Origin of the sequence: Anabaena sp. WFMT, assembly GCF_051781005.1 — a bacterium.
Taxonomy (GTDB): domain Bacteria; phylum Cyanobacteriota; class Cyanobacteriia; order Cyanobacteriales; family Nostocaceae; genus Anabaena.
On sequence record NZ_JBPWOA010000006.1, the window covers coordinates 57,672 to 115,342 of the forward strand.

A 57,671-nucleotide genomic window follows, 5' to 3' on the forward strand; every position below is an offset into this window, starting at 1 on the left:
AAAAGATGTACCTGTCATGTAGTTTTTCTAAACGATCCTATACTATTCATGGTGACAGAAAAGCTGGAAAATAGGTTTAGTGAACAGTCAACGCTCATTTTATGGTTTCCTGGTAGCTGGTGTCATCGTCTTGCTACTAATTGGTATTGCTGGCTTTTATTGGTTTTTTGGTAAAAGTCCATTCAACCTCAGTGTTCCTAAATCTGAACCTGGGGCTGCTATATTTGTGTCAAAAATGTCACCTGTGATGGTGTCATTATTAATAAATCCCGACCGTTTGCAAGCAATAGAGCAAAAAGGGGACATTTCTAAGCTCAAAAACAGTTTATTGGCAAAAAGTAATATAGATTTCCAAGATGATATCAAACCTTGGCTAAGTAATGAAATTACACTAGCTGTTACTAGTGAAGATATAGACCGCGACCCAGAAAACGGACTGCAACCAGGGTATCTGATGGCGCTTTCCACTGAAAAGCCAGAAAAAAGCCGTGAGTTTGTAGAGTTATTATTCTCCAAACGGGCTTTAGCTGGAGCAAATTTGGCGGTTGAACAATACAAAGGTGTGAAGTTGCTTTCTGATACCCCAGAAGTAATAACACCTGAAAAAATTCAAAATCGTTTAGCTGGTGCGGTTGTTGATAATTTTGTTTTGTTTGCTAATGATGCTAAGGTTTTACGAGAAGCGATTAATAATGTCCAAGCACCGCAATTGAATTTGAGTGATTCTCCTGAATATCAAAAAGCTGTTCAAGAGTTGCCTAAAGATGCTGTAGCTGTAGCTTTTTTGAATCTGCCCATAGTTGCTAAGTGGCAAGGATGGGAATTAGTAGAATCAATCTATGATAGCCAAATTGTTTCTTTAGTATTAAATCCCCAAGGATTGCTGGCGGAAAGCACATTTTTAGCAACTACAAAAGTTGCTCCTCCATCTCTATTATTGTCTAAACCTGTGGGTGCATTGCACTATATTCCCGAATCGGCAGGTTTGGCTGTTGGTGGGGTGAATTTAAGTAATTTAGGTGCAAGCGATTTAGCAAAACTGTGGAAACAAGGAACAGCAACAATCTACGGTTCTGAGGAACAAGCTATTTCTCGCTGGGTTAAACCTTTGGTGGATTTCCAAAAACGCTGGAATCTCAACTTGAGTAAGGATATTTTTAGTTGGGTGACAGGAGAATATGCGATCGCATCCCTAACTGAAGATAACCCACTTTTAGCCAATCAAGCAAATTGGATGTTTGTGGTGGAAAAAACGCCGCAATTAGAAACAGGTATAGCTAGGTTAGATAACATCGCTATCAACAATGGTTTTAATGTTAGTTCTCTTATTCTCAACAAGCAAAAAGTCTCCGCGTGGACAGAGTTAACCGCTACTACTGAAGACAAAACAGCCGTCAACGTCGAAGCCAAAATTGGAGGAGTGCATACAAACATTGATAATTATGAAATTTTTACCTCAGACCTAGCAACGATGGAGAAAATTCTTACACATCAAGAAAATTCTCTTGTTGATGATCGCAATTTTCAAAATAGTATTGCTACCTTCCCCCAATCCAACCAAGGATACATATATATTGACTGGAAAAAGAGTAAAAACATTCTTGAAAGTCAGCTACCAATTCTCAAATTTGTGGAAGTGTTAGGAAAACCACTCTTTGATAATCTGCGATCGCTTACAGTCAGTAGTTATGGTAGTCAGCCAGGAACTCTCAAAGGTGGCGTGTTCTTGCAGCTTAATCGCTAAAAGTGCTATCTGTGTCACCTGGAAATGTGACACAAGCACTAGCAATTGGCTCTTTTTTTACATAAAATTAGTATAGATAGTCACAAAAATCAACATCTGGGAGAGCTAACATGAGAGATCGTCGCTTCTGGCTTCACTTTCGAGGTGGCTGGCTGTTAGCTACAATTATCGCCATGATAGCTACACCTGTAGCCGCAGAGACAGCAAATTTTGGAACTGTGAAGTTGTTACCAGGTTTTGAACCAGGACAAGGAACTGTGACTGGTTATACAGGCGGATCGTATTCATTATCTGCCATGAGCAACCGCGATCGCGATAAAAATATTTGCATCGGCTTTGGTGATCCCAATCCTGATCACATCCTCGTCTTAGAAAAAGATTTCGATCAACTGAAAATACTAGTTAAGAGTGGCCATGACACCACTCTATTTATCCAAGGTCCAGACGACGAAACAATTCGTTGTGGTGATGATACAGGTAGAAGCAAAGATGCTAGTGTGATTGGCAGCAAATGGAAACGTGGCAAATATCGCGTTTGGGTAGGTACATTTAATCGCGGATTCAAGCATAACTACACTTTGACGGTAGAACAATAATTCGTAATTCGTAATTCGTAATTCGTAATTATCAATTACTACCCAGTCCCCAGTCCCCAGTCCCCAGTCCCCAATCATCAATCATCAAGGGACTTCCAAATAAAAAATATTCAATTAATTCTTGTGGGGTAGGCATACTTCGACAAGCTCAGTACAAGTCTTGTCTGCCCTTAAAACCGGACGGGCTAGAAGCCCATCCCACAAGATTGGATAATTTATTTCCTAGAAGTCCCCAATGACCAAGTAACGATAATATGGGAGAGTAGCTTGTCTTGCTCTCCAAGGGTACTATCTCGTGCTATCTACACTAAGTGCCGATTTTCGCATTATTTTTGAACGCGACCCCGCAGCCCGGAATTGGTTGGAAGTCCTGTTTTGCTATCCGGGTTTGCAAGCCTTAATCTTCCATCGGTTAGCTCATTCGCTGCGTAGTATTGGTATTCCCTTTTTCCCACGGCTGATTTCTCACATAGCTCGATTCTTAACCGGCATTGAAATTCACCCAGGGGCTGTAATTGGTCAAGGCGTATTTATTGACCACGGAATGGGAGTTGTCATTGGTGAAACAGCCATCATCGGTGACTATGCCTTAATTTATCAAGGTGTCACCCTTGGGGGTACTGGTAAAGAAAGCGGCAAACGCCACCCCACATTAGGCGAAAATGTCGTTGTTGGTGCTGGTGCGAAAGTTTTAGGAAATATCGAAATTGGGAATAATGTCCGCATTGGTGCTGGTTCAGTTGTTTTGAGAGATGTCCCTTCTAGTTGCACAGTTGTAGGCGTACCAGGTCGCATTATCTATCGTGCTGGAGTTCGAGTTTCCCCTCTAGAACACAACAACTTACCAGATTCAGAAGCTCAAGTAATTCGCACCTTAGTTGACCGCATTGAAGCACTTGAAGAACAAATTCAATCTCTCCAAACTCCGGCAAAAACTCCAGTTTTAGCAGGTAACTTTATTCAAGAGAATGAATTACCAAAAGAACACAACTTTTGTAATATTAGAGATAAAAATATCCAAGAATTTTTTGATGGTGCGGGAATTTAAAAAAGTAGATTTGGGTTTTCCCGCCCATTCATTCATTAATTTAATTTAGATTTTTGATTTTTGGATAGTTAAAAAATATGCCAATCATCAATACAGAAGCACTAACAAAAAATGTCAAACAACATGGAATAATATTAAGTATTCCCTTGTTTTTTGTAGCTAGTTCTGTATTTTATTGGTTGCTAATACGAGTAGGTTTAATATTTCCAGTTACAGAAATTCCTGATATTTTATGTATTTACAATTGCAAATTAGAACAAAAAATACATAAACCTATAATTGGAGATGAATTATTAAATTATGACCAACCAATAAAAAAATTAATTACAAAACCTATCAATAAACAGAAAATCTCTATTTTAATTGAGAAATCCCAACACAGATTAACGCTTTATTATAACCTCAGTCCCATCAAATCCTATCCAGTGGTTTTTGGTGCTAACCCCACAGGTGATAAACAAAGAGAAGGTGACAAAAAAACACCAGAAGGAATTTTACAAATTCAAGACCTTTATCCGCACCCCCAATGGTCAAAATTTATGTGGTTGAATTATCCTCATCCTCAATCTTGGCGAAAACATTTTCAAGCTAAAATTAATGGTGAATTAGCTTGGTATATTCCTATTGGTGGTGAAGTTGGTATTCATGGTGTACCTGCGGGTAGAGATGAAATGATTGATATCCGCAAAAATTGGACTTTAGGCTGTCCTTCTTTAAAAAATCAAGATGTAGATGAGATATATCAATTAGTGCAGAAAGGTACAATTGTGGAAATCCTTCCTTAATGTTTAAGGATTAGTTTCTTGGCAATACCAATTTTCATTTTCATCAAGTTGATAAAAAGTTCTATTTTGTGGTTCTCCTCGCAATTCCAAATGGTCTACTTGTGCAGGTTCAAGCAATAACAAACAAAAAGTTTCTACTGGTTGAATAGGATCTGGTGCTGGTGGTGTAAACGCTTCTGGAGTTATTACTCTCATCTCACCCGGATCAGGCCAAGCAAATTGTAATCTAGCTGCATCACTTAATTCTTGCCACATTTTGATTCTCGCTGCTTGTAAATGTGGATGAGAATTGGCAGTAATTAAAATTAATTGTCCAGCAATACGAAATTGTTCTCTAGTTTTAGGGAAATACCAGCAAACTTCCCCCCAAGATTGTTGCTGTATTTGTTCAGCTTTTTCACTACGAATATCTGTAATAAATTTTAGCTGATTGGTATCTTCCAGAAAACCACGAAATACTACAGTGCGGTTTGCAGGTAAACCATTTTCTCGCACCGTTGCAAGTTGTACATAGCGGGAATAAACCAAACTGCGGTTTTTATGTAAAGCACGAGTAATTAAACTTCTCCAAGGTGCTAAAGACATTATTTTTACTGTCAATTTTTTGTGATTTGGCTTTAATTACTTTAAAAGATATAACAAGATTTTTTTAAGCTGATAATTGATATTTTAGTAATTGAATAAAATTTCAAAGGTTGTTTTAAAATAGTTTAAAAATTTATTTTACCTCTACTACTTTTGAGATCCCCGACTTCTAACAATATACCATCAATCATTGAGTGATGTTGAAAATGCGGGGATCTGAACAGTAAACAGTAATCAATTAATCTTGGACTTGACTTAACCAACTTTGTAAATCTTGTAAACTGGTAAAGTCTAACAACGCTTCTCCAAGATTTTCTAAATTGCTCAAAGATAACTGAGTAATATTATTGTTTTCTTCCTCCGGTAACTTTCCTAAACGTCTATTTAACTGTCGCATAACTAAATTTAAAGCACTCTCTTTGAGTCCTTCTTGTCTTCCTTCTTGTTTAATTTCTTGATAAGCGCGACTTCTTTCTAATGAAATTCCTAACATGACTTGAACCTCCCGCAAAGTCAGATTTTCAAACCTGTACATCATGATTGTCGTAATCATTTCTAAAATCATCTCATTGGGTGATGATTCTTGATTACTTTTTGTTAATAAATACCTAGCTGCTGCTGGTGCTTGACTTTCTTTTAAAGTCGTCAGTACCATTAATCCTACCCATACAGGTAATTGTTGAATATCTCCCAACTCATCTAAATATATTCTATGCACTTGATCGCCATTAAGCAAAGAACGATGGGGAGAAATATCACTTTGTTCTATATTCCGAGATGGATATATTATAACTGCTTGCCAGTCACTAAATCTATCACGGTTACGGTAGAAGTATAAGTGAGCTTCGGCAAATAATCTCTCATACAGTTGTTCATCTTTTTGAAATTGAACTTCACTAAAGTAAACTGTTCCTTTGGGTTCATTTTCTGGAGGTAAAAACACGCCGTCAATTTCAAATTTAGGTTCTTTCACTGCCACAGAATCAAATTTATATAATTCTGCATTTTGGGGTGGATTTTCTAATAGTTGAAATAAGACAGATGGATATTGTTGGAAGAGTTTATAAAAAATTGAGTCTCTACGCATTAATTAAATTCCCGATTGATTTTGTTCATGAAAGCAGGACTCAGTTTTTATGGACATTAAATACAAAAATGTTACATTTTATATAAAATATTACAAAGTGGTAAATTTAGCAATCTTCCATACTACAACTACTTGGCGTATAGTCTTAGTCTTTACCTCTTATTTAGAGGTAGCATACCAAATGTGTAAGTTTATTTTTTTATTGAGTCCAAGACATGAAATAAAGGAACCACGAAGAAACGAAGGACACGAAGGAAAGAAAGTTTTAGAGAGATTTTGCAGTGGACAAGTTTATTTTTTCAAAATGAGAATTGCTGTTGAGATTGTACAATCATAGTAAGTTTGTATCTTACATCAACTTGGCGTATAGTCTTAGTCTGTTAGTCAGCAACAGGACTTTATTATGGTTCAAGAACTGGAACGTAAACGCCAGAGTGCATCTTTTCCCGAATCTGCCCCAGCAGCCAATCCTGTGTTTTTTAGAACTTATATTTGTCGAACTGGTGGGACAAGAGGCGATCGCAAATTACGCTATTTAGTCGAATTAGGTATACTTAGTCCCGAAAAGACTGCCCTATTAGATGTAATGCAGCATCAATCAACCTAATCTCAACGACTTGTCCGACAATACACAAAAAAATTCCCTAGCTTTGTTCAGAAGCCAGGGTAATGCAATAAAAAAAGTTCACCCATCATTATGATCCAAAAACCTGCCAATAAGACTGGAATTTTCCAGCCACAACTTCCGACTGTTAAAGATCAGTCATCTAGTATCATTGTTCAAAATACGCTGGACACCCCAGAAAAAGTGGAAAATTGGCTGATAGCTGCTAATTCTACAAATAGTTCCATACAACCAAATGCAGGAGAGTTAATACCTGTACTCACCTATGGAGGTGTGTCCGTAGCAGTGATTATTGCAATGGCTTGGTTTGTGAAGGTACTGCTTGCATCTATGTCTGAATTACTGCAAGCAATACCCAAACATAAGAAATAATTTTGAGTAAAGGTTTAGCATTGCTAAACCCCTACCTCTACGCATCAAAAATTTTTCAACAGCATAGCTATGACCATCAAAATCAAACTCATGGCTGATTATGGATGCTACCCATTATGGTGGGCTAGTTCTGATAAAGCTGGAGATATTGATCCAGAAACTATGCCATTAAATGAAGAAACTATCAGCCGTTTGGAAAAATGGGCAGATATTTATGATGCACGGTTAAATTGGCAAGATCCAGCTAATTCACCAGATTTGAGTCCAGAAGAAGAAGCAGCTTTTGAACAAGAAGGTATTAGTTTGTGGAAACAGCTGCAAAAAGAACTAGCACCTAATTATGAAGTTATATATTTCAGTGAGCAATTACGTAAAGTTGTCACAGATATCAATGAATTAGAATCTTTACTAGTTATAAATGCTTAGTAGATAAGCTTTTTTGATAAAAATGATAGATAAAACCTTCATGATCTATAACCCTGGCACACAGTCAGGGTTTTGTACTGGAACTAAAATATAGTTACAATTAATACTAAATAAGACATAGCGCAAAGTGGTAAATTTATCAATCTTCCATCCTCTAACGACTTGGCGTTATAGTCTTAATTTGTTAGTCAGCAACAAAACCGAACTATGGTTCAAGAACTGGAACGTAAACGTCAGAGTGCATCTTTTCCCGAATCTGCTCCAGCAGCCAATCCTGTGTTTTTTAGAACTTACAGCCGTCGTACAGAGGCAGGTTTAAGGGAAAGTTATGATCAGGTGTGCGATCGCACTCTCAAAGGCTTAGTCGAACTGGGAAAACTCACCCGTGAAGAAGCTGCTATTTTAGACAAGATGCAGCGCAACATGAAAGCCCTTCCCAGTGGGCGTTGGATGTGGGTTGGTGGTACAAATTGGTTAACTAAACCCAAAAACTTCTCCGGCGCTTATAACTGCACCTCCACCAACCTTGTAGACTGGAGTGCTTTTGGCTTAATGATGGATCTAGCCATGATGGGCTGTGGCACAGGAGCCATCATTGAACCACAATATATTAATCAACTGCCTCCTATCCGTAATCGCCTTAATATTACCGTCATAGGTGAAATTGGCAGCACTCCTAAAGAACAGCGTCGTGAATATACACAAACCCATATAGAAGCTAACACTGCTACTATCCACGTTGGAGACAGTAGGGAAGGTTGGGTAAAATCCTATCAAACCCTTTTAGAACTCTCCACCGATGAACGCTTTACAGGTGAAGTTCAGGTATTTGTAGATATTAGTGACGTGCGCCAATCTGGGGAAACCCTCAAAGGCTTTGGCGGTATGGCTAATCCTGTAAAATTACCAGGATTGTATCAGCGTTGTGCCTCTATTCTCAATAAGGCTTTAGGTAGACAATTAAATTCAGTTGAATGCTGCTTATTGATCGATGAAGCTGCTGTAACAATTGTTGCTGGCAATATCCGTCGTTGTCTTCCTGAAGATGCCCTAGTTCATACCTCCAAAGGTCTTGTACCCATTCGTGATGTGCAAGTAGGCGACTTGGTACAAACTCCTTTGGGATTTCGTCAAGTAGTCGATAAATTCGACCAGGGCTTTCAGGATGTCTATGAAATTGAAACTAATGCGACTTATCCTAGAGCTACGTTGAACCACAGACAAGCAGTTTTGGAAGATGCTAAAGGTGAAGTTAACTGGAAATCAGTTGCAAGTTTAGTGGAAGGCGATCGCCTGCTTCATAACACACAAATTTTACCTGGAACAGTTACCCATCTCCCTGCTGACTTTACAGAATCTAGACCTTCCCAAAGCCGAACAACCAAGTCCTTGCTTGTTCCTAATCTCACACCTGAAGTAGCTTGGCTAATTGGATTGACTCACGGTGATGGCTATGTTGCCCTTAGTCGTAATAAGCATGATAAGCCCTATGGCCGTGTTGAATGGTCAATGAATAGCTTACAGATCGAACAAACAGCAAAAATTCAAGCCAAAATAGATTCTGCTTTAGCTTTATTTGGATTGACTGCTACTCACAGCGTTACCAAAGGTGAAAATACTGCCAAGTCAATTTGTTCTTCTATCCGACTAGCTGAATACTTCCATAGCTATATTAAGCAGCCTAATGTTCCCTTAGTAATTCCTAATTTTATTTTGCAGGGTTCAGTAGATATCCGGGCTGCTTATCTAGCTGGACTAATGGACAGTGATGGAGCAGTTAATAACCGGCCTCCTCACCTAGTTACATCTGTTTATCAATCATTTATTCGACAAGTTGGTATAGTTTTATCGAGTTTGGGTATTGCTGGTAGAATTAGCATTACTCGTCCTCAGCACAAAGAATGGCAAGTTAAGTACAACCTCACGCTTCCAGCCCTGAAAGAACGTTATAACGCCATTATTGCGCTTCACTCTGTCAAGGGAGAACTGCATCAAGGATTGAAAATGTATGGTTTTACCATTCCTGGTGCAATCATGCGCGAGGCTTACACCTATAGCGAAATGCGAGATATGGGCTTCCAGGGTTCTCGCACTGTTGATGCTAATTATGAACGTTATATAGCTGAAGCTGATATCTCTCTGGATATTCCTGTCACAGTCAAAGGTTTAGGCAGTTACGATCATGTTCAAACCTATGACATTGAAGTGGAAGAAGCCCATTGTTTTTACTGCGACGGTTATCTGACGCATAACTCAGCTGGAATGCGACAGTTCGTTTCTGAAGATGAACAAGGCGCAGCTGCCAAAGATAACTTATGGCAACAAGACGCAGAAGGCAACTGGCGCATAGATCCAGAGCGCGATTCTTTGCGAATGGCCAACCATACCAGAGTATTTCACCGCAAACCAACCTTAGAAGAATCCATTGCTGCTGTACGTAAACAATATTACAGTGGTGAAGGGGCAATTCAATGGGCTGGTGAAGCAGTTGCTAGAGCTAACATTGATTTACTAACTACACCAGAACTGAAAAAAGACTTCTTGCAAGCTTATGAGCAAGGAAAAGCACAGTATTGGATAAAAGAATACTATCCTGAAATTGATGCTGATGAGCTAGAACATAGAATAGGTAGGTTTGGGTTAAATCCGTGCGGAGAGATTATAGGTAGTAATTTTCACTGTAACTTATCTGAGGTACACTTAAACCAACTTGATCCCGACAACTACAAAGAACAAGAAGAAGCATTTACCGCTGGGGCGCTTTCTGTAGCCGCACTGTTAAATCACCAATTCCTCGAACCACGCTATCAATACAGTCGGGAATTAGATCCCATTGTTGGTGTTTCTTTCACCGGTTTATTTGACTTCTTCGTTCATGCTTTTGGTGTGGATTGGTTGCGCTGGTGGGAAGAAGGACGACCAGGAACTAACGAAGGACTGGTTTTCAAACGCGGTGAACAAAAATATCTCAACTTTTGGAAAGATGTAGTCCATAAAGTAGTGTGGGAATATTGCGATCGCCATAATATCAAACGCCCCAACCGTTGCACCACAGTTCAACCCAGTGGCACTAAATCCCTCTTAACAGGTGCTAGTTCCGGTTGGCATCCCCCCAAAGCCCAAAGATTCATTCGTCGGATCACCTTCCGCAAAAATGACCCCGTAGCCCTAGCTTGTATAGACTATGGTTACAACGTCATACCTTCCCAATCTGACAAAGACGAAAACGGCAACTTACTAAATGACCCATTTGATTATCGTTGTACAGAATGGTTAGTAGAAATACCCGTCGCTGTATCTTGGGCAGATTTACCCGGTGCTGATGTAATTGATGTGTCTAAGTTCTCAGCCTTAGCCCAATTAGATTTCGTCATGCAAGTACAGAAATTTTACACAGCCCATAACACAAGTGCCACCATAGAACTGCGTTCCGAGGAAGTTGAATCCTTGGGAACACGCATCTATGAAGCTATCCAAAATGATGAAGGCTATATTTCTGCGGCGTTATTAGCACGGTTCGACGATTTGCAATCATTTCCTCGTTTACCCTTTGAACCCATAGACAAAGCTACCTATGAACGCTTGTCTCAAGAAGTCAAAATTAGACGAAAAACAGATGATTTCTGTGGCGCTTTAAGTCGTTACGATTTAGGCGAACTAACAGACGCAGGCCCCAGCGGTTGCGACTCTGATAAATGTATGTTTCCTGAACAGCAACCAAGCGCATAGGGACTGGAGACTGGGAAGATAGGGAAGAAAAATCATCTCCCTGATCTCCTTACCTACGAAATCATTTTCCAAGTTACGATTGATTAAGAAATAGTAATTTTTACAGCAATACCAGGAGACATTTAAATGTTCATAGATGAATTGTCCCCCATCTTTAAGCAAGCTACCCAGCACCCAGTCTCATTTTTTGGTGGGTTATTCTCTGGAGTGCTGCGACTTAACCTCACGGATGATCCTGTTAAAACTTGGCTAGACCAACATATGGGTTCAAGCGGTTCCACTACTTCCGGGCTTCAGAATGGCAAAGCCTCTGGCCCTCAACAAATTTCAATTGATTAACCTTTTCTTAACCGTTAACTGTTAAACGTTAACGGTTAATATAGCGGTTGCTATTACCTAATCAGATCAATGTTTTAAAAAGCTGACTGCCATAACTGCAAAGACGGCAGAATACTTGACTTGATTCTCAATCAAACATATCCCCACCTTCATAAATATGATACTTTGTTACATCTCATACTTGGGAAAAAGTCACAATCAGTTATGATTATGAACATATGCGTATGTTCAGTCTGATGGTAGATGAAATTGTGGATATTGAGCCATTGTTGTTAATTCCTACAATTTTTTCCGTCCGTGAATCAGAGAAAACTATGCAATGCTTACAATTTGCTTAGTTCTGTTTTCCATCTAGCTGAACTAATCGCTTTTTGTTGACAATTACGTGACTCACATGACTATTTACGTTGGAAATCTCTCCTACCAAGCGACAGAAGCAGACTTAAAAGCCGTGTTTGCTGATTATGGCCAAGTTAAAAGAGTTGTTTTACCTATTGACCGCGAAACCGGAAAAATGCGCGGATTTGCTTTTGTTGAAATGACCGAAGATGCACAAGAAGATGCAGCTATTACAGAATTAGACGGTGCAGAATGGATGGGTCGTCAACTGAGAGTTAATAAAGCAAAACCACGAGAGGATAATCGCAGGGACGATAACCGACGCAGTAGTTGGGGGTAAAGACAGGACTTTTAATTAACCAAGTTTGAAATTGCAGCAAATTGTTTTCTAGTGATACAAGATTAATGGGCTGAAATTTACTAGAAACAATGAAAATATACCCGACTAGTTATGAACAGCCGACAAATATCCAGACTCGTCGGGGCTTTCTATTTTTTATGTATAAAGGATGATGGTTTTTAGGCAGTGTCTTATTACAAAAAAAATTAATTAGCTAGAAAAACTACTGAATACTCCAGAAAACCTACTTCTTGAAGAAGTAACCCAAAATATCAATTCTTTAGTTTATCTAAAATCAATCTTTAGTTATCAAAATACCTTTCTAAGATAGAGGTAGCGACCAAAAATCGCCATTGGGGAAACCAACCCAAAAGCAAAATGCTAGGGAGTAACAAAAATGGCTCAAGCCTCTGAATCTTTAGATTTGTCTATCAACTACGCTACAGATAAAGCCCTAGATCGTGATTGTACAACCTTATCCCGTCACGTCCTTCAACAATTGCAGAGTTTTTCGGCAGATGCACAGGATTTAAGTGCGTTGATGAATCGTATTGCGTTGGCTGGTAAACTAGTAGCGCGTCGCATGAGCAATGCTGGCTTAATGGAAGGCGTTCTGGGATTTACTGGGGAAGTTAACGTCCAGGGAGAATCTGTTAAAAAATTGGATGTCTACGCCAACGACGTATTTATCTCAGTGTTTAAGCAAAGTGGCTTAGTTTGTCGCCTCGCTTCCGAGGAAATGGAAAATCCCTACTATATTCCAGAAAACTGTCCCATTGGTCGTTATACCTTGCTGTATGACCCAATTGACGGCTCATCTAACACGGATACTAATCTTAGCTTAGGTTCTATTTTTTCCATCCGTCAACAGGAAGGAAACGATAGCGATGGTAAAGCCACTGACTTGCTGACCAACGGACACAAACAAATTGCCGCTGGATACATACTATACGGGCCAAGCACGATGCTGGTCTATACTATAGGTAAGGGGGTTCATTCCTTTACCCTTGATCCCAGTTTAGGGGAGTTTATTCTCACAGAAGAAAATATCAAAATTCCTGACCACGGTTCTGTTTACAGCGTTAATGAGGGGAACTTCTGGCAGTGGGATGAATCCATTAGAGAATACATTCGCTATGTTCATCGCACTGAAGGCTATACCGCTCGTTACAGTGGTGCGATGGTGAGTGATATTCATAGAATTTTAGTTCAAGGTGGTGTGTTTCTGTATCCAGGAACTTTGCAAAAACCAGAAGGTAAATTGCGCCTACTTTATGAATCTGCACCTTTAGCATTTGTGATTGAACAAGCGGGTGGTCGTGCGACTACAGGATTAGTGGAGATTGTGGACGTAGTTCCGAAAAAACTACATCAACGCACTCCTTTAATTATTGGTAGTAAAAAGGATGTGGCTAAGGTTGAGTCTTTTATTCAAAATGGTCATTAGACGAATTTGAAAAAAGTGTTTAACTAATGCCAGTAATGAAGCTGAAGATTGACAATTAGGGATTGGAATGCAGGACTAGCAATGTTTGTTAGTGAATTTAAAGATTCATCTCAGTTGGTTGATGCCAAATACAAAAGCTGCCGCTATCAACTGAGGAACTTTTTCAACTTCACAAAAAAACACTGTTAACTAGGAGTTAAAAAATAGTTATGGCAACCAATCATTTATTAGAGATTAAACAATACGGTCAAAGTATCTGGATGGATAATTTGAGCCGTGACATTATTCAATCAGGGGAACTCGAAAACTTGGTAAAAAATCAAGGAATCTCTGGTATTACCTCCAATCCGGCCATCTTTGAAAAAGCAATTACTGGTAATGCCATTTATGATGCTGATATTGAAGCGGGAATTCGTGAGGGTTTACCAACATACGAAATCTATGAATCTCTAATTTTTGCAGATATCCGCAATGCTTGTGATATTTTGCGTCCTGTTTATGATGCCACGAATGGTTTAGATGGTTATGTGAGTATTGAAGTTCCACCAACTATAGCTCATGATACCCAAGCCACAATCGCTGAAGCTCGTCGCTATTTCCAAGAAATTGGGCGAGAAAATGTGATGATAAAAATTCCTGGAACTAAGGCGGGTTTACCTGCTGTAGAACAAGCAATAGCTGAAGGAATTAACATCAACGTGACGCTGTTGTTTGCAGTCCAAAGTTACATTAATGCAGCTTGGGCGTATATTCGTGGCTTAGAAAAACGGGTGAGTGAAGGTAGGGATATTAGCCAGATTGCCTCTGTAGCCAGCTTTTTCTTGAGTCGGATTGATAGCAACATCGACGCTAAGATAGATGCGAAATTGCAGCGGGGTGTTGATGACATTAACCATGAAGCAGTGCTGCGAGCGGTAAGAGGGAAAATAGCGATCGCAAATGCCAAGATAGCTTACCAAGAATACAAGAAAATCACCAGCACTGATGCTTGGCAAGCCCTAGCAGCAAAAGGTGCAAAGGTGCAGCGATTACTGTGGGCCAGCACCAGCACCAAAGACCCCAGTTACAGCGATGTCATGTATGTCAATGAACTAATTGGCAAAGACACCGTTAACACCTTACCACCAGCCACAATTAAAGCTTGTGCCGATCACTGTAATGTCAGCGATCATCGCCTGGAAACAGGCGTAGACGAAGCTTACCATCTCCTAGAAAGCTTGAAAACACCGGACATCAACATTGACATCAATACCGTAATGGACGAACTACTCGTTGAAGGTATTGACAAATTTGTCCAGCCCTTCCAGTCACTAATGAACTCTTTAGAAGGCAAAATCAAGCTATTGTCACCAGTATAGGGAATAGGGAAGAGGGAATGGGGAATAGGGAAAAACTCTTACCCAAAACCCAAAACCCCTTCCCTAAATCTAAAATCCAAAATCCAAAATCTAAAATTCTATGGTCAGTCTGCTAGAAAATCCCCTACGCGTTGGTCTACAACAGCAAGGGATGCCCGAACCCCAAATTATAGTTATCTTTGGCGCTTCCGGGGATCTTACCTGGCGCAAACTAGTACCAGCACTGTACAAATTACGTAGAGAAAGACGTATTCCCCCAGAAACCACCATTGTGGGTGTAGCACGTCGAGAATGGAGCCATGAATACTTCCGTGAACAAATGCAGAAGGGCATGGAAGAAGCTCATAGCAGTGTCGAATTAGGGGAACTCTGGCAAGACTTCTCCCAAGGTCTGTTCTACTGTCCTGGTAACATAGACGACCCGGAAAGCTACCAAAAACTGAAAACCTTATTAACCGAATTAGACGAAAAGCGCGGAACACGGGGCAACCGAATGTTCTACCTTTCCGTTGCACCCAACTTCTTCCCCGAAGCTATTAAACAGCTAGGAAGCGGAGGGATGCTAGAAGATCCCTACAAACATCGTTTGGTGATTGAAAAACCCTTTGGTCGGGATTTATCCTCTGCCCAAAGTCTCAACCAAATAGTGCAGAAATATTGCAAAGAAAACCAAGTCTACCGCATTGACCACTACTTAGGTAAAGAAACAGTTCAAAACTTGCTGGTATTCCGTTTTGCCAATGCCATCTTTGAACCATTATGGAATCGGCAATTTGTTGACCACGTACAAATTACCGTAGCGGAAACCGTCGGTGTAGAAGACCGGGCTGGTTATTATGAAAGCGCCGGCGCACTGCGGGATATGTTGCAAAATCACCTGATGCAACTTTACTGCTTGACGGCAATGGAAGCACCCAACGCTATGGATGCTGACAGTATTCGCACAGAAAAAGTTAAAGTACTACAAGCTACTCGTCTAGCTGATATTCATAATTTGTCACGTTCGGCAATTCGTGGTCAATATAGCGCTGGCTGGATGAAAGGACAACCAGTACCAGGATATCGCGACGAGCCAGGAGTTAATCCTGACTCCACCACACCCACCTATGTAGCCATGAAGTTTCTAGTAGACAACTGGCGCTGGAAAGGTGTTCCTTTCTACCTCAGAACCGGGAAGCGGATGCCAAAAAAAGTTAGTGAAATTGCCATTCACTTCCGTGAAGTTCCTTCCAGAATGTTTACCTCTGCCGCCCAACAAGCAAATGCCAACATTCTGACGATGCGAATTCAGCCGAATGAGGGAATTTCCCTGCGGTTTGATGTGAAAATGCCAGGAGCAGAATTCCGTACCCGCGCCGTTGACATGGACTTTAGTTATGGTTCCTTCGGCATCCAAGCTACTTCTGATGCCTATGACCGCCTATTCCTCGATTGTATGATGGGCGACCAAACACTCTTCACACGGGCAGACGAAGTGGAAGCAGCTTGGCAAGTAGTCACACCAGCACTTTCGGTTTGGGACGCACCCGCCGATCCTACCACTGTTCCTCAATACGAAGCCGGTACTTGGGAACCAGCAGAAGCAGAATTCTTAATTAACCAAGATGGTCGCCGTTGGCGCAGACTCTAGGAATTTTAGATTTTAGATTTTGGATTGGGGATTGGGGATTAGCAATTAGTAATTGGTGAGTTGGAAAGGAATTATTACCCATTAACCATTACCTATTAACTATTACCCAAACTCTAATCCACAATCTGAAAATCTTAAATTACAAATCCAAAATCCAAAATCCAAAATCCAAAATAGACTATGGCTACTCAAGCTCCTACGATTTATTCACTGCAAGCACCCAAGGATGTTTCGCTCACTGAAATAGAAGCGGAATTGACTCAAATCTGGCAAAGTTACGGCATTACCGGCGAAGATGGGGCATTACCTGCTGCTACCCGCGCCACAACATTTACCTTGGTAGTTTACGAACCAGAAGAAACCCAATATTTGTTAGCTGCAACAGGCTTTTACAATGGTCCTATTGATGGAATTTTGGGGCCGCAAACGGACGCAGCATTGCGGGAAGTGCAGAAAAAACATGGACTCCCAGAAACTGGTATCGGTACACCAGAAACTCTAACTACATTACGAGAAGAATACTTCAAAAATCAGCGTAGTGGGGCTAAGGGAGATAATCATGGCGCGGCTATGGGCTATACTTTCAGTCCCACCAGTCCTACCATTGCTGACGAAATCGCCCTCCGTAACCCTTGCCGGATTATTGCTTTATGTCCCATTGCTGGGGAAGATGAAGGGGTGAAAGCGCAAGTTTCCGCCTATTGCCCAATTCAAAAGCAGTCATCTAGTACACTGATTTGCTGTGAATATATTACTCTCACAGGTACAGCGGCTGCTTTGGAACGAATTGGGGGTATGATTCCGGCATTGTTAATTGGTGGTTTACCAAAGTTTCTTTGGTGGAAAGCGACACCAGATTCTGGAAATCCACTCTTCAAACGGTTGGCAGCGGTCTGCAATAATGTCATTGTGGATTCTTGCAACTTTAATACTCCAGAAGAAGATTTACTCAGCTTGCAATATTTGGTAGAAAGTGGTGTACCTTTAGCTGATTTAAATTGGCGGCGTTTGGCTGCATGGCAGGAGTTGACTGCTGAGGCTTATGACGCACCAAATCGTCTTGCGGCTCTGAGGGAAATCGATCGCGTAACTATTGATTATGAAAAGGGCAACCCTGCTCAAGCATTACTGTTTTTAGGTTGGTTGGCAAGTCGGTTGGAATGGGAGGCTGTTTCTTATTCCAAGGAAAGCGGTGATTATGATATCACTCGTGTTCGTTTTGTGGCTCAAGACCAAAAACAAATAGAAGCAGAATTAGCAGGTGTTCCCATTGCTGATATTGGTGAAATTGTCGGTGATTTGATTGCTTTGCGTCTGAGTTCTACTAATCCCCAAGCAAATTGTGGTACTGTAATTTGCTCGGAAACTGGTGGTTGTATGCGAATGGAAACTCATGGTGGCGCTCAATCTGCTGGTTTGTTTCAACAGGTAAGTTCTCTTTCGGAACAGAAAGCGGAAGTGTTGTTAAGTCAACAGGTACAACGCTGGGGTCGTGAGGCACTTTTTGAAGAAAGTTTGGCGGTGATAGCACAAACTTTGAAGTTGGAAAATCGGTAATTGGTAATAGACATCTCCGGACAAGAATGTAGAGACGTTCCATGGAACGTCTCTACAAGAGTTCTAGGAAACGCATATTTAATTTTTGGAGATGTCTAATTTATTCATTACTTTTTTACCCTCTTTCTGTGATACAAGGGGGTATTTTTTATTCATTTTAAATTGATGCAAGATGTGAAATAATAAATAAACAGGAAATATAGCAGGAGTCAGAATTCAGAATATGGCTTACGTCACGCTACGCTATCAGAAGTAAAACCCTTTTGTGGCATGAGTTTTATCATCGCTTGATGTCCTAACCTCCTTGTCCGTTCCTATATCTGGTTTTCTAGACATTAGTCTTCGTTCATGAAGATGTTTGTCACTCCAGTATTATGGGAAGACTATATGTAAAGTTATTATTTTCTGTTCGGACACAACATATTGTAAAGTTTTATGGATGTGCAAATACGTTTATCAAAACCTGAAGATTTAGAGAATATTCTGAAACTACAAGCTGATTCACTTAGAGCATTATCACCAAATTATAATTTAAGTCAGATTGAGTCTTTAATAAGAAATCAAAGATTAGCCAGAATGCAGATAAATGAGGTCATACTTGTAGCAGAATATAAGCATGAAATAATTGGATTTGCATCTCTTCTAAATCAGCAGCCCAGGATAGGTGGTATATATGTCCATCCAAATTTTATACGTCAAGGTATAGGTACACAACTGCTCGGTGCTATAGAAGAAATGGCTAGACAAAATAAATACAAATTCATTGATCTAATATCATCTTTATCATCGGTAGATTTTTATCAAAAAAATGGTTATCAGATAATTCGTGAATCCGATTTTTATTGTGAAAATAATGTTTGGATAACTTGTGTCAACTTAGAAAAGCAGTTAATGAATTTAACAGAAATTGAGAAGTGGTGTCTTTGGTTTAAAAATTTATTCTTCTAAGTTTTTCTTAATAGTAATTCAGCTCATTATCAAAGAATTCAAAATTTAGGTTATTCACTAAAACTTGATAATTGGCGTTTATAGTAAAAATTTCAATCAAATAATTCTAATTACCAATGTCTATAATTATTGCTGGAGAACGTAGTGGTGTGGGTAAGACAACTGTGACACTTACCCTTTTAGCGTCTTTGTGTCGTCGTGGTGCAAAGGTGCAATCTTTTAAGGTGGGGCCAGATTATATTGACCCGATGTTTCATCAGTATGTTACTGGTCTTCCTTGTCGAAATTTAGACTCTGTGCTGACTTCGGAAAGTTATGTCCAAGAATGTTTTCATCGTCATTCCCCTGGGTGTGAATATGCTTTGGTTGAGGGGGTAATGGGTTTATTTGATGGAATTAAGGGGACTGGGGAAGGAGAAGAAAAATTACCAACTGATTTTGCGAGTACGGCACACGTAGCACGTTTATTGGATATTCCTGTGATCTTGGTGATTGATTGTAGTCGGTTGTCTGGTTCTGTGGCTGCGATCGCACATGGTTATTGTTCTTTGGATAGTAGAATTAAAATTGCTGGCTTAGTATTGAATCGGGTGGGAAGCGATCGCCATTTATCCTTGCTCAAAGATTCCCTAAAACCCCTACAATTACCTATTCTCGGCGTTTTACGAAGACAAGATAACATTACTATACCTGACCGCCATTTAGGTTTAATCCCTACAGCAGAACTTCCCGAATTGAATGATGTCGTCAATCGCTTGGCAGATTTAGGCGATAATTGCTTTGACTGGGATCAGCTACTACCCCTTTTGCAATCTCCCCACCTCCCCACATCCCCATCTCCCCATCTTCCCATCTCCCCATCTTCCCTAAAGATTGCGATCGCACGAGATAAGGCTTTTAATTTCTACTATCAAGACAATTTAGATTTATTGAAAAATTTAGGTGCAGAACTAGTTTTTTGGAGTCCTTTAGAAGATACTGAATTACCACAAGATATCCAAGGAATGTATTTTGGTGGTGGGTTTCCTGAAGTATTTGCACAAGAATTAGCTGCCAATACTAGCATTATTCAAGCAGTAAAATCAGCTATTTTATCAGGAATACCGACAATTGCTGAATGTGGGGGATTAATGTATTTATGTGAAAATATTATTGATTTTGAAGGTAAATTTTGGCCAATGTTGGGAATATTACCGACATCTGCACAAATGGATAAAAGGTTAACTTTAGGATATCGTCGCGCAGTAGCTTTGCAAAATAGTTTCTTATTTGATATCGGTACAAATATTTATGGACACGAGTTTCATCGTTCCCATTTAATTACTAATCCTCAACAACCATTATTTGATACTTATCGTTATGATTGTGAAGAAAATACAGGATTTGAAGGTTGGAGTTTACCTAATGTTCATGCTTCATACATTCATCAACATTGGGGAGAAAATGCAAAAATTCCCCAAAAGTTTCTGCAACAATGCCTAAAATTTAGTACGACTAACAACAAATAACCAATGACCAATGACCAATGACCAATGACTAATGACTAATACTTTCATTCAGTCGGCGAATTATACGAGATAGTTCACGAATAATATTTACTGCAATTTCTGGAGTTTCTTCAATAGCATCATAAAGTTGTTCTTGGGTGAGTTCCAAACATTCACAAGATTCTAGCGTTGTGGCGGTAGCTGAACGGGGTTGAGTATCAAATACTGCCATTTCTCCAAAGTATTTTCCTTGATCGACTTCTGCTAATTTTGTGTCCCCAATATGGACTTTGACCTTACCTGATACCACAATATAGAGCGATCGCCCTTCTTCCCCTTGTTTAAAGATGCTGTAATTAGCAGGATATGATAACTCATTCATTACAGAAGCCAGCCTGACCACAAAATCATCTCGTAATTCGTTAAAAATGGGAACGCGCCGGACAAATAACAAACGATCAACGCTAGTGAGCATAATTACAAATTATAAATAGAACACCAGTACAAGTATCAAACCGTAATCAGCTTACCCTGCGGGAACACTCTGCGTACATCTAGATTTAACCAGATTTTTAATCAGACGTTACAAACCCTGTGAGGGAAACGTACAACTCAGATGATCATCCATATTATTTTATACCAGTAAATGAGCTACTGGTTGATCATCATCAAAACTATCAACTTTTTAAGTCTTCACCATAAAATTAAAACAGTTACCGAAACCCTCAGTCATAAGTAAATTTATTCTGACAAAAGTTAAAAAATTACTAGGACTATTGATATAATAACCACCACATCAGGTATAAATAATTGTCTCATCGTGGCAAAATAAATAGAGTGGTAAATTTTCATCCACACTATATAATACCGCTAATTGGCCAATCATTCCTTGATGGTACAAGCCTCCAGATTCAACCGTGGAATCAGTTAAAAATCGTTCGACTGAGCGCTCACGACGAAGTCCAAAATTGTCTGACATTTCTTGATTTAGAGCATCTTCTCCCAAGGGTATAATTATGTACTTTATAGAAAATTATTCTTACATAGAAAATTACAATTATCTGCATAGCGAAATTATCTATGATCATCAATTAACCACCAGTCAGGTTTCAAATCCAAACCCTCTCAATGAGTTTTTCTCCACAGGACTGAGCCAAGAATCTATAAATCAAATCACACCAACAGCAATAGAAGAGTCTGCTGATTCCTTAAGTCAATTACCTGAGACAGATACAGATAAAAGTGTTGATCTAATTCGTAAAAATAGCTTACAAACAGAGCCTACATACCCGGAACAAAAACCGTTTAAACCACAAAAGCTGCCCTTAGTTTTAGAAAAGAAAAAAGCGCGACCGCTTCCATCTCCGGGTATTACTATGCTCACGCCATCAGCTTATGGTAAATCCTGGGGGAGAGCTTCTTTTGGGGTGGGATTACAATCTCGCGCTCGCTTTACTGACACAGCCGATGGAGTTTTAGGGGTTGGTATTGGTTTTGGTGATGGGAAAAAATTAGTTGGTTTAGATGTCAATATAGGTGTTGTAGATATAAGTTCTTTTGAAAATGGAAACATTAGTTTAAAATTACATCGCCAACTTCCATACGATTTAGCTGTGGCTGTTGGTGTTAAGAATTTAGTGACTTTTGGTGATACTGATGGTGGTACATCTGCTTATGGTGTCATTACGAAAATGTTCCGTCTCCAAGATAGCGACAGCGAGCCATTTAGTAGGCTTTATGTCTCTGCTGGTGTTGGTGGGGGACAGTTTCGTTCAGAATCAAATATTAGAAATAATATTGATTCTCTAGGTGTTTTTGGTAGTGTGGCTTTGAAAGTGGCTCAACCGGTGACGACAATTGTTGAATGGAGTGGACAAGATTTAGGTTTAGGTATATCTGTAGCTCCATTTAAGAAAATTCCTTTAGTTATCACTCCAGGTATTAGTGATATTACCGGCAATGCTGGTGATGGTATACGATTTATATTAGGAATTGGTTATAGCATTTCTTTTTAACTGAATTTATCGCCAAAATATTAGGATAACAACGATGAAATTTACTCGTTCATTTTTTTCTATTTTTTTATCAGTTATTTTAGTTCTATTTTTCTTTAAATCTGTTCAAGCTCAAGTCGGAAATCAGTCAGATATTACTAATCCTGATCCTCAAGAAATTATCAATCCTAATGAGCCATCAGGAAATCAGTCAGATATTACTAATCCTGATCCTCAAGAAACTGTTAATTCTAATAATCCCGCAGAGAACCCAATCATTGATCGTGAAGTCTTTGATAATAATTTTGATAATACAACACCCGATGAAGCAGTTGCACAGCTTGAAGAACTGAATGCAGTAGAATATGGAACATATCTTGGGACTGATTTTTTTGGCGAAATTAGTTCCTCTGAAGAAATTGCTGATAATTTGAGTAAACTGGCTAAATTGACAGGACGAAATGCAGCAGTTCTTTATGTAACTTCGCTAAAAGATCAACTCAGCTTGATTCTCATTCCCCCAAAAGCACAAGAGAAAGATTTATTAAACGATACTAAAAGCTTGAAAGATAGTTCTTTGCTGCTATCACAAGAAACTCCAGTAAAAGTTGGTGAAATTGTCCGTAAATATGTTTTGGAAGCTAACAGTATCAATATTCAAAAAGTTGCTCAAGAGTTTCGCTCTAAAGTTACTAATCTTAGAGATAAAGATTACTTTAGGAGTGCTGAAAAGCTATATACATGGATAATTACTCCCATAGAAACAGCCTTAGAAGTAAATAAAATAAATACTGTAATATTTTCAATGGATAGCGGTTTACGCTCTCTTCCTGTAGCCGCTTTATATGATGGTAAACAGTTTCTGATTGAAAAATATAGTGTGGGTATCATCCCCAGTTTTAGCCTCACAGATACCCGTTATATTCCCATAGTTAATTCTGATATTTTGGCACTGGGAATATCGAAAAGCACAGAAGGGCAAGACCCTTTACCATCTGTACCATTAGAAATCAACATGGTGAGTAAAAATATTTGGCGCAGTCAAAGTCAGATATTATTAGATCAAGACTCAACACTAGAGAATTTTGAATCTCTCAGTTTTAAGAAGCATTTTGGAATTCTGCACTTAGCAACTCATGGTGATTTTAAATCGGGAAAAATTAGCAATTCTTACCTTCAATTTTGGAATCAAAAAATTCACATAGATCAGTTGAGAAATATATCTCAGAAATTAGGATGGAGTAAAGATCCAAAGGTAGAAATGCTAGTTTTGAGTGCTTGTAGAACTGCTTTGGGTAGCCAGGAGGCAGAATTTGGATTTTCTGGTTTAGCTGTGCAAGCAGGGGTAAAATCAGTTTTGGGTAGTCTGTGGTATGTGAGTGATCAAGGCTCTCTGGCGCTAATGACTAAATTTTATGAGCAGTTAAGCACTACTTCCTTGCGATCTGAATCTCTTAGACAAGCTCAGTTAGCTATGCTGAAGGGGGAAGTACGGATAACAGATAAAGAATTATATCTATCACCTGAAAAGTCTATTGCTCTACCACCAGAACTGGTTAATTTAGGTACGATCAACTTATCCCATCCATACTATTGGTCTGCTTTTACAATGATTGGTAACTGGAATTAACCGTAGTCGGTTAACTATACTGCAAACGGGTGAAACCTGAACTTATGTCATACTGTATCCCTAACGGGAGCGTAGACATACGTAACGTAGTGCAGGGGAGTATCTCGGAGATTCTTCACTTCGTTCAGAATGACACTTTTAAACCGTTTTTAGTATAAATTCAGCTTGGTTTTGATCACAATTCAGCAGTGTAAAAGGAATGTTTTGGAAATGGTGCTTTAGAGTTATTATCCTCTGTCTGGGGTTGTGGGTAATCTTGGATCTAGGTTCCCATCTAGGGGCTGAAATTTTTTGGTTTCAGGAAGTTGGCTATTTGCAAACATTTCTACTGCGGTTAATAACTCAGGGTGCTTTATGGGTGAGTGTTGTTAGTGTCAGTGTTACCTATCTGCTGGGGAATCTTGCTGTAGCAAAACGTTGGAGATATCCCTCGTCTCTTAAAAGTGAGCCGGTCAGAAGTGGAGAAAAAAGACTGGGTAGGGAACTGATAAACTTTCCGAGTTCCCAGTATGGCAGAGTCGATGAAACTCTCCAAGTCGAGACAGGAAACAGACAAATGAGATTGCGCTGGCTGTTACCCATGACATTAAGCTTGAGTTTGTTGATGGGGTTAATGGTGACGCATTACGGGAAAGTGGCTTTGAGTTACTGGTATGGAGAAGTTGATCAGGTTAACTCGCCTTTTACTATTCTATTTAGACCAGAGATAGTTTTGCAGTTGAGTAGCAGGATTATTTCTCAAACTTGGGATTTGGGTTTGGCTGTGGCCATGGTGATACCTTTAGTCGGCTTTGCGATCGCTCTTTTAGTATATTCTCAGTTTTTGCTCAGAGCGATCGCACTTGTCTTTAGTCTCGGTTTTGGCTGGATACTATCTCAAAATTGGTCTAAAATTCTCCTCTACTTTCACTCCACCCCCTTCAACAGCACAGAACCTTTATTTGGCAAGGATATCAGCTTTTATATATTTTCTCTCCCAGTCTGGGAACTGTTGGCTTTTTGGCTAATAGGATTATGTTTATATGGCTTTATCTCCGTCACTCTCACCTATCTTTTATCAGGAGACAGTCTCAGTCAAGGCATTTTCCCTGGCTTCTCCCCACGACAGACACGTCATTTGTTCGGTTTGGGTGGCTGTTTAATGTTGGTGGTAGCTTTCAGTTATTGGCTAAGTCGTTATGAACTCGTCTATTCTCCCCGTGGGGTGAGTTTCGGCGCTAGTTACACTGATGCTAAGGTACAATTGCCAGCAGACACCATGTTATGTGTTCTAGCTGTTGCGATCGCATTTTACCTATTATGGCAAACTATATTTTGGAAACCCAAATCTCAACATCATCGTTGGGCAATCTATAGTTTAAGTATTTATATAAGTTTAATAATTGCAGGTGATTTTCTTGTACCTGCTGTTGTCCAATCTTTAATAGTTCAACCCAATGAATTGCAGCGAGAGCAACCTTATATTCAACGTACTATTACTCTCACTCGTCAAGCATTCGATTTAGAAGCAATTGATTCTCAAACCTTTAACCCCCAAGGAAAATTAACTGAAGCTGATCTTCAAGCTAATGACCTCACAATTCGCAACATTCGTCTTTGGGATCAAGAGCCATTATTAAAAACTAACAGACAACTACAACAAATTCGTCCTTATTATCAATTTCCTGATGCCGATATTGATCGTTATATAATCAAAACCGAACCCAACCAAGAAGCAACTCCATCAACAGAAAAACGTCAGGTACTAATTGCTGCAAGAGAATTAGACTATACTTCCGTCCCACAGCAAGCTCAAACATGGGTAAACCGCAATTTAATTTATACCCACGGTTATGGCTTTACCATGAGTCCTGTAAATACAGTTGTTCCTGGTGGTTTACCAGAATATTTTGTCAAAGATATTAGCGGTAATGATAGTGCGCTAACCACTTCTAGTGCAGCTATCCGTGAAAGTATTCCCATAGGTAAACCGCGAATTTATTACGGCGAAATTTCTAATACTCATGTCATGACTGGCACGAAAGTCAGAGAATTAGATTATCCTAGTGGCAGCGATAACGTTTACACTAGTTATGATGGTGCAGGTGGAATTAGAATTGGTTCACCGTGGAGAAGATGGCTATTTGCTACCTATTTAAAAGACTGGCAAATGATATTTACACGGAATTTTCTACCTGAAACGAAAGTATTATTCCGACGCAATATTAACCAACGCATTCGTGCGATCGCACCCTTTTTAAAATTTGATAGAGAGCCTTATTTAGTAGCTGCTGATGCCTATACTGGCAATCAAAAAGAGCAATTTCCAGGAGCTAATAATTATCTTTATTGGATAGTGGATGCTTATACAACAAGCGATCGCTATCCCTACTCAGATCAAAATGATGAAGGTATTAACTATATTCGTAACTCAGTTAAAGTCGTAATTGACGCTTACAACGGCACAGTCAGATTTTACATTGCCGAACCAAAAGATCCTCTAATTAATGCCTGGTCAAAAATCTTCCCACAAATGTTCCAACCGTTGGCAAATATGCCTGTTAATCTCCGCAGTCATATTCGCTATCCAGTAGACTTTTTCAAAATTCAATCTGAACGGTTAATGACTTATCATATCACTAACCCACAAGTATTTTATAACCGGGAAGACCAATGGCAAATTCCCAAAGAAATCTACGGTGCTGAACCTCGTCAAGTTGAACCTTACTATTTAATTACTAGTCTTCCTAATGTTCCCTTTGAAGAATTTATTTTACTGCTTCCCTACACACCAAAAGAAAGAACAAATTTAATTGCTTGGTTAGCAGCACGTTCAGATGGAGAAAATTACGGTAAATTACTGCTTTATAATTTTCCTAAAGAACGTTTGATTTATGGACCCGAACAAATCGAAGCCAGAATTAACCAAGATCCCGTTATTTCTCAACAAATTTCTCTATGGAATCGTCAAGGTTCAAGAGCAATTCAAGGTAATCTTTTAATTATTCCCATTGAACAATCTTTATTGTATGTTGAGCCAATTTATTTAGAAGCAACGCAGAATAGTTTACCAACTTTAGTCAGGGTAGTTGTTGCTTATGAAAATCGCATTGTCATGGCACAAACTTTAGAACAAGCCTTGCAGGGAATTTTTCAACCAGAAGAAACACCAGCACCGCCAATTATTCGTCCTCTAGAGGAAGAAGGAATACCACCGGGTTAGAGTGAATATAAGCTAATATTAGCATGATTCTTGATTGGATAAGGTACAGAGGCAAACGAGATTTATAAATAGATAGATAGACTTGTATTCTGTACCTGTTAACAAGAAAAATCCGCTAATTAGCTAATTAGTAGTATCAATTTATTGTCAGGGATTAGCAGATTGTATCAAAGAATTTTACATTGATAGTAAAGTGCGAATTTTACTGTGCCAACCAATACGATGAACAATTCGCTCTTGATGTAGACTATCGTTTAAAATCTCAGCCTTTGATAAAAGAGAAAGTCTTTCCCAGTTATCTCCCAAAATGTAGGTTGCATTGCCAAATTGAATACTTTCCAAAACAAATAAATTTTGTGAACTAAATCCAAAGACAATATAGCCGCTAAATCCTGCTCTTCCAACAGCAAAAAAGTCAGGTACATATTTATTAATCGTCTCAATACGGTCTTCTATGATACGGTGTTTGCCGCGTGGAGCATTTTCAATAATCTTTTTAACTTCCTGACGAAGTTTGCTCCAAGGATATTGACCAGACTTCAAAATTGTCCAATTGAGACGTTTTAATGGCACATTTATTATCGCATCCAAATTCTCAGAGAAAACTTGGCATTCACGAAAAATTTCTAGACAAAGATTGATGATGTGCAGCAATAAAGAGTGATTGCTAGTGTCATAAACTATTGGTGTACTTACAAGAATCTTCTCCCCTTGAGTATTTGTAGCAATTTTCAACTCAATACTAGGTGCTGGAATATGGGTTCTTGGATACCTCTGATAAGGAACATCCCGAAAGTCGCAAACTTCTTCAGTCTCACCACCTCCACACCATTGCTTCCAACGCCACTCAATCATTCGATAGGCTGTCTCTTTGGGGCAATCCCTGTGGATCATATCCTTTCCTAATGAGTTGTAGCGACTCTTTGGACCCAATCCTAGAGACGGAAGTACTGATTCACCTACTTCTAAGGCTGGTGTAAACCCAACCTTTTGTAGTAAAACTGGAAAGCGATCAATGTTTGCGATTCCCAAGACAATTGTCTCTCCTGGAGTCACAAACCGGAGACGGGATTCCAGATTCCGAATTCTTCTACCTGTTATTAGCATTGCTCTTGTGTTTTCCTCCTGATAATCCCTAATTTAAGAGTTGAACTTTAACGAGGGTGCTTCTCTAATCCTAGAATAACTGTTAAAATTGAAAATGTGAAGGACAAAAGATAACATTTTGTTAAATTACGTGCTTCAGAGGTAATTATTGTGTCAAAATTTACTGAAAATCCACCACTAGAAATCCGCTTGGGAGAAAGACTGCGATTAGCTCGTGAAATGGCAGGATTTACCCAAGGAGAAGCTGCTCAAACATTGGGTATCACTTCCCCTGCACTCAGCCAGTATGAAAGTGCCAAGCGGAGAATTGAAGCTCTGACACTTGATAGAATCGCGCGTCTCTATGGTGTGCCTGTAACTTACTTTTTTACAGATGTCACCACATCAACCCAACTTTCTGAGCAGCAAGATTGGGAAACATCACTGCGGACGTTGGGTAATAGTCTTTCAATTACTGGAAAAACCGGAATTGCAAAGTTAATCCAGCAAATTCATGATTTAGAAGAACTTTACCAACTGACAAAAACTACTTTTCCTGGTAAACCACATCCACCCTTTGCAGCACTTCCCAAGGAAGAATACACTGACTATGAAGTAGCAGAATTTGCTCAAAAAGCTCGCCGCTATTACAATTTGGGCGTTGCTCCCTTGCTCAATATCAAGGGATTTCTCGATGCACAAGGCTATCAGGTCTTTGCTACTCCTCTAGGACAGGATAGAACTGATCTTTCTGGGTTGTTCTTTTTGCATCCAAACTTGGGATCAGTTGTGGTCTTTAACGAAGATCAAGCTTATACTCGCTCTCCCTTTACCCTGAGTCATGAAATTGCTCACAGTCTGTTTCATTGGGATCGTCCAGCAATTCTTTGTCGTGATTTAGAGGGAGCTAATTCATTAGAAAAATTTGCAAATCGGTTTGCATCTTATTTCCTAATTCCCCAGGAAGGTTTGCAGGAACGATTAGAAGTGATGGGAATTAGAACTGTCAAGCATCCCGAAGAAGTAATACACATTGCCCGTTACTTTGGAGTTAGCTATCAAGGTGCGATTTATCGACTAGCAGCAGACCGGAAATTAGGCGCTCCTCCAGAAGCATTGACTCATAACATCAAACCAATCGCCTTAGCTAAATCTTTGGGATACAGCCCTTCAACTTGTGAGTTTGGCGTGCGTCCCCTACCTCCCGAAGAACGCTTACCAAGAATTTTTTTAGAATTGGGCTATGGTGCGATCGCTAAAAAAATTCTTTCGTTGCGGCGAGTAGCTGAAATGCTGAGAATCAGTGACCTCGAATTAGAAGATAGGCTCTCTGAAGAAGATGCCGAAGATTTTGAAGAGGTCTATGCCTAAATTTGTTCTGGATACAGTTGTTTTGAGAGTTTTCGCATTTGCCCATCCTCAAGGAATTGATATCTTATTGGCAGCACTCAATACTTTACAAGCTGTATTTCCATCTGAGGTTTATTACCAAGATGAAGACTATCTTCCTTTGAATGCACATGATGAAGATTTGAGTGAATTAGCAAAAGGAATCCGTTATGCTCGTCGTCAAGCCCAAAATCAACCAGGACTCAAAGGACAACGTTTTCAGGTACGTTTAGAAAATGCTACTCAACTTCCTCGTCACATTCAGACGGGGAGTCTTTTTATTGAGTCTTTACAGTTAGAAGAACTTCCTATTCGGGAAAATGTAATGAAGGTATATGCTATTGGTCGCGGGGAAGCAGCTTGTTTAATTTTAGCTCTCAGAGATGCCTTCACAGCAGTTTTTCTTTCCAGTGATGATACAGCTTGTAAAGCAGCGCAAGATCTAAATATTTCTTTCCTAACTATTGTAGATGTTCTCACAATGTGGGTATCTGAAATTCGCCCTTCTTTGAACCTGCTACAAGAATTAGTAGATGGAATGCGTAATGCTAACTTTGCATTACCAGATAAAGAATATCAAAAATTGCAACGTATTCTCGATCAACTAGATACTCCACCATAAATGTTGTTGAGCTTGGAAATTGACAAACTATCTTGTCTACTATTTTATTATTTGTAATTAACAAAACAATCTTAGGAAAATTAACCATGCTATATCACTTAGATTTTCATGTCGAATACCCCGATGATATGACACAGCAAGAACTATTTACAATTTGGAATGAAGAAGCTGATGCGGCATTGCAAGCAAAACAAGTAGGAATTGTTGTAGATTTGTGGAAATGTGTAGGAACTCGTCGAGTAATTGCAATTGTGGATGTTCCCACACCTGACACCCTTGATCAAATTCTCTTGGATTTACCTATCATGAAAAAAATGGGTCAAAATGTGCAAGTAGAAGTAACTCCTTTGAGAAGATATGAAGACTTTGCAGTGGATATCAAAGCTAGGTTAGAGAAAAAAGAAAAGTAGACAAAAATATAATACCCTGACTTAAAAATTCGTTGATTGCAGATCAGTTATACTAAGAACGGGTTAAAAGTGTCATTCTGATAGCGCAGCGTGGCGTAAGCCATACGAAGTGAAGAATCTCCGAGATACTTCTCTACGAGACGCTCCGCGAACGCTGCACTACGTTACGCTCAGTATGACATAAGTCCAGATTTCACCCATTTGCAGTATAGCTAACTTATAGTGTTTTTTTGACAGACTTTAATTGTCTCCAGAGAAGTTGAATTTGTTTGTAAGCTTCCTCTGGAGCAATTTTCCCACCAGTTTGTAAACTACAAATGTAATTTACTCGTTGAGAAAATTCTTGCAGATGTAAATTAAATTTTAAATACTCCGTCTTCAATTCTCCATTATATGGACTACGAGGATAGAGAAAATCAGATAGTTCAGATAGAAAATCAGAGCTTGTATTCATAAGTTCAAGTACTTGTTCAAGATGAAGATTGATAGTTAACAAAATCTGATCAGAGGCAATAACTAAATACAGTTATTACATCTGTAAATTTCAATCATATTGTAAATCACTTTTTCCTATTTTCCATGTTCGACCCTTTTGACAAGCATTACAAGCAGCAGTTTTTGGCTCAAAATCAACACAGCCAATGGCGTGTTCACAACAAGCTTTCTGAGGATGTACAGTACATTTAAGACGATAATCATTAGTAAAATATTCACAATTATAACAAGGAATTTGATGTAATTTATATAAATATTTGATTCCTTTTTTTACCGTTAACCAAACACTGCAAAGCAGTAAAATCGTCATTATCCAAGCACATAAGGCGCAAAAAATTATAGCCATATATTTATTACTCCCAAAAAAATTGTAAGAAATAGCCCACAGTCAACTGCTATTAACTACAGGCTGAAATTGTGACTAGCTGATGTTGAGCAAACTTTACGTTATGAGGAAATACTACGGGAATGCCAAGCGGGCATTACCAACCCACCAATCAAATTTGACCTTGGGATTATCGTATGTCTGCATTGCTTACTAATTTATGACTTGTTGCTAGAAATATTCAAGTAATAAGCTATTTAACTTCAACGGATAAAAGTTGATAACATGACTAAAGTCATTTAAATGCTTGAAGTTAATTGCTGATCTGGTGATTACAAATATAGTTTATTGATAAAAATTTCTATTTAGCTGACTCTGTAATAAAGCTTAACAATTATCAATTAAGTTCAATTCAGCAACGCAAAATGAGCGATAATATGTAATTTTATCGCTGTCAAAGGTTTAGATAAATTATTAATAGGGGTGATAAATATGCCCCTAAGAAATACTTGCTAATTTGTTAAATTTTGAGAAATTAGTTGAGATATCAGCATTGGTTGTAGATGATAAAGTCGCCAAAAACTCAATATTTGCTCCCCAACATCTTGAGGATAAAAGTAATGAAAAAAATGATATCCTTGAGGGCATTCCCAGAGATGGTCTTCAGGTTTAAAACATTTTAACCAATCCTGTAATGCAGGTGGAGCAGCAATGGGATCATTTTTGCTACCACATACCATCATCGGCATAGAAACTCCACCTTTAGGCAAATCAACCAACTTGAAGAGAGAGTGTAATAATGGGGTTTGATCCAAATCTTGCTCTAAAGCTGCCATTAACTTTTTAGTGGTGTGAGCAGGTTGTTTGCCAAAAAGATTGCGGACGTTATTCGCTAAGACTTGTTCACGACTAACTGTAAATAGTTCTCTTTGAACATAGTAGTGAGTGTGCCAAGTATGGGCAGGTTGAGAAGCCACAGCTAATAAAGTGAGCGATCGCACCTTTTCAGGATAACGACGAGCAAAATTTAAAGCGATCGCACCACCAGCACCATGGCCAGCTAAATGTATAGAACCAGTACAAGGGGTCAAAAATTCATAGACTAAATCTACTGCTTCATCTATAGAACTACCCTCATCTTTTCCTTGATGGTACTCCCACTGAGCGACCTTCATATACTTACACAAATATTTAAGTAATGGTTGATCAAACCTTCCCAAAGCAGGGCTAGAACTTAACCACAAAACATCAAAAATATCAGACATAAATATTCTCACAAAATACAATAGAGGATGGTAAGGAAGGTGTAGTTAATCAAATTATCCACACTTTGACAACTAACAAATGACTACTAAATAATGTCCAGAATTTTTTACAAACCAAATTCTGTTTTTAACTGAGCCACCCAAGCCTTGATACGTTGATCAGTTAAATCAGATTGATTATCTTCATCAAGTGCCAAACCGACAAACTTACCATTTTTAAATGCCTTAGATTCATTAAAATCATAACCATCCTTTGGCCAATAACCCACAGTTTTACCACCACGCTCGGAAATTTTTTCTTCTAAAATGCCCATAGCATCTTGAAAATTATCCCCATAGCCAAGCTGATCCCCAGTACCAAAATAGGCAACTAATTTACCGGAAAAATTGATAGTATCCAACTCCGGAAAAAAGCCTTCCCAATCACTTTGTAGTTCACCAATATTCCATGTAGGACAGCCGATAATCAGACATTGATACTCCTCTAAATCAGTAGCATCAGCTTGGGAAATATCCTGCAAAGTCACCACATCATCACCAAACTCATCCCGAATCATTTCCGCAGCAGATTCAGTTTTACCAGTTTGAGTACCGTAGAACAAACCAATTTTTTTTGACATTTTCAAACCCCTTCAATAAAAATCAACTTAGGAAAATAAACTGCTATTAGTTAACAGCAAGAAAGCGAACAAAGCTCCCCCAGAACCACCAACCATCCAACCAATATTAAACTGACCCCAAGACTTAGCTGTGGTTAAATTATCTGGTAGTTCTCCTTGAGGAGATTTACGTTTTTGGAAAGTTGCCTTACCATACAGCCACAGACAAATTGATAAAATCAACAGCAACCCAATAGTAGCTACTAACCCAGCTTGATTTGCTAACTCCGTATTCCGCAGCGGACCCAATTTTACAAAAGGGCCAAGCAGGAAATAACCATGAGCCATGCCAATTTCTAAACCGCGATAAAAAGGAGACAACCCCGGACGGTAAATAGGAAGATTGCCTAAAAACTTCAGTGTTAAATCAGAAGCATTGACAGGAGTTTGTAAATTGCCAAATTCTGGGGAATCCAAATAATTGACAACTCCTTGCTGAAAATCTAACCCAGCTGCAATCACACGCACTCTTAAAGCGTGCCAAATATGACCCAATAAAAAGACAACAGCTAAAGCAAAATGGCTAGTTGCTAACCAAGTGCGAATCGAAATTACTTCAGATGTGCTACTAAATCCCAACGGTCCATAAAACTCAGTCGGATAAACGGTATCATTAACAGTCACAAAATATGCTGCTAACAAACCCATGTATGCCAAAGCAGCAAGACTGTAAGATAAATAAGCCTCACCAGACCAAAACAAGATATTTTTTGCCCAGGTGAAAGGAGTAGTGAAAATGTGCCAAATTCCTCCACCAATACAGAGGAGTCCTACCCAGACATGGCCACCAATAACATCTTCTAAATTATTGACAGCAGCCATACCTTGACCACCAAACAGATAACCAAATATCCGCACAGGATTGAGATTTGGTGCTGTAATTATCCTCACAGATGCCACAGTAGGGTCATAAATTCCCCCCCAAACCGTGGCTTTTAGCACCAGTAAAAATGCTCCTAAACCCAACAAGACCAGATGAATACCAATGATGGTGGTCATTTTGTCTTCATCTTCCCAGTTGTAGCCAAAGGAACCAGGAAAATTTTTGTTTTCTGCTAATACCTTGGGTCCTAAAAGAGCGTGATAAATCCCCCCAGCACCAAGTACAGCCGAACTGACCAAATGCAGTACACCAATAACAAAATAGGGATAGATATCAATAATTTTGCCACCATCACCAATACCAAATCCTAAGGTTGCCAAATGAGGTAGTAAAATTAACCCTTGTTCATATATTGGTCGGGAAGGGTCGTATTTACTGATTTCAAATAGGGTCATTGCCCCAGCCCAAAGTACAATTAACCCAGCATGGGCAACATGAGCGCCTAAAATTCGACCAGATTGGTTAATAAACCGAGCATTACCTGCCCACCATCCATATTCAGGTGGGTTAATAGTTGCAGTAGTCATAGTTACATTACCTCACCACGAGTTGGACGTAAAACTTCACCGGTGCGAAAATCAAAACCCGCAGCCCGTAAGGCGTGCCAAAGATGTCCTTGGAGAAAGAAAAAGCCTAGCCAAAAGTGAGCATTTGCCAACCACACACGAGAAGATAATAAATCTCCATTGTGGAAATAGGGGAAACGGTCAAAGCCAATGCTCAAAGGTGTACCGTAAAATTCTACAGGGTAAGCAAGTGTGTTCACGGAGACGAAATAGGCAGCTATAAAACTCATTAAGCTTAAAGCTCCTAAGCTGTAGGACAGGTATGCTTCTCCTGACCAAACAAACAGCCGTTTTACAAAGGCAGAAGGCTCAGTGGTAATGTGCCAGATACCCCCCGCTATGCAGATAATACTGACCCATATATGACCACCAACTAAGTCTTCTAGGTTGTTCACTCCGGCAATCCAGTATTTATGACTGCCTATCAGATAGCTGAAAATAACCGTAAAGTTCCAGGTAGGGTGATTAATGACTCGTACTTCTCCAAGATTTGAGTCGTACAAACCTCCGAAGAAGATAGCTTTGGCAACGAGTAAACCTGCCCCTAAACCCAGTAAAACTAGATGAATACCGAGAATATTTGTCATTTTATTGGCATCTTGCCAACGATAGCCAAAGAAAGAAAATTTTTCTTCTAGGATAGCTGGACCCCATAGAGCATGGAATATTCCTCCCAGTCCTAGAAAAGCAGAGCTAATTAGGTGCAATGCTCCAATGACGAAGTAAGGATAGGTATCTACAATTTGACCACCACCACCTACACCCCAACCCAAGGTTGCTAAGTGGGGTAAGAGAATTAAGCCTTGCTCATACATTGGTTGTGAGGGCTGGAAATGGGCAAGTTCAAATAAGGTTGTTGCACCAGTCCAAAACACGATTAATCCTGCATGGGCAACATGAGCGCCTAAAAGTCGTCCTGAAAGGTTTGTTAAACGGGCGTTCCCTGACCACCAAGGTATGGACTCCGGGGTTTGCACAGCCATGCTTGTCATGGTGTAATTTCCTGTGAGTGAATTGTTATAAATAGTTGCGAGGCTTAATTTACTTATTGAGATTTATATTCAATAAGTTCTGAGGATATCCTAGCAGCATTATTGAGATAATTTATCATCTATCAATGATAAATTTTTGTAAAGCATAAGGTAAAAATAACTGAAATCCTTTATTTACAAGGATTTTTCTTATATTGCTAGAGAATAAATTTATTTTGCTATCTAGATTACTGAAACTAAATGTTCTACTGTAACTACAACACTAAAAAAGGGTGTTCCAGAGAAACACCCCATCAATATTATCTAAAATTCCCAGTCAATACTATTACAAAGAAGAACCACCATAGAGGTTTTGATAATAAGCCAAAATTTGCTTGACTCTTTCCTCGTTCGTCTTTGGTGTCCACGAAATAGACAAACTACTAATTTGGCTTTGATTGTAATCAAATTGTGAAGATGTCTGAGGAATTAAATCCACTTCTACCCCTTCTACTTGACGCAAATGGGCTGCTATTTCCCGATATACAGCTAAAGGCAAATTAGCAAATTCAATTTTTTCCTTAGTCTGCTCCATAAAAATAATATAAAACCGGAAATATCCGGTAATTAAATTTTATTTTTGGTTTTTTTAAAACCCGTGTACGGCACTCCCAAATGAGGGAGACACGGTTAAGCTAATCTTTTTTTTCAGATTGACAGCCGCATTTAATTCACCGTCAGGGTTTAGATTATCACAAAATTTTAAAGCAGTGTAACCATTGAAATAGAATTGCCAGCAGCAGCAGTCTTTGATGGATCAGAGTTGGCTGGTTTTTCTCCTACTGATTTAGCTACTTCAATACCGTATTGTTCCAAAATGACAATAGGATCAGAACCTCGGTTCATTTCAATGCGTTTAATCAAAACACCATTTGCCAAGCGTTGTCCACTTTGTACATAGCGGCTGGTTGGTTCATCTGGTACTTTGATAATTGCCTGGGGTTGTTTACCAATTAAAACTACACCACTTACTAAAACCGCTCTTGCGGAATCTGGTTGTGGTTGTGGTGGTAATACAGGTACTATGGGCGCTTTGGCGATAACTTGAGGTTGCAGCTTAGGCAGAACTGGGGCTGATATCGGTTTGGGCTTTGTTTGAATAGCAACTGTGCGATTAGGGTTGCCCTGTTGCCCTACCTGTGCTGGATTGTTTGTTTGACCTGGAGTTCTATTTTGTGCTGTTGGCGTTGTTTGTGGCTTGATTGGAGTCGGTAAGGGAGGCAATTTAGGAACTGCTTTTGGGACTGAATTGCTAGGCATTTGAGTCACTGGATTTGCGACTATTTGGGCAAAGGGGTCAGTCCGCCCTTTTTGGATCTCCAGCAAACGTGGCTGGACTTGAGTTGATTGAATAATGCCACCACCGTTAGCGATCGCATTTTGATTAGGTCGGGGAGGCACCACCGGATTGATAAAGGCTGAATCCGCCGGTGGTTTGGGCGCTGTCGCTTCAGAGGTTGGCGCAGGATTAGCGGGGTTAGGAGTGTTAGTAGCTTCAGGCGTGCCGCCTATAGTACATCCAGCGATCGCTAAACTTAAAATACCCGCAGTTGTAATTTGTGTTTTTATACCCATTAGCTGTTCTCGAAAGCTATAGGAAAGTTTACTTGTGGAAATCGACACACCTAAAATTTGCATTCAAGGCGAAGTCTGTTTCTTTATAACCTACATTTTGACATTTCGAGGGTTGTTTTTAACACTGTCATTCCAGCACATCCACAGTTCACGCTTGTTTGCAGTTAATCTTCTGCTGTACCCATGAGTTGTTTGAGCAAGTCCAGCCCTTTTTTGACTCTCCGGGAAACGGTAACAACACTAATACCCAAATGTTCAGCAACTTGTTTCTGTGTCAAATCCTGCAAAAATACGCACTCTACAACTTCGCGAGTTCGGTTTTCTAGCTGTATTAGTGCTTGATGCAGACGCATTTGGTCTTCTTGGGCTAGTTGAAAACTCCGGTAATGAGGATCTGGAACTAACTCACCTAAACAAGTAGCACCCTCTTCTCCATCCAACACAGGTACATCTAAGCTTAAAGGAGAGCGATTAACCCAGGCTAATTTAATCTCTTGCCATTCGCTGTGGGAAATTTCTAATCCTGCTGCTACTTCCGCGTCTGTAGGTTGGCGGTTGTATTTTTCGCGTAGAGAACGGGAAACCCCAATTGCTTGCTGTTGTAGAGCCAACCATCGTCGGGGTATCCGCATAGTCACACCTTTATCTCTAAGGTAGTGTTGAATTTCCCCTCTAATATAGGGAATAGCGTAAGAACTAAACGCATTTCCTTTAGAAAGTTCAAATTTTTCAATAGCTCTAATTAAACCCAAACAGCCGACCTGGAGCAAATCGTCATAGCTCTCTTGACATTGATTGATCCAGTAGTGAGCTTCTTTTCTCACTAGTCCAAAATTTAGTTTCACTAGTTGATTGCGAAGGCGTTCTGAGGGAGATGTCTGATACTCTCTCAACAACTGTGAAATTTCATGTTTCAGTTCGTTCGTGGCTGTGGTAGGCATGGCACATTGGGTATTCAATAAATGGTTAAGTTGAGTAATCGTTCTCAAACCTGGTTGTAGCGTTTTGTATTAGCGATGCCTGCTGTAAGCAGAATATCGCCTTCCATCCAGATCAATAATCTTCTGGTAAAACACAGAAGTAACAATTTTTGGCGATTCAGTCATATCTGGGATGGGTTAAAAATTTAGTGTGATTTATAGCTGAATTGGTTTTTTTGTTATTCTTCAATGGAATTTTGTATGTGGTGTATCGTATTAAATAATTAACCTTTAGAATCAAAATATACAATTCTGTCCTCGATGTCAAACCGAGATCGTACTTAATTTAACAAATGCAATATAATATTTACTTATCAGTATCCTGGCAGAATATGCGTTATTCTTCTAAATTGGGAAAAGTTATTTATATGTAATAGTACGTAATCAATTCCATTAACTTCATCTAATTTTTAAACAATCTCATTTAATTTATGTTGATTTACTGAGGAAACTAGAGGCGTTGGGGATCAGATGGGAGTTCTCGTCTCCGTTAAAAAACCCAACTGTCCCCTAAAAAAAGGAGGATAGTTGGGTTAAACTTTATAATGTAAACTCTTGTAATCAAGAGAATTTAGCCGCGATTTTCAACTCGACCGTAGAATAAACCACGAATCTTGACTTCTTTAGGTTCACCAGCACCTAAATCTGTATCAGAGGGCTGTTCACTCACGAAAGTACCAGCGATTTCGCCAGTAGAGCTATCTATTTTGGCGACTTGTAGAGAAATTTTGCCACTGAGGATTTCTGCACGCTTAACGTTAGTGCGAGTTAAATCGTCATCATCCGCTTGGGCAGGGAGAGCTACAGCATTATCGTATCCAGAAACGACACCACGACCTTTAGGATCTAGGAAAGCCGCACCACGATAGGAAGGAACCTTGAAAGTGCCTTCAAAGTCCGTCGAAGTGTTAATACTGGTCAAATTCGGTTGTGTTTGTGCAACCAAGTTTTTGATTGTAAACAAGAAAGGAACCAGTTCACCACCAGGAAGTTTGACAGTGATAGCTTGGAAGTCAAGACCATCTGTTTCTACAAAGGTGAGACTATTATCTGGGTTGATTTTGATATCACCTTGTACTTGGTCAATGGTGGAGGTATATCTAGTTAACAATTTGCCAGGAACAAATTCGGCTTCTTGTCGTTTGTTAGCAGGTTCTTCTTTGACAAAGTAACTAGTTGGTTCTAAGCACAGTTCTTTGATGGCGTAGGACTTGCTGGTATCCAGGGGAATCGAACCACGGCTTGTTTCTGCCAGTTGGGGGCATTTGTTAGCCAAGCCAGTGCCTCGAATCTGTTCGTAAGTGAGTAAATCTCTGGTGCTAGAGGAGGGAGCATCACTGCAAGCAGTGATTAGTCCTAAGCATAAAGCCAAGAATGCAACAATTAAAGCGCGATACCTCATGGTCAACCTCAATGTGAAAATTAATATCTAAAGTTGTCAACTCAGCCAGATCATACGATTTTTTTTAACTCAAAATCAAAGCACTCTAATTGGAAATAAGAATTTATCGATCCCATTTAGTTGCAGTAGAGGCTGTGCTACACTTCATTGCTTTGTTTTAGAACCGATCGCTTCCCTTTGGCACGTTTGCTGGATGCTCTATAAAATCGCTAGTGTCGCCGTTCCTCCACTGTCTAAAAGCCAAGTGGCTTCTCGGCTTTCCGCTTGATTCTGTGATCTGAACCAGAACTCTCAACGCAGGGCTTTCACTTTCGGTCTAGAGTGGCAGCTGACTAAATTAAGACCGACAAACAATAGAAAACCCAAAATCTTGGGTAAATTTGAGTTTACCCTGTATACATGGAGAGATTTGCATGAGCAACAATAAGAATTCTGAATCAGAGCAATTTACCGAGAAGTTACAGGTGATTACTGCTGCTGTGAAAGATTCAGCCCAAGCTTGTCAAGGAGATGTTACTGCACTGTTAGCTTTGCTGCGACAGTTAGAAAAGCTACATCGAGAAATTCGTGATGGAATTTTTCAAGATAGTTTGCCGGATAACCGTCAAAGACTTTACTCTCTTCTCAAAGATATTGAGTCGGAGGGGGGTTGGCCTTATATTGAACGGATGCGTCTACAAGCATTTTTAGTGAAAGTTGAGGAGGAAAATCCTGTGACTTAAAACACTGAGAACACGCTGGATAGGGATAAATCCTGGGAATGGTAAATTAAAAATCAGTTTTGAGGTGGAAGTTATTAAACTTATGGCTACAATCAACTCTCAAGGGAATGCTTGGGGTTGATGCCATCAAGCATTGCCTCAACTTGCTACAGTATCAAAGGTTTCCAAGTATTTTCTCTATAAAAGTTGATCAGGCGATCGCATCTAAATGAATTGGACTGAAACCAGAAAGGGGTTTTAATGGCCGGTATAGTCTCAGTTTCCCGTAGGGATTTAGCCCAGCGCCGTCAAAAATTACGTCGGCAGCAGCGGATGAAAATTATCCAAACCATTTGGCGAACATTAGCCGCTAGTGGTCTAGCAGGTGGATTGCTATGGGTGACAATCCAGCCAATGTGGGTACTAAAGGCTCCCACACAAATAGTTATGACATCAAGCAACCAATTATTGTCGGAGCAGAAAATTCAGTCACTTTTAGCCCTGTCCTACCCCCAATCTTTATGGCGACTTGAACCATCTGCAATTGCCGAAACGTTGAAGCAACAACCAGCTATTGCACAAGCAACTGTTAGTCGTCGTTTATTTCCTCCTGGGTTGATGATCGAAATCCAGGAAAGATTGCCAGTAGCAATGAGTTACACCTTTCCAAGACAAAGAACAACCAGTTGCGATCCTCAGTCTAGAACTTCGGAGAAATCTGCCGAAGTCCCACCACAACCATGTCTGCAAAATAGCAGTAACCAGAGCCAACAAGGTGATGTGGGTTTACTAGATGCCAGTGGTGCTTGGATGCCTTTGGAAAAATACACTTCACTTAATCCCACTGGCAAATTGCCTAGTCTCAAAGTTATTGGTTTACCAGAACAATACCGTCCCTACTGGACTCAACTTTATCAAGCTATCAGTCAAAGTTCGGTGAAGGTAACAGAAATTGATTGTCAAGATCCCACAAATTTGATTTTGAAAACAGAACTAGGAATTGTACATTTCGGTCTTCCCAATGCCCAATTACCTGAAAAAATCAAAGTACTGGTCGAAATGCAGCATTTACCTACAAAATTAAATCCTGGACAAATAGCGTACATTGATCTCAAAAATCCTGACTTTCCATTAGTACAAGTGAACCAAAAAGCGAAAATAAATCTCCAAAATCCCTAAGCAGCTTTAGGGCAAGGAGGCATAAGGTAGGAGGGAAGAAAGCAAGTTTGATCAGCTTTTTAAACTTTTTCACTGGATAGTTATTTTCGCTATCCTGCACTTGACTGTTTGATTGAGCAACTACTATTTAGAAATCAACTACTTTTCTATCCCTAAAGATATTTGTTATTTTCACAGCCCGCGCCACCGAAACAAAAATTGGTATTAAATTTTGATTAAAATGGCAGGATAAATGATAGACAATCGTTAAAGAGTAACAGATACTCAATTGATACCATCTGATTAACGCAGATCATCTGTCCTATCCTGTATCCTTACAACTCTTTTGGTCTGCTGATAATTTTGAGTGTCGAGTTGCTTTTACTCTGCTAAGGTGTATAACAACTACTTTATAATCTTGAGGAAATCAACTCTAAAATCAGATAGAATGGCTTTTTTAGGTATTTTAATCAGTGACGGGGGGTAAAGATATACATTCATTTTACGAAAATTTAGTAATTAACTAAGAAAGATGCAACGAAAGTTGTAAAATTGATTACTAAATAAAAGGTTTTAGCAGAAATAGTGGGAGGATATTGAGCAGACTAAGGACATACCGGGACGAAAATCAGCAACATAGCAGTCAACTGCTTACACTGTACCTATATTAAGGTTAGTGTAGGCTTGCAAGAATTACCTTGCTCTGGTAAAAGATGACTAGCCCTGTCGGATTTAGTTGAAAAATATTAATGTCTAGATCAAGTTATATAGATTGATCTTCTGACAATGTAGTTATACTTCTCTAAAATTAGTTGCGCGATGGCTACGCCGGCCGCAGGCACCGCGTACTCCTGTGGGGAAGCGTCTTGTGGAAAAAGCAGTGCTGATTTTAGCAAATCTCCTGTGCTTAAAGCTTTTCCCATAGCTAAATTATCGCACGTCCAATCCGGTTAGGTTTGGCAGCAGTGAGAACAATAAAAAACATTGCCAGAGATTGTGGCAGTATGAAACCATAGTTGACTCTTAAGTGAATAACACCGGAAAAAGTCGTTTATCTACCTCTTATAAATCCAATGACACTTGATAATAACCAAGAATTTACCTATAAAAATACCCAAGCTATGGGACAACCAGGATTATCTTTAGCAGTTAACTCCAACAACCCCTTTAATAGCTCTGGGCTGAACTTCGGACAAAATCATGATAGTAAGAAGATGACGGAAAATAACCGCATTGGTGAAATTGTTCCCGGCCGAGTTGCCAATATTAAAGTGATTGGTGTGGGTGGTGGCGGCGGCAATGCTGTTAACCGCATGATTGAGTCTGATGTCTCTGGGGTGGAGTTTTGGTCAATTAATACCGATGCCCAAGCTCTGACCTTAGCGGGCGCTCCTAGTCGGTTACAAATTGGACAGAAGCTAACAAGGGGTTTAGGTGCAGGAGGTAATCCTGCCATTGGTCAAAAGGCGGCAGAAGAGTCTCGTGATGAGATTGCTACGGCTTTAGAAGGTGCGGATTTAGTATTTATCACTGCCGGTATGGGGGGCGGAACTGGTACTGGTGCAGCTCCAATTGTTGCCGAAATAGCTAAAGAAATGGGCGCTCTGACTGTGGGTGTAGTCACCCGGCCATTTGTGTTCGAGGGACGAAGACGCACCAGCCAAGCAGAGCAAGGGGTAGAGGGATTAAAAAGTCGGGTGGATACCCTGATAATTATCCCCAACAACAAGCTGTTGGAGGTGATCCCTGAACAAACACCTGTACAAGAAGCATTTCGCTACGCGGATGATGTGTTACGTCAAGGGGTGCAAGGTATTTCTGATATTATTACGATTCCTGGGTTGGTCAACGTTGACTTTGCCGATGTGCGAGCAGTAATGGCAGATGCGGGATCGGCTCTAATGGGTATTGGGGTCAGTTCTGGTAAATCTAGAGCTAGAGAAGCTGCGATCGCGGCAATTTCCTCTCCATTGCTAGAATGTTCTATTGAAGGCGCTAGAGGAGTTGTCTTCAATATCACTGGTGGTAGTGACTTGACCCTACATGAAGTCAATGCTGCTGCGGAAACAATCTATGAAGTGGTTGATCCCAACGCCAATATTATTTTTGGAGCAGTAATTGACGACAGACTCCAAGGAGAAGTGAGAATTACCGTTATTGCTACTGGGTTTACAGGTGAAATCCAAGCCACGACACAACAAACGGTAGCTAACGCTAGAGTAGTGCCTCCCACAACTTCCAGAAAACCCGCACCACAACCAACTGTTAATCAACCAACCCCAACTCCCGAACCGAAAGAAAAACCCTCATTAGATATTCCTGATTTTCTCCAAAGACGGAGGACACCACCCAAGAATTAAATGATTGTGGATTTGAGATTTTAGATTAAATTTGCAGTCTCAGTTCCGGCTGAGTGCTGTATAAAATTTCTTAGTTAGTTTTAGGGTTTATTTAACTAGGTTAGGGGTAAGCAATTCAATTGCTACCCCAAATTTTATAGGTATGGATGAAACTACTGCTGAATTCTGACTCCTGACTCCTGACTCCTGTTATATTTTTTTGTCAGTGACTGTTCCAGCCATTGAATGACCTGATGACCAAGACGAGTACCATCTAAACGGTCAATTTCCCGAATTCCTGTCGGACTGGTGACATTGACTTCTGTTAGGTAACCACCAATCACGTCAATACCAACAAAAATTAAGCCGTCTTGACGTAGTTTATCGGCTACTAGGGCGCAAATTTCCTGCTCTCTGGGGGTGATTTCGGTTTGTGCTACTGTACCGCCTGTAGCCATATTATTGCGAAAATCACTACCACTGGAAAGGCGGTTGAGCGCCCCAATAGGTTCACCATTGAGCAAAATAATCCGCTTGTCTCCCTCCTTAGCTGCTGGTAAATAGTTTTGCACCATGACTGGGACTCGACCTTGGAGGGTACTAAGTTCAACAATAGAGTTAAAATTGCGATCGCTTGATTGCAAAAATAAAATCCCCTCTCCAGCTTTATTTCCCAGTGGTTTGAGGACTGTTGCTCCCTTGGCTTCCACAAATTGGCGGATAACTTGCTTATCTGCACTGACAATTGTTTCGGGAATACATTCGGTAAACTGAAGCGCATACATTTTTTCATTTGCACTGCGGATACCATTGGGGCTGTTAATTACCAAAGTTTTATTTTGGTCAATATAATCCAAAATGTAGGTCGCATAGAGGTAGGAATCGTTAACAGGTGGATCTGTCCGCATCAATACAGCATCCATTGATTCCAAGGGAGTTAAGACGCTAGAACTTAACTGATACCAGGGATTTGCTGCTACCCAACGTTTTTCCACCAATTCCACTGGTACAAGTTCTATCCGCTGTAGAACAGCCCAAGCTTTGCTATCCACAACATTCAGCAGGTTAGCCTGAGTTATCCAAACCTCATGACCTAGTATTTGCGCTGCTTCCATGAGCGCAACACTGGTATCATGGCATGGGTCAAGTTGATGGATGGGATCAATAATAAAAGCCAGTTTCACCCTTTCTACCTCAATCACCAAAAATGTAATCGTTAGTTTTTGAATAACCTAGATGTTATTACCAGCAGTTAGCAAATCATCCAATTTGCCTTGACGATCTAAAGCATAAATATCATCACAACCACCAATGTGATCATCATTGATAAAAATTTGGGGTACAGAACGTCTTCCATTTGCTTTTTGAGACATTTGATTTCTCGCTTGCTCATCTCCATCAATGCTGTATTCGATAAAATCAACACCTTTGTTCTTTAGTAAGCTTTTAGCACGTATACAAAATGGGCAAGTAGCCCAAGTGTAAATTTCTACTTTTGCAGTCATAACATTATCACTTTGATCAAATACTTTTTAATTTTAGTCTGTTGCTAGTGAGAGTGAGAAGGCGTTGAAGTTGGAGGAAAAACTCATAAATCAATTTAGGGGATTCAAAAAAGATGTCTTGTGTCTCCTATACAAATTTTTCTTTGTTCTTCAAAATTAAACCTGAGCAGAGAGATCATGATCAACTTCCCCACCCAGGTTTAAGGCTAATGCAACTTAGGTAAAACTATTTACCCATCATCAACCGCATATTCAATTAACTGGGATAGGCGATAGCGGAGGTTTTCTAAGCCTAAACGCTGACTAGCGGAGATAAATATCGCTAGAGGAAATTCTTCCTTCGCTAAAGCTAGTGCTTCGCTACTAACTTGGTCAATTTTGTTAAAAGCAACCAACGCCGGTCCAGGAGTTATCGGCATTTGAGCCAGAATTTCCCTAACTGCGCGAATATGACTCAACCAGGCAGGATGGGACAAATCCACTAAATGTAATAGGGCATCAGCTTCAGTGACTTCCTCTAAAGTGGCGCGAAAGGCATCCATTAAGGAGGGGGGTAACTTGTGAATAAACCCTACTGTATCTGTAATTAGGGTTTCCTGGGGTTCATTGGTATCCGCATTGGGAATAATTAAGCGGCGTGTGGTGGGGTCGAGTGTGGCAAAAAGTTGGTCAGCTGCGTAAACTTCGGCGTTAGTGAGGGCGTTGAGCAAGGTAGACTTGCCAGCGTTGGTATAACCCACGACAGCGACAGAAGGAACTTCCCGATGTTGTCGTCTTTGACGTAACCGACAACGATGTGCTTGTAACTGGTTAACTTCTTGTTGCAGTCGGGATATCCGCTTTTGAATAGCCCGTCGTTCTGTTTCTAGTTTTGTTTCACCAGGACCCCGTGTCCCAATCCCACCTCCTAATCGGGACATGGTTTTACCCCGACCGGTGAGTCGTGGCAGCATATATTCTAGCTGTGCTAGTTCTACTTGTAATTTACCAGCACCAGATTGGGCGCGTTGGGCAAAGATATCTAAAATTACTTCTGTACGGTCAATGACTCTGACCCCAATTTGTGCTTCTAGGTTACGGATTTGAGCCGGTGAGAGGTCGCGGTCAAAGACGACCAGGTTAGCGCCTAAAGTTTGGGCTGTGAGGGCGACTTCTTGGACTTTACCTTCACCGATAACGGTTTGAGGATGAATGCGCGATCGCTTTTGTTGCAGTATCTGTAATACATCTCCTCCAGCCGTATCCACTAACCGCACTAATTCGGCAATTGTGTCCTGGAATTGTTGACCTGATGTACTATCAGTGACTACACCCACAATGACAACGCGATCATGATCAGCGTCAACTTCTTGAGCGATGTATTCACGACGGAATTCCTCTTCTAGACTTTCTACCAAGTCCAGAAAATCTTGTTCTGCGATCGCATCTAAACTCAAAGGTGGCGATATGTTGGAATAGGAAGCTGAGTCTGAGGTACTAATTCCCCCAGCCTGAGTTAAGACTAGCTGTTTACTATTAGCTACTAAATGAGCTAGATAAGCTTCTTTCACATAGCCAGCCGCACCACCACCCCGCTTTGTAAATCCTGTACCAGTAATATTTAATACTACCAGAGCATCTAATCGTTGCAGTGCCATTGCTGTCAGCGCCGATTCATTGGGCGGTTCTGGCTTGAGATGGGTTGCTATACAACGAATACCACTCAGACGTTCTGCACCGTAACGGGGCAGTTCTAGCGGTGGAATTTGGGTTTGACGCGGAGTGCCTACCCCCACTCGGATGACTTGTCCGCGACGGTTGAGGTAGGCACATACAGGCTGATTTAGTTCTGTGCTAATTGCTGCCAGACGTTGGGCGAACTCGGATGTTGTGATGCGATCGCCCGATATACGCTGATGGTACAGCCGCTGTAGTTGTTTCAGATGGCTGGACTTCAAACCTTGCAGATTACCGAAGATGGTCTCTATAGACGTATATGACCAGCGAACTGGCCCCCCCTAATTGTTCTATTGTCTATTTTACAACAAGCTTTGGGTTGCACGCTCTATCTTTTGGGGGAGGAAGGTTTTGTCCAGGTTTCCCAAATAGATAGAGTTCACCTCACAATACTCATTTGTTCAGTACTCAGCATGAGCTAAACGCCTCGCTACTGCTGATGCTAGATGATTGTTCCTGGACTAATTCTGGTATTCTTGTTAATTTCAATACACTTGATGATTTCCAATCAAAAAAGTCTTGGGAGCGATGAATAAAATAATCTATTACAAATGGATGTCCCAAAAAAACAAAAATAACAGGAATTTTATCCCTAATTAGTTCTCTTTTTTGGTTTAAGTGGTCTAGAATTGGCGGGACATTGCTTAAATCACTGTAATGTGTTTCCGTTATTTCACCAAATTGCTGTTTTTCATACTTATAAAGCGAATATTCTAGACCTGTAATCAATAAAATATCAAATCGCTTGTTAGTATAAATATTTAGTAACTGGTCATACAGAGTATCAATTGGCTCAGTTAAGCGTAAAACTTGAATGTTTTTATCAGGTAAGAAGTGGGAAATTTTATTAATTAATTGCTCTGCTTCTCGATTTAAACATTGCACAAAAAATAAGCCAAATCCCTCTTTACGCTTCAGAGCAGTGATGAGGTTTTCATATTCCTCGTATTCCTCAGCAGGTACATCTTGATCCCAGTCACTAAGCTCTAAATTCATGGGAGTTTTTCTATAGCTTCTTTGAATTCCTGAATGCCTTGAATCAGTGGATGAATATCATACCAGCGATGCATCTCTCCTTCTTCATCTAAATAGCGGTATTCTAAAAGGCAGCGATTAAACATCAAATTGCGATACTGATCATCATTGATGATCCGCTTAGACCGGGAGACTTCTGCCAACAATATCCATTGATGGTTTTCTACTGCGCGGCGGTAGGTATCTCTAGCTTGAGTGATGGCTCGTCGAACTGCTCTTTCAGAAATTGGTAAATCTTGAGTGCGACCTATAGCATCCTGTGTTAACAATAGCAAATTTCTGACGTGACCTCCACTCATTAAACAAAGCCTTTCTAGAGTTTCGCGGTTATCAAATATTGCTGTTTCCAGGGGTTTATCTGGGGCAAACTGCCTAATTCGTCGGTAAATCACCTCCTTAACTTTATTTATTCCCGGTTGATAAATTTCACCTTGTGGAGTTCGTACCATCACCATTGGCAATATTTGAGGATCACCGTATACGTCACGGAGATCCGTAGCCCTGGTAGAATAAACCATTGCAATAGGAACAGTGTAAATCAAATGACACTCCAAAGCTTTGAGTTGCTCACACCGATCTAAAAAAACTTCTTCATAATTGGTACGTTCCCCATCTTTTACTAAAACCATTCGATCTAGGTTATCCACTATGACCGCTAGTTTATTTCTATCTTTAGGTAGATGTTTTCTGACATCAGCAAGAAACTCATTTAAGACCTTAATCAAAGTGACGGTATGAGGATTGACTTTTTCTCGGATTTGTTGACGTAATTCGGGAACAGCCCTTAAATTTGCAGTCAATTTAGCGAACTGGCTGATTTGCATTTCTACATTCATATTCTCGATTTGAATGTCAGTCAGTGCCAAATCTTTCAAATCTTGCCAACGGTCTTTGAGCCAATTTAGAACAGGTTGAGGATTTCCAATTGTTCGCAAATCTTTGAGTAGTCGTCGAGTACAAGCAAGAAGAATATCTGTATATTGAGCATCTTCTGAATCAATATCTTCTTCGTCAGCCGCAAAATAAACTACATAAAATTGTCTTTCTTCTAAATATTTCTTTAACTTCAGCAATTCTGTCGATTTACCCGCACCTCTATGGCCGGAATATAATTGACAAGTATATTGATTTGCCAACTGAATCCGATTTCCCAATTCTTCCAGAATATCTGCATCTCCCCGCACATCTTGACAGTCTACATAGTTAGGATCTCCTGCGGGTAATGGCTGAAATGGGTTGAAAGCATTGTAGAGATTTTTTAGTAATTCAGAATTGTTGGTCATTGGTAAACTGTTTGGTATTTATGGTATTAGGTATGCTGAAAAATTAATCAAAACAGGCAATATAATTTTAATCGCAAAAATTCTAAATGTCAGATATTAAAATAATTCGTAATTCGTAATTCGTAATTCGTAATTCGTAATTAAGTTTTGCAACTGGGATTTAGATCCCGACACAAAACTTGCTGCTTGTAGAGGCAGGGGAATTAAACCACCAAAATTGGTTAAAATAATTTATTACAGATAAAATAAAAATATTAGAATATGTCTAGTAAGTTCTATTTATTTGATTAAAATTAGTCCCAACTTATGGCTATATAGAAGGTGTGAAGAAGTTTGGCTTTTGTATTAAAGCTTGGAAGCGAATATCTTCCCGAATCAAATCAAAATCATGATCAGAACTTGCCATTTTTCTAAACTCTTCAGGGTTGAGATTAATCGCTTGCTGCAAGTTTTCCACCGCCTGCATAACATGACCATGAAGAGCATAACAGCAAGCTTTATTGTACCAAGCAAAGTTATCATCAGGTTTCAATTTAAGTGCTTGGTCATAGGAAAAAATTGCTTCTTCAGTGCGTCCTAAATCATCGAGTGCGTTACCTCTATTGTTCCAAGCATAGTGGTCATCAGGTCTAAATTTAAGTGCTTGGTCATAAGATAAAATTGCTTCTTCATTACGTTTTAAATTCCGCAGTGCAATACCCCTATTGTACCAAGCATAATGGTCATCAGGTTGAATTTTTAGCGCTTGGTCGTAGGAAAAAATTGCTTCTTCATTTTGTCCTAAATTCCGAAATGCAATGCCACGATTGTTCCAAGCATAATGGTCATTAGGTTTAAGTTTCAGAGCCTGGTCATAGGATAAAATTGCTTCTTCATTACGTTTTAAATTCCTGAGCGCATTAGCCCGATTGTACCAACAATAATGATCATCGGGTTTAAATTTCAAGGCGTTTTCATAGGATACGATTGCTTCTTCGTTCCGATCTAAATTACGTAGAGCATTACCCCGGTTATACCAAGCATAATGGTCATCAGGTTTAAATTTTAGAGCTTGGTTGTATGATGAAATTGCTGCTTCATGTTCTTCTAAATTACGGAGCGAATTGCCACGGTTATACCAAGCATAGTGGTCATTAGGTTTGAATTTTAGTTCTTGTTCATAGAATGTAATTGCTGTTTCGTATTCATTTGCAGAATAAAGTAGATTTCCTAATTCAAATAGTAAACTGGCTTTATTACTATCTGTTTGATGTTTTTCTGTGAGCAGCTCTTGAATTTCTAGGACTTTTTCAATTTTTTCCTCAGGAGTCAGTCGCAGATATTTTTCATAATCTCCTTCTAGCAGTAAACGACGTGATTCTTCTTCAACTAATTCTGGTGTGGTCGGTAATTCATATACTCCAGAACGCCAATCAAAAAAATCAGGAGCGCGATGAATTAAATAGTTAAGTGAAAATGAGCGTAATAAAAAAACAAACCGAAATGGAAAATCATCCCTAAATCTTTCTCGTTGTTGGTTGAAATGATTGAGGATTGGTGGTACTTTGGTTAAATTTATAAATTGTCCTTCAGTGATTTCACCAAAGTTCCTTTTTTCATATTTATATAGGGAATACTCTAGACCTTTAATTAATAAAATATCAATTTGTTGATCTTTAATACAATCAGCTACTTGCTCATATAACTTATCAACTGGTTCAAGCAAGCGTAATACAGCAATCCTTTTTTGGGGAATATCATGGGGAATCTTCGCAATAAAACGGTCTGATTCTACAGGAGTACATTGGACAAAATATAAACCAAATCCTAATTTCCATTCCAAGGCGCGAAGTAAGTCTTGATAAACTTCTTCCGGTTCTGGTGGTAAATCATTATCCCAATCAGTGTAATTTGATGTCATGCAAATTCTATCATTAATGCTTTTATAAAAATGTTGCTGTGCAATTATTCGATATAACAACTTTTCTATGTAATACACCGTTAACTCAACAATTTAAACGTGTATTACATGGAGAAATTAGTTTTCTACTTTGGTCGCTTTTCTAAAGCATCAAATGGACATCTACTTTGTAAAGTATATCTTGAACTAAAAGCTCACCTTATGATTCAAGTCACACTGATCATGTCCTGTTCGCTATTGATTCAGATGCAGTAAGCACTTGAGAGCTTAAATATGATTTATAAAAACTATTTTTAAGGAGCAAGGAAAGAATGTTTAGGTGGCGAGTATTCTGCGATTTAGTAAAAAATATACATTTAATTCAGTCTAATTACTGATGTGGTAAATAAAAATTTTGCTACGTTCAAAAGCTAAAATAGCTCACAATCCAACTGTCTTCTAAATTGTTTAGGCTATGAAAATAAGTATATGTCTAGGGTAAGGTATGAATAGGTAGGCTTTTAGCAATTGTTATTCCCCCATCTGTAGCAAATAGGGGAATTATGGTGTTAGCTTGCGTCTCTAGTGGTTAGTTGTAAATGCTTTCAAGTGTTCGTTGAATTTGTAAGTTAAATGCTACTGAATCAGTCTTCCATATCCTCGGTCATACCAGGGTTTATCAATGTAATATCATACTCAACAGCATCAGTTTGTCCTGGACGGTGAGTATTTTTTAGCAGATAATAAATTGCCCGTACTTGAGGTCCAAAAACAATTTCGTCTTCATTTTTTAGATCATGGGCTGGTATTTTGCGTCCATTAATCATTAAACCGTTGGAACTAGGCTTTCCTTTGGGATCACCATCTACAATTCGGTAGTAATAGCTCTGGCTATTATTTTTGCGGGGTAATCTGACCAATGTGGCATGATGACGGGATACAAATTGTGACATTAAACGAATATTACAGTTACGGTCTCTACCGATTGAATAGACAGGATTCTCTAGAGGAAACTCTTTGCGTCCTTGATCGTCTTCTATAATCAGTAGATGGTTTTCATTGAGTTCTGCTGCCATTGACAGATGGTTACTAAGATTGGTTGAACTTTGATTTGCAAGTGTTGGTTGAGTATCTTCTTTTAACATTTTTCCAGACAAGGGATGTAATTGTAATATTGAATTTAATAAGTATTAAAACTACATATTATTAAAGTTTAATTTTTTAAATTACTAATTTTTTGTATAAAAAACTGACACTTTAATATTTATTTATGTATTGTTACAGAAAAAATGTGATTGAGGATATAGGTTAGTTGGTTGAGTACCATACCTGCTCAAATTATGATAGCAGATGTGGACAGACTAAGCCTCACAACACTTGCATCTTCCTAGCCTATGCCTTGAAAACCTCTATCTATCTACTGGAGATGAGACTAAATGGTTGATTTAAGAAGAAAAAGTAAGTAGTCTGATTAAATACAGACTCCTTGATGACAGAACTTGAGGAAAGAAATACTTAGGCTCATTTGCAGGGTTTTAGGACAGAAGGGAAGTTTTAGAAGTTTTTTAACCTATTTCCCGGGTATTTCTCCTTAAGGGATTTTAAGGTCGATGAGCAAAGCTTCGTAATAAAACTGAGTTGGTGACAACACTTACTGAGCTAAAAGCCATGAGTGCAGCAGCACTGGAAGGACTGAGAACAAAACCTAAACTGGGTAATAAAACACCTGCTGCTAAAGGGATACCAAATGTATTATATGCAAAAGCCCAGAATAAATTTTGGCGTATTTTGTTGAATGTGGCACGACTGAGTTGAATTGATTCAACAACATCGCTCACTCGATCGCGCATGAGGATAATTTCGGCTGTTTCCATAGCTACATCTGTGCCGGAGTGTAAAGCAATGCCGACATCTGCTTGAGATAAAGCAGGTGCATCATTGATGCCATCTCCTACCATAGCGACGATAGATTTGGATTGGCTGAGATTTTCTCCAGTTTGAAGAGATTTAATAGCAGTGGCTTTTTTAGCTGGGAGGATACCTGCCATTACATTGGTGCTGGGTATTCCTAGTTGTTCGGCGATCGCACTCACTGCTTCTAATCTATCACCGCTGAGAAGAATCACTCGTAAACCCATCTGTTGTAACTTGTCTACTGCGGCTTTTGCATCTGGTCTGAGGCTATCACTCACAGCAATTAATCCGATTAAAGTATCGTCAACGACAACGCTAATTACTGTTTTACCTTCTATTGCCAATTTTTGCGATCGCTGTTGTGCTGTTTCACTGATAGCAATTCCATGCCAGTTCAGCCAGTCTGAGTTACCTAGGAGTACAGTTTTGCCTTCCACTAGAGCAGAAACTCCCATTCCTGGCTCGGTGTGAAAGTCTACAGCATGGGGAATTGATAAATTTTGTTGTTTTGCTGCTTGGTGAATTGCTTTAGCTAGGGGGTGATGTGTACCGCTTTCTACGGCTGCGGCTAGTTGGATCAGGGATAAATTTTCCTCTGCATTTTCTGCAAATAGCAAACAATCTGTAACTGTGGGTTTACCTGTAGTTAGAGTTCCGGTTTTATCAAAAACTATCGTATCTAGCTGGTGGACTCGTTCTAAAACGTCACCACCTTTGATTAATAAACCCCGTTCTGCACCCATACCAGTACCGACGAGAATAGCTGTAGGGGTGGCTAAACCTAAAGCACAGGGACAAGCGACGACCATAACAGCGATCGCTAATTTTAAACTAATTAACAGTGAAGAGTAATGTGTACTTGGTTGATAATGTGTCGAGTGACTCATCATTTCCATCCCACCAGCAACGTTAATTTCTGGCCAAATGTGAGTACCGAAAAAGTACCAAAACACAAATGTCAACAAAGACGCAGTTAAAACCCCATAGGTAAAATAACCAGAAACAGTATCTGCTAATTTTTGTACAGGTGCTTTGCGAGTTTGGGCAGCTTCTACCAAAGCCACAATTTGCGCCAAAGTAGTATCATTACCTGTTCTAGTGGCTTGAATAGCGATCGCACCAGACTGGTTAATAGTTCCCGCTGCAACTGCATCTCCTAATTGCTTAATAACTGGAACAGATTCCCCAGTTAACATTGATTCATCTACAGTAGTTTGTCCAAAGCGTACCTCACCATCAACAGGAATTTTATCTCCTGGTAGCACCTGCAACCATTCACCAACCCGCACTTGTTCAGCAGGTATCTCGACAATATTTGCCCCTGCAATTAATTTCTCGGAATCTGGGTTAGCAATCAATCTCGCTATCTGGGGTTGAAGTGCTAACAACTGCCTAAATGCCGCCGCAGCGCGACCTCTAGCTTGTTGTTCTAACGTCCTTCCCAGGAGGATAAAGCCCAGCATCATCACTGGTTCATCAAAAAAGCATTCCCAACCCATTTGGGGGAACAACAGCGCCACTAAACTGGCAGTATAAGCCGTCAAAGTTCCCAAACTCACCAAAGTATTCATATTTGGCGCACCCCGTCGCCAACCGCGCCAGCCATCTATGATAATAGGACGACCGGGAATGAGTAAGGCCACCGTTGCTAGTCCACAGTGCAACCAAATGTTATTTAAAATCGGGAAAATCGTATGACCAAAATGTCCAATCCCTGAAAATAGCAACAACACCCCAGCAATCACCAACTGTCTGAATGCAGCTTGCATTTCCTTTTGCTGTTTGGCTGCTGATGCTTCTAAAGCTGATTTTTGGCTCGTTAATGTCGTACTGGCTTTGCGCGTTTGAGTAGGAAATCCCGTTGCTGTCAATGCCTTTGCCAGTGCATCAGGATCTACTGTACCAATTTCTGCTTCTACGACAGCTACTTCCGTCGCTAGGTTGACGGAGATGTTTTTAACTTCTGGATGTTGGTTTAGCTGTCTTTCTACTGCTGTCACGCACCCAGCACACTTCATACCCCCAACATCTAAAATAATTTTTTCTGTAATTGGGGTAAATTCTGGGGTAAGTTCAGTTTCTCTGAGAAGTTGCATGGCAAGTTTTTAGATTCGCTACGAAAAATTAAATGCCTGACAAAAGGCGTGTCTACTTCGAGCGTAGACGAAATCTGGAGCTATGACCAAGTGTCAATTATAATATTTAAGTTTTTTAGGAGTGCTGAGTAACCCATAGTTAAAAGCGCAACTAGTTCCAAAATTCATCCAGATTGACCTCTGCCATTTCCTGCTGAACCTCTTGAAAATATGTACTTCCAGTCAGCATTGCTACTTCTTGTTCACGCTTGCTCTGGTCAATTTCAATTTTTAATTCCTCTAATTGCCGTCTTAGTTCATCTTCTCGACGTTTGCGTTCGCTGATATCCTTGACAATACCCTCATAATACAACACATTCCCTTGACTATCTTTCACAGCACGAGCATCAATTTCTGTCCAGATAATACTACTATCTTTGCAGTAAGAACGGTACTCAAAATTCTTCGCAGTGCCTTGTGTTTCTAGCAGTTTTCTAAATTCAGTGCGTTTTTCTGGGTCAACATAAAGTTGCTCACTGATGTTCGTGATGCTCTCTATCATTTCCGCAGGTGAGTCATAACCATAAATCTTGGCCAGTGCCGGATTGACATTGATAAATCTTCCTTTTGGAGAGGATTGGAAAATACCTTCGAGGGCATTTTCAAAGATGCTCCGGTAATTTTCTTCAGCAATACGTAATTCTTCGTTTTTGGCTTCCAGACTTTCAAAGGAGTTTTTCAATTGTCCTGCCATGCCATTAAAAGAATCTGCCAGAGTATCAATTTCAGTAATGGGGCTGGATGCAATTTGCTGATTGAGGTTGCCCTGAGCCAGTTCATTAGACGCTTGAGAAACGCGCAGAATTGGTTGAGTTATCCAATGCGAAGTATAGATACCAAGAGCGATCGCTAGAGCCAATGCTGCTAAACACAATAAAATAGTATTCCGAGTATTAGCATTGATTTGTGCCATAAAATCATTCTCAGGAACAATCACTACGGCTAACCAATCTATACCTCGCCCATCCTGAATTGGCACGACTTCAATGTAATACCGTTGTTTATTCACAGAAAGTTTTAAATTCTGTATTTTATTGATGCTATTAAACTCCCCAAACTGACTTTGTAAAGATTGGGAAATTCCTTGGACTATAGCATTGTTACTTTTAATCGCTGACAGCCGTTCTATCTCTTTATTTTCCCCTTGATCCACAATTTTAAAAGGCTGTGAAATTTTTGAACTGGCGATTAAATCGCCAGATTTTTCAATAATAAAAGTTTGTCCATTGGGGCTGATGTACAAGTCTTTCAAAAAATCTGAAATCAGTACTAACCGCATATTTATGGATAGAACTCCCAGCAACTTGCCATTGGAGTCATAAACTGGTTTAACTGGAGAAATTTCTAAGGAATTGTTCTGGCGAGAAAAAGAAGCAAAAATTTTGCTCCAAGTAGACTTACCATTAGTTTTTGCTGCCTGATACCAGGGACGGGAACGAGGATCGTACTTTGATGATTTCAGGAGTTTTTGTGGTTGTAACTGCTCATTCAGTAAATAAGTTTCACGGTTAGGTGCTGATGCCTCTGTGCGAATTTTGAGTTGAACTGTGCCATCTTCTATTTGTTCAACACCAATAAACTCTCCTTGTTCAGTTCCATAGTAGAGATAGTTGATTAATTTTTGCTGATGAACAATTTGCCAAAGATAACGTCGAAATGCTGCAAAATTCTGGGGTTCTAAATTACCACTTTGAATGGTTGAGTAGGTTGCATCAATGAGATGGTGGGGTTCTTCGAGGTAGTTTAAAACCCTCTGTTCAATCCGCTTACCAATCTCGCTATTCAACTGATTGGCTAAATTGTCAACTAATTGCTGACTATTACGGAAAGAGAGATAGCCTATGAGTCCAACAGCAGTCACAATTTGCAGTACAAAAGGTACTACTAAGGTGGTACGAAGTGGTAATTTACAAAGTGTTTTATAAGTCATTTTTTCAATGGACAATTTTATCTTATACAAATTTTATGTAAGGCTGTACAGAATAATGACATTAATTGAATTATCCGTCTTTATCTGCGGTCAAATATTATTGATATCTTATTTTATGCA

General features: G+C 39.7%; 49 protein-coding genes (1 of these 49 only partly in view). 25 read left to right on the forward strand and 24 right to left on the reverse strand.

Going from position 1 to position 57,671, the window contains the following annotated elements:
- Positions 1-18 carry the start of a rhodanese-like domain-containing protein gene (locus ACSQ6I_RS05045; protein WP_438889269.1) on the reverse strand. Its footprint begins 342 nt before the window's first position, so 18 of the gene's 360 nt are visible here — the first part of the coding sequence; its start codon is at positions 16-18; its stop codon lies off the left edge, out of view.
- A 61-nt stretch (positions 19-79) separates the two neighbouring features.
- Between ACSQ6I_RS05045 and ACSQ6I_RS05050 the strand changes: the two genes are divergently transcribed.
- From ACSQ6I_RS05050 to ACSQ6I_RS05065, 4 genes are all read left to right on the forward strand, one after another.
- Positions 80-1,744, forward strand: a complete 1,665-nt coding sequence (locus ACSQ6I_RS05050; protein WP_438889270.1) for a DUF3352 domain-containing protein — start codon at positions 80-82, stop codon at positions 1,742-1,744.
- Positions 1,745-1,854: 110 nt separating this feature from the next.
- Entirely contained in the window at positions 1,855-2,340 is a 486-nt protein-coding gene (locus ACSQ6I_RS05055; RefSeq protein ID WP_438889271.1) for a hypothetical protein, read from the forward strand.
- 295 nt (positions 2,341-2,635) lie between these two features.
- Positions 2,636-3,388 carry a serine O-acetyltransferase gene (cysE, locus tag ACSQ6I_RS05060; RefSeq protein ID WP_438889272.1) on the forward strand — a complete coding sequence of 251 codons (753 nt, stop codon included), beginning with the start codon at positions 2,636-2,638 and terminating at the stop codon, positions 3,386-3,388.
- A 77-nt stretch (positions 3,389-3,465) separates the two neighbouring features.
- Positions 3,466-4,173: a L,D-transpeptidase family protein gene (locus ACSQ6I_RS05065; RefSeq protein ID WP_438889273.1), complete on the forward strand. Its 708-nt coding sequence runs from the start codon at positions 3,466-3,468 to the stop codon at positions 4,171-4,173.
- Between the two features lie 3 nt (positions 4,174-4,176).
- On the opposite strand, the gene ACSQ6I_RS05070 is transcribed toward ACSQ6I_RS05065, so the two are convergent.
- Entirely contained in the window at positions 4,177-4,758 is a 582-nt protein-coding gene (locus tag ACSQ6I_RS05070) for an Npun_F5749 family FMN-dependent PPOX-type flavoprotein (protein ID WP_438889274.1), read from the reverse strand.
- A gap of 238 nt (positions 4,759-4,996) precedes the next feature.
- Entirely contained in the window at positions 4,997-5,845 is an 849-nt protein-coding gene (locus ACSQ6I_RS05075) for an Rpn family recombination-promoting nuclease/putative transposase (protein WP_438889275.1), read from the reverse strand.
- 403 nt (positions 5,846-6,248) lie between these two features.
- Between ACSQ6I_RS05075 and ACSQ6I_RS05080 the strand changes: the two genes are divergently transcribed.
- From ACSQ6I_RS05080 to ACSQ6I_RS05135, 12 genes are all read left to right on the forward strand, one after another.
- Complete coding sequence (locus ACSQ6I_RS05080) at positions 6,249-6,452, forward strand: hypothetical protein (protein ID WP_438889276.1); 204 nt, start codon at positions 6,249-6,251, stop codon at positions 6,450-6,452.
- Positions 6,453-6,542: 90 nt separating this feature from the next.
- Positions 6,543-6,842 (forward strand): hypothetical protein, encoded by a 300-nt coding sequence (locus ACSQ6I_RS05085; protein WP_438889277.1) that lies wholly within the window; start codon positions 6,543-6,545, stop codon positions 6,840-6,842.
- A 69-nt stretch (positions 6,843-6,911) separates the two neighbouring features.
- On the forward strand, positions 6,912-7,268 hold the full coding sequence (locus tag ACSQ6I_RS05090) for a hypothetical protein (protein WP_438889278.1): 357 nt from the start codon (positions 6,912-6,914) through the stop codon (positions 7,266-7,268).
- A 207-nt stretch (positions 7,269-7,475) separates the two neighbouring features.
- On the forward strand, positions 7,476-10,997 hold the full coding sequence (gene nrdJ, locus ACSQ6I_RS05095; RefSeq protein WP_438889279.1) for a ribonucleoside-triphosphate reductase, adenosylcobalamin-dependent: 3,522 nt from the start codon (positions 7,476-7,478) through the stop codon (positions 10,995-10,997).
- Positions 10,998-11,123: 126 nt separating this feature from the next.
- Positions 11,124-11,336 carry a hypothetical protein gene (locus ACSQ6I_RS05100; protein WP_438889280.1) on the forward strand — a complete coding sequence of 71 codons (213 nt, stop codon included), beginning with the start codon at positions 11,124-11,126 and terminating at the stop codon, positions 11,334-11,336.
- Positions 11,337-11,730: 394 nt separating this feature from the next.
- Entirely contained in the window at positions 11,731-12,015 is a 285-nt protein-coding gene (locus ACSQ6I_RS05105) for an RNA recognition motif domain-containing protein (protein WP_438889281.1), read from the forward strand.
- A gap of 397 nt (positions 12,016-12,412) precedes the next feature.
- The gene (gene fbp / locus ACSQ6I_RS05110) at positions 12,413-13,462 is read left to right on the forward strand and encodes a class 1 fructose-bisphosphatase (RefSeq protein WP_438889282.1); all 1,050 of its coding nucleotides are present in this window, start codon (positions 12,413-12,415) and stop codon (positions 13,460-13,462) included.
- 209 nt (positions 13,463-13,671) lie between these two features.
- The gene (tal, locus tag ACSQ6I_RS05115) at positions 13,672-14,820 is read left to right on the forward strand and encodes a transaldolase (RefSeq protein WP_438889283.1); all 1,149 of its coding nucleotides are present in this window, start codon (positions 13,672-13,674) and stop codon (positions 14,818-14,820) included.
- A 100-nt stretch (positions 14,821-14,920) separates the two neighbouring features.
- On the forward strand, positions 14,921-16,450 hold the full coding sequence (gene zwf / locus ACSQ6I_RS05120; protein ID WP_438889284.1) for a glucose-6-phosphate dehydrogenase: 1,530 nt from the start codon (positions 14,921-14,923) through the stop codon (positions 16,448-16,450).
- 180 nt (positions 16,451-16,630) lie between these two features.
- Positions 16,631-18,007, forward strand: coding sequence for a glucose-6-phosphate dehydrogenase assembly protein OpcA (gene opcA, locus ACSQ6I_RS05125; protein ID WP_438889285.1), 1,377 nt, complete (start codon positions 16,631-16,633; stop codon positions 18,005-18,007).
- A gap of 435 nt (positions 18,008-18,442) precedes the next feature.
- Positions 18,443-18,955 carry a GNAT family N-acetyltransferase gene (locus ACSQ6I_RS05130; protein ID WP_438889287.1) on the forward strand — a complete coding sequence of 171 codons (513 nt, stop codon included), beginning with the start codon at positions 18,443-18,445 and terminating at the stop codon, positions 18,953-18,955.
- A gap of 116 nt (positions 18,956-19,071) precedes the next feature.
- The gene (locus ACSQ6I_RS05135; RefSeq protein ID WP_438889288.1) at positions 19,072-20,463 is read left to right on the forward strand and encodes a cobyrinate a,c-diamide synthase; all 1,392 of its coding nucleotides are present in this window, start codon (positions 19,072-19,074) and stop codon (positions 20,461-20,463) included.
- 28 nt (positions 20,464-20,491) lie between these two features.
- Here the strand turns inward: ACSQ6I_RS05135 and ACSQ6I_RS05140 are convergent, their stop codons facing one another.
- Positions 20,492-20,917, reverse strand: coding sequence for a cyclic nucleotide-binding domain-containing protein (locus ACSQ6I_RS05140; RefSeq protein WP_438889289.1), 426 nt, complete (start codon positions 20,915-20,917; stop codon positions 20,492-20,494).
- 541 nt (positions 20,918-21,458) lie between these two features.
- On the opposite strand from ACSQ6I_RS05140, the gene ACSQ6I_RS05145 reads away from it, so the two are divergent.
- The 3 genes from ACSQ6I_RS05145 to ACSQ6I_RS05155 all read left to right on the forward strand — a co-directional run bounded on the left by ACSQ6I_RS05145 (position 21,459) and on the right by ACSQ6I_RS05155 (position 27,268).
- Entirely contained in the window at positions 21,459-22,457 is a 999-nt protein-coding gene (locus tag ACSQ6I_RS05145) for a hypothetical protein (protein ID WP_438889290.1), read from the forward strand.
- Positions 22,458-22,491: 34 nt separating this feature from the next.
- Entirely contained in the window at positions 22,492-24,066 is a 1,575-nt protein-coding gene (locus ACSQ6I_RS05150) for a CHAT domain-containing protein (protein ID WP_438889291.1), read from the forward strand.
- A 199-nt stretch (positions 24,067-24,265) separates the two neighbouring features.
- A complete protein-coding gene (locus tag ACSQ6I_RS05155; protein ID WP_438889292.1) occupies positions 24,266-27,268 on the forward strand; it encodes a UPF0182 family protein in 3,003 nt (1,000 codons plus the stop codon).
- Between the two features lie 177 nt (positions 27,269-27,445).
- Here ACSQ6I_RS05155 and ACSQ6I_RS05160 read toward each other — a convergent pair whose 3' ends face one another.
- Complete coding sequence (locus ACSQ6I_RS05160) at positions 27,446-28,375, reverse strand: hypothetical protein (RefSeq protein ID WP_438889293.1); 930 nt, start codon at positions 28,373-28,375, stop codon at positions 27,446-27,448.
- Between the two features lie 150 nt (positions 28,376-28,525).
- Here ACSQ6I_RS05160 and ACSQ6I_RS05165 point away from each other — a divergent pair, with 150 nt between their 5' ends.
- The 3 genes from ACSQ6I_RS05165 to ACSQ6I_RS05175 all read left to right on the forward strand — a co-directional run bounded on the left by ACSQ6I_RS05165 (position 28,526) and on the right by ACSQ6I_RS05175 (position 30,775).
- Positions 28,526-29,725: a helix-turn-helix domain-containing protein gene (locus ACSQ6I_RS05165; protein ID WP_438889294.1), complete on the forward strand. Its 1,200-nt coding sequence runs from the start codon at positions 28,526-28,528 to the stop codon at positions 29,723-29,725.
- The gene (locus tag ACSQ6I_RS05170) at positions 29,718-30,365 is read left to right on the forward strand and encodes a hypothetical protein (RefSeq protein WP_438889295.1); all 648 of its coding nucleotides are present in this window, start codon (positions 29,718-29,720) and stop codon (positions 30,363-30,365) included. The genes ACSQ6I_RS05165 and ACSQ6I_RS05170 overlap by 8 nt, the downstream gene beginning before the upstream one ends.
- 86 nt (positions 30,366-30,451) lie before the next feature.
- Positions 30,452-30,775, forward strand: coding sequence for a muconolactone Delta-isomerase (locus tag ACSQ6I_RS05175; protein WP_438889296.1), 324 nt, complete (start codon positions 30,452-30,454; stop codon positions 30,773-30,775).
- Positions 30,776-30,992: 217 nt separating this feature from the next.
- Here ACSQ6I_RS05175 and ACSQ6I_RS05180 read toward each other — a convergent pair whose 3' ends face one another.
- From ACSQ6I_RS05180 to ACSQ6I_RS05225, 10 genes are all read right to left on the reverse strand, one after another.
- On the reverse strand, positions 30,993-31,229 hold the full coding sequence (locus ACSQ6I_RS05180; RefSeq protein WP_015213260.1) for a DUF7219 family protein: 237 nt from the start codon (positions 31,227-31,229) through the stop codon (positions 30,993-30,995).
- A gap of 90 nt (positions 31,230-31,319) precedes the next feature.
- Entirely contained in the window at positions 31,320-31,616 is a 297-nt protein-coding gene (locus tag ACSQ6I_RS05185) for a hypothetical protein (protein WP_438889297.1), read from the reverse strand.
- 491 nt (positions 31,617-32,107) lie between these two features.
- Entirely contained in the window at positions 32,108-32,860 is a 753-nt protein-coding gene (locus ACSQ6I_RS05190) for an alpha/beta fold hydrolase (RefSeq protein WP_438889298.1), read from the reverse strand.
- 107 nt (positions 32,861-32,967) lie between these two features.
- Positions 32,968-33,480 carry a flavodoxin FldA gene (gene fldA, locus ACSQ6I_RS05195; RefSeq protein ID WP_438889299.1) on the reverse strand — a complete coding sequence of 171 codons (513 nt, stop codon included), beginning with the start codon at positions 33,478-33,480 and terminating at the stop codon, positions 32,968-32,970.
- A gap of 27 nt (positions 33,481-33,507) precedes the next feature.
- A complete protein-coding gene (locus ACSQ6I_RS05200; RefSeq protein ID WP_438889300.1) occupies positions 33,508-34,929 on the reverse strand; it encodes a chlorophyll a/b binding light-harvesting protein in 1,422 nt (473 codons plus the stop codon).
- A 2-nt stretch (positions 34,930-34,931) separates the two neighbouring features.
- Complete coding sequence (locus ACSQ6I_RS05205; protein ID WP_438889652.1) at positions 34,932-35,951, reverse strand: chlorophyll a/b binding light-harvesting protein; 1,020 nt, start codon at positions 35,949-35,951, stop codon at positions 34,932-34,934.
- Between the two features lie 334 nt (positions 35,952-36,285).
- Positions 36,286-36,534: a hypothetical protein gene (locus ACSQ6I_RS05210; protein ID WP_438889301.1), complete on the reverse strand. Its 249-nt coding sequence runs from the start codon at positions 36,532-36,534 to the stop codon at positions 36,286-36,288.
- Between the two features lie 167 nt (positions 36,535-36,701).
- The gene (locus ACSQ6I_RS05215; protein WP_438889653.1) at positions 36,702-37,574 is read right to left on the reverse strand and encodes a hypothetical protein; all 873 of its coding nucleotides are present in this window, start codon (positions 37,572-37,574) and stop codon (positions 36,702-36,704) included.
- Between the two features lie 164 nt (positions 37,575-37,738).
- Positions 37,739-38,515, reverse strand: a complete 777-nt coding sequence (locus tag ACSQ6I_RS05220; RefSeq protein WP_438889302.1) for an RNA polymerase sigma factor SigF — start codon at positions 38,513-38,515, stop codon at positions 37,739-37,741.
- A 610-nt stretch (positions 38,516-39,125) separates the two neighbouring features.
- Positions 39,126-39,956 (reverse strand): photosystem II manganese-stabilizing polypeptide, encoded by an 831-nt coding sequence (locus tag ACSQ6I_RS05225; protein ID WP_438889303.1) that lies wholly within the window; start codon positions 39,954-39,956, stop codon positions 39,126-39,128.
- Positions 39,957-40,369: 413 nt separating this feature from the next.
- Here ACSQ6I_RS05225 and ACSQ6I_RS05230 point away from each other — a divergent pair, with 413 nt between their 5' ends.
- The 3 genes from ACSQ6I_RS05230 to ftsZ all read left to right on the forward strand — a co-directional run bounded on the left by ACSQ6I_RS05230 (position 40,370) and on the right by ftsZ (position 44,175).
- Entirely contained in the window at positions 40,370-40,678 is a 309-nt protein-coding gene (locus ACSQ6I_RS05230; RefSeq protein WP_438889304.1) for a hypothetical protein, read from the forward strand.
- 240 nt (positions 40,679-40,918) lie between these two features.
- Positions 40,919-41,836 (forward strand): cell division protein FtsQ/DivIB, encoded by a 918-nt coding sequence (locus tag ACSQ6I_RS05235; RefSeq protein ID WP_438889305.1) that lies wholly within the window; start codon positions 40,919-40,921, stop codon positions 41,834-41,836.
- Positions 41,837-42,888: 1,052 nt separating this feature from the next.
- The gene (gene ftsZ / locus ACSQ6I_RS05240) at positions 42,889-44,175 is read left to right on the forward strand and encodes a cell division protein FtsZ (protein ID WP_438889306.1); all 1,287 of its coding nucleotides are present in this window, start codon (positions 42,889-42,891) and stop codon (positions 44,173-44,175) included.
- 152 nt (positions 44,176-44,327) lie between these two features.
- Here ftsZ and gshB read toward each other — a convergent pair whose 3' ends face one another.
- The 9 genes from gshB to ACSQ6I_RS05285 form a co-directional block, all read right to left on the reverse strand.
- Positions 44,328-45,338 (reverse strand): glutathione synthase, encoded by a 1,011-nt coding sequence (gshB, locus tag ACSQ6I_RS05245; protein ID WP_438889307.1) that lies wholly within the window; start codon positions 45,336-45,338, stop codon positions 44,328-44,330.
- A gap of 48 nt (positions 45,339-45,386) precedes the next feature.
- Positions 45,387-45,659 carry a glutaredoxin 3 gene (gene grxC / locus ACSQ6I_RS05250; RefSeq protein ID WP_438889308.1) on the reverse strand — a complete coding sequence of 91 codons (273 nt, stop codon included), beginning with the start codon at positions 45,657-45,659 and terminating at the stop codon, positions 45,387-45,389.
- A 230-nt stretch (positions 45,660-45,889) separates the two neighbouring features.
- The gene (hflX, locus tag ACSQ6I_RS05255) at positions 45,890-47,626 is read right to left on the reverse strand and encodes a GTPase HflX (protein WP_438889654.1); all 1,737 of its coding nucleotides are present in this window, start codon (positions 47,624-47,626) and stop codon (positions 45,890-45,892) included.
- Between the two features lie 157 nt (positions 47,627-47,783).
- Positions 47,784-48,371 carry a hypothetical protein gene (locus ACSQ6I_RS05260; RefSeq protein WP_438889309.1) on the reverse strand — a complete coding sequence of 196 codons (588 nt, stop codon included), beginning with the start codon at positions 48,369-48,371 and terminating at the stop codon, positions 47,784-47,786.
- Positions 48,368-49,693, reverse strand: coding sequence for an ATP-binding protein (locus tag ACSQ6I_RS05265; RefSeq protein WP_438889310.1), 1,326 nt, complete (start codon positions 49,691-49,693; stop codon positions 48,368-48,370). Before ACSQ6I_RS05265 ends, ACSQ6I_RS05260 begins: the two co-directional genes overlap by 4 nt.
- A 310-nt stretch (positions 49,694-50,003) precedes the next feature.
- Positions 50,004-51,593, reverse strand: coding sequence for a tetratricopeptide repeat protein (locus ACSQ6I_RS05270; protein ID WP_438889311.1), 1,590 nt, complete (start codon positions 51,591-51,593; stop codon positions 50,004-50,006).
- 623 nt (positions 51,594-52,216) lie between these two features.
- Positions 52,217-52,717 carry an FHA domain-containing protein gene (locus ACSQ6I_RS05275; protein WP_438889312.1) on the reverse strand — a complete coding sequence of 167 codons (501 nt, stop codon included), beginning with the start codon at positions 52,715-52,717 and terminating at the stop codon, positions 52,217-52,219.
- A 456-nt stretch (positions 52,718-53,173) separates the two neighbouring features.
- Positions 53,174-55,582 carry a heavy metal translocating P-type ATPase gene (locus tag ACSQ6I_RS05280; RefSeq protein ID WP_438889313.1) on the reverse strand — a complete coding sequence of 803 codons (2,409 nt, stop codon included), beginning with the start codon at positions 55,580-55,582 and terminating at the stop codon, positions 53,174-53,176.
- A 151-nt stretch (positions 55,583-55,733) separates the two neighbouring features.
- Positions 55,734-57,551, reverse strand: coding sequence for a PAS domain S-box protein (locus ACSQ6I_RS05285; RefSeq protein ID WP_438889314.1), 1,818 nt, complete (start codon positions 57,549-57,551; stop codon positions 55,734-55,736).
- Between the last annotated feature and the right edge of the window lie 120 nt (positions 57,552-57,671).

Coding starts and splice junctions, on each gene's coding strand:
- ACSQ6I_RS05055 (WP_438889271.1), top strand. CDS start 1,855: ATGAGAGATCGTCGCTTCTGGCTTCACTTTCGAGGTGGCTGGCTGTTA.
- ACSQ6I_RS05065 (WP_438889273.1), top strand. CDS start 3,466: ATGCCAATCATCAATACAGAAGCACTAACAAAAAATGTCAAACAACAT.
- ACSQ6I_RS05070 (WP_438889274.1), bottom strand. CDS start 4,758: ATGTCTTTAGCACCTTGGAGAAGTTTAATTACTCGTGCTTTACATAAA.
- ACSQ6I_RS05075 (WP_438889275.1), bottom strand. CDS start 5,845: ATGCGTAGAGACTCAATTTTTTATAAACTCTTCCAACAATATCCATCT.
- ACSQ6I_RS05080 (WP_438889276.1), top strand. CDS start 6,249: ATGGTTCAAGAACTGGAACGTAAACGCCAGAGTGCATCTTTTCCCGAA.
- ACSQ6I_RS05085 (WP_438889277.1), top strand. CDS start 6,543: ATGATCCAAAAACCTGCCAATAAGACTGGAATTTTCCAGCCACAACTT.
- ACSQ6I_RS05090 (WP_438889278.1), top strand. CDS start 6,912: ATGACCATCAAAATCAAACTCATGGCTGATTATGGATGCTACCCATTA.
- nrdJ (WP_438889279.1), top strand. CDS start 7,476: ATGGTTCAAGAACTGGAACGTAAACGTCAGAGTGCATCTTTTCCCGAA.
- ACSQ6I_RS05100 (WP_438889280.1), top strand. CDS start 11,124: ATGTTCATAGATGAATTGTCCCCCATCTTTAAGCAAGCTACCCAGCAC.
- ACSQ6I_RS05105 (WP_438889281.1), top strand. CDS start 11,731: ATGACTATTTACGTTGGAAATCTCTCCTACCAAGCGACAGAAGCAGAC.
- fbp (WP_438889282.1), top strand. CDS start 12,413: ATGGCTCAAGCCTCTGAATCTTTAGATTTGTCTATCAACTACGCTACA.
- tal (WP_438889283.1), top strand. CDS start 13,672: ATGGCAACCAATCATTTATTAGAGATTAAACAATACGGTCAAAGTATC.
- zwf (WP_438889284.1), top strand. CDS start 14,921: ATGGTCAGTCTGCTAGAAAATCCCCTACGCGTTGGTCTACAACAGCAA.
- opcA (WP_438889285.1), top strand. CDS start 16,631: ATGGCTACTCAAGCTCCTACGATTTATTCACTGCAAGCACCCAAGGAT.
- ACSQ6I_RS05130 (WP_438889287.1), top strand. CDS start 18,443: ATGGATGTGCAAATACGTTTATCAAAACCTGAAGATTTAGAGAATATT.
- ACSQ6I_RS05135 (WP_438889288.1), top strand. CDS start 19,072: ATGTCTATAATTATTGCTGGAGAACGTAGTGGTGTGGGTAAGACAACT.
- ACSQ6I_RS05140 (WP_438889289.1), bottom strand. CDS start 20,917: ATGCTCACTAGCGTTGATCGTTTGTTATTTGTCCGGCGCGTTCCCATT.
- ACSQ6I_RS05145 (WP_438889290.1), top strand. CDS start 21,459: ATGTACTTTATAGAAAATTATTCTTACATAGAAAATTACAATTATCTG.
- ACSQ6I_RS05150 (WP_438889291.1), top strand. CDS start 22,492: ATGAAATTTACTCGTTCATTTTTTTCTATTTTTTTATCAGTTATTTTA.
- ACSQ6I_RS05155 (WP_438889292.1), top strand. CDS start 24,266: ATGTTTTGGAAATGGTGCTTTAGAGTTATTATCCTCTGTCTGGGGTTG.
- ACSQ6I_RS05160 (WP_438889293.1), bottom strand. CDS start 28,375: ATGCTAATAACAGGTAGAAGAATTCGGAATCTGGAATCCCGTCTCCGG.
- ACSQ6I_RS05170 (WP_438889295.1), top strand. CDS start 29,718: ATGCCTAAATTTGTTCTGGATACAGTTGTTTTGAGAGTTTTCGCATTT.
- ACSQ6I_RS05175 (WP_438889296.1), top strand. CDS start 30,452: ATGCTATATCACTTAGATTTTCATGTCGAATACCCCGATGATATGACA.
- ACSQ6I_RS05180 (WP_015213260.1), bottom strand. CDS start 31,229: ATGAATACAAGCTCTGATTTTCTATCTGAACTATCTGATTTTCTCTAT.
- ACSQ6I_RS05185 (WP_438889297.1), bottom strand. CDS start 31,616: ATGGCTATAATTTTTTGCGCCTTATGTGCTTGGATAATGACGATTTTA.
- ACSQ6I_RS05190 (WP_438889298.1), bottom strand. CDS start 32,860: ATGTCTGATATTTTTGATGTTTTGTGGTTAAGTTCTAGCCCTGCTTTG.
- fldA (WP_438889299.1), bottom strand. CDS start 33,480: ATGTCAAAAAAAATTGGTTTGTTCTACGGTACTCAAACTGGTAAAACT.
- ACSQ6I_RS05200 (WP_438889300.1), bottom strand. CDS start 34,929: ATGACTACTGCAACTATTAACCCACCTGAATATGGATGGTGGGCAGGT.
- ACSQ6I_RS05205 (WP_438889652.1), bottom strand. CDS start 35,951: ATGGCTGTGCAAACCCCGGAGTCCATACCTTGGTGGTCAGGGAACGCC.
- ACSQ6I_RS05210 (WP_438889301.1), bottom strand. CDS start 36,534: ATGGAGCAGACTAAGGAAAAAATTGAATTTGCTAATTTGCCTTTAGCT.
- ACSQ6I_RS05215 (WP_438889653.1), bottom strand. CDS start 37,574: ATGGGTATAAAAACACAAATTACAACTGCGGGTATTTTAAGTTTAGCG.
- ACSQ6I_RS05220 (WP_438889302.1), bottom strand. CDS start 38,515: ATGCCTACCACAGCCACGAACGAACTGAAACATGAAATTTCACAGTTG.
- ACSQ6I_RS05225 (WP_438889303.1), bottom strand. CDS start 39,956: ATGAGGTATCGCGCTTTAATTGTTGCATTCTTGGCTTTATGCTTAGGA.
- ACSQ6I_RS05230 (WP_438889304.1), top strand. CDS start 40,370: ATGAGCAACAATAAGAATTCTGAATCAGAGCAATTTACCGAGAAGTTA.
- ACSQ6I_RS05235 (WP_438889305.1), top strand. CDS start 40,919: ATGGCCGGTATAGTCTCAGTTTCCCGTAGGGATTTAGCCCAGCGCCGT.
- ftsZ (WP_438889306.1), top strand. CDS start 42,889: ATGACACTTGATAATAACCAAGAATTTACCTATAAAAATACCCAAGCT.
- grxC (WP_438889308.1), bottom strand. CDS start 45,659: ATGACTGCAAAAGTAGAAATTTACACTTGGGCTACTTGCCCATTTTGT.
- ACSQ6I_RS05260 (WP_438889309.1), bottom strand. CDS start 48,371: ATGAATTTAGAGCTTAGTGACTGGGATCAAGATGTACCTGCTGAGGAA.
- ACSQ6I_RS05265 (WP_438889310.1), bottom strand. CDS start 49,693: ATGACCAACAATTCTGAATTACTAAAAAATCTCTACAATGCTTTCAAC.
- ACSQ6I_RS05270 (WP_438889311.1), bottom strand. CDS start 51,593: ATGACATCAAATTACACTGATTGGGATAATGATTTACCACCAGAACCG.
- ACSQ6I_RS05275 (WP_438889312.1), bottom strand. CDS start 52,717: ATGTTAAAAGAAGATACTCAACCAACACTTGCAAATCAAAGTTCAACC.
- ACSQ6I_RS05280 (WP_438889313.1), bottom strand. CDS start 55,582: ATGCAACTTCTCAGAGAAACTGAACTTACCCCAGAATTTACCCCAATT.
- ACSQ6I_RS05285 (WP_438889314.1), bottom strand. CDS start 57,551: ATGACTTATAAAACACTTTGTAAATTACCACTTCGTACCACCTTAGTA.